Source organism: Rhizobium sp. WSM409, from assembly GCF_057653825.1.
Genome location: NZ_CM172794.1, coordinates 3,364,688 through 3,421,162, shown reverse-complemented (window position 1 = coordinate 3,421,162; position 56,475 = coordinate 3,364,688). Strand labels below are relative to the sequence as shown.

General features: G+C 61.3%; 50 protein-coding genes and 1 pseudogene (1 of these 51 running past the window's edge). 31 read left to right on the top strand and 20 right to left on the bottom strand.

Annotated features, from left to right (window positions below; all coding sequences use genetic code 11):
- The first annotated feature begins 142 nt into the window (after nucleotides 1-142).
- Nucleotides 143-931 carry an SDR family NAD(P)-dependent oxidoreductase gene (locus tag AC25BC_RS17060; protein WP_012758733.1) on the top strand — a complete coding sequence of 263 codons (789 nt, stop codon included), beginning with the start codon at nucleotides 143-145 and terminating at the stop codon, nucleotides 929-931.
- Nucleotides 932-1,107: 176 nt separating this feature from the next.
- Entirely contained in the window at nucleotides 1,108-1,572 is a 465-nt protein-coding gene (locus tag AC25BC_RS17055) for an RrF2 family transcriptional regulator (protein ID WP_012758732.1), read from the top strand.
- On the opposite strand, the gene AC25BC_RS17050 is transcribed toward AC25BC_RS17055, so the two are convergent.
- Nucleotides 1,573-2,700, bottom strand: a complete 1,128-nt coding sequence (locus AC25BC_RS17050; RefSeq protein ID WP_012758731.1) for an acyl-CoA dehydrogenase — start codon at nucleotides 2,698-2,700, stop codon at nucleotides 1,573-1,575.
- Nucleotides 2,701-2,863: 163 nt separating this feature from the next.
- On the opposite strand from AC25BC_RS17050, the gene AC25BC_RS17045 reads away from it, so the two are divergent.
- The gene (locus tag AC25BC_RS17045) at nucleotides 2,864-3,640 is read left to right on the top strand and encodes a metallophosphoesterase family protein (protein ID WP_171815696.1); all 777 of its coding nucleotides are present in this window, start codon (nucleotides 2,864-2,866) and stop codon (nucleotides 3,638-3,640) included.
- 102 nt (nucleotides 3,641-3,742) lie between these two features.
- Here AC25BC_RS17045 and AC25BC_RS17040 read toward each other — a convergent pair whose 3' ends face one another.
- The 3 genes from AC25BC_RS17040 to AC25BC_RS17030 all read right to left on the bottom strand — a co-directional run bounded on the left by AC25BC_RS17040 (nucleotide 3,743) and on the right by AC25BC_RS17030 (nucleotide 9,910).
- Complete coding sequence (locus AC25BC_RS17040) at nucleotides 3,743-6,931, bottom strand: efflux RND transporter permease subunit (RefSeq protein WP_012758729.1); 3,189 nt, start codon at nucleotides 6,929-6,931, stop codon at nucleotides 3,743-3,745.
- Entirely contained in the window at nucleotides 6,928-8,103 is a 1,176-nt protein-coding gene (locus tag AC25BC_RS17035; protein WP_012758728.1) for an efflux RND transporter periplasmic adaptor subunit, read from the bottom strand. The genes AC25BC_RS17040 and AC25BC_RS17035 overlap by 4 nt, the downstream gene beginning before the upstream one ends.
- A gap of 262 nt (nucleotides 8,104-8,365) precedes the next feature.
- On the bottom strand, nucleotides 8,366-9,910 hold the full coding sequence (locus tag AC25BC_RS17030) for a cation:proton antiporter (RefSeq protein WP_012758727.1): 1,545 nt from the start codon (nucleotides 9,908-9,910) through the stop codon (nucleotides 8,366-8,368).
- A gap of 244 nt (nucleotides 9,911-10,154) precedes the next feature.
- Here AC25BC_RS17030 and AC25BC_RS17025 point away from each other — a divergent pair, with 244 nt between their 5' ends.
- From AC25BC_RS17025 to AC25BC_RS17015, 3 genes are read left to right on the top strand one after another with little or no spacing between them, the layout of a single operon-like run.
- The gene (locus AC25BC_RS17025; RefSeq protein WP_012758726.1) at nucleotides 10,155-10,619 is read left to right on the top strand and encodes a MarR family winged helix-turn-helix transcriptional regulator; all 465 of its coding nucleotides are present in this window, start codon (nucleotides 10,155-10,157) and stop codon (nucleotides 10,617-10,619) included.
- Nucleotides 10,612-11,853, top strand: a complete 1,242-nt coding sequence (locus AC25BC_RS17020; protein WP_128438266.1) for an HlyD family secretion protein — start codon at nucleotides 10,612-10,614, stop codon at nucleotides 11,851-11,853. The genes AC25BC_RS17025 and AC25BC_RS17020 overlap by 8 nt, the downstream gene beginning before the upstream one ends.
- Entirely contained in the window at nucleotides 11,846-13,387 is a 1,542-nt protein-coding gene (locus tag AC25BC_RS17015) for a DHA2 family efflux MFS transporter permease subunit (RefSeq protein WP_012758724.1), read from the top strand. The genes AC25BC_RS17020 and AC25BC_RS17015 overlap by 8 nt, the downstream gene beginning before the upstream one ends.
- A gap of 123 nt (nucleotides 13,388-13,510) precedes the next feature.
- Here the strand turns inward: AC25BC_RS17015 and AC25BC_RS17010 are convergent, their stop codons facing one another.
- The 3 genes from AC25BC_RS17010 to AC25BC_RS17000 are packed head-to-tail and all read right to left on the bottom strand — an operon-like array spanning nucleotide 13,511 to nucleotide 15,444.
- Nucleotides 13,511-14,128, bottom strand: coding sequence for a DNA-3-methyladenine glycosylase (locus tag AC25BC_RS17010; protein WP_128438265.1), 618 nt, complete (start codon nucleotides 14,126-14,128; stop codon nucleotides 13,511-13,513).
- A 53-nt stretch (nucleotides 14,129-14,181) separates the two neighbouring features.
- Complete coding sequence (locus AC25BC_RS17005; protein WP_012758722.1) at nucleotides 14,182-14,496, bottom strand: hypothetical protein; 315 nt, start codon at nucleotides 14,494-14,496, stop codon at nucleotides 14,182-14,184.
- Nucleotides 14,497-14,535: 39 nt separating this feature from the next.
- Nucleotides 14,536-15,444: a LysR family transcriptional regulator gene (locus AC25BC_RS17000; RefSeq protein ID WP_012758721.1), complete on the bottom strand. Its 909-nt coding sequence runs from the start codon at nucleotides 15,442-15,444 to the stop codon at nucleotides 14,536-14,538.
- A gap of 119 nt (nucleotides 15,445-15,563) precedes the next feature.
- Between AC25BC_RS17000 and AC25BC_RS16995 the strand changes: the two genes are divergently transcribed.
- Both AC25BC_RS16995 and AC25BC_RS16990 read left to right on the top strand, forming a co-directional pair.
- On the top strand, nucleotides 15,564-16,307 hold the full coding sequence (locus AC25BC_RS16995) for an SDR family oxidoreductase (RefSeq protein ID WP_012758720.1): 744 nt from the start codon (nucleotides 15,564-15,566) through the stop codon (nucleotides 16,305-16,307).
- Nucleotides 16,308-16,387: 80 nt separating this feature from the next.
- On the top strand, nucleotides 16,388-17,290 hold the full coding sequence (locus AC25BC_RS16990; RefSeq protein ID WP_012758719.1) for an SDR family oxidoreductase: 903 nt from the start codon (nucleotides 16,388-16,390) through the stop codon (nucleotides 17,288-17,290).
- A gap of 284 nt (nucleotides 17,291-17,574) precedes the next feature.
- Here the strand turns inward: AC25BC_RS16990 and AC25BC_RS16985 are convergent, their stop codons facing one another.
- On the bottom strand, nucleotides 17,575-18,486 hold the full coding sequence (locus AC25BC_RS16985) for a LysR family transcriptional regulator (protein WP_003542399.1): 912 nt from the start codon (nucleotides 18,484-18,486) through the stop codon (nucleotides 17,575-17,577).
- A 164-nt stretch (nucleotides 18,487-18,650) separates the two neighbouring features.
- On the opposite strand from AC25BC_RS16985, the gene AC25BC_RS16980 reads away from it, so the two are divergent.
- From AC25BC_RS16980 to AC25BC_RS16950, 7 genes are all read left to right on the top strand, one after another.
- Nucleotides 18,651-19,463, top strand: a complete 813-nt coding sequence (locus tag AC25BC_RS16980) for an alpha/beta hydrolase fold domain-containing protein (RefSeq protein ID WP_012758718.1) — start codon at nucleotides 18,651-18,653, stop codon at nucleotides 19,461-19,463.
- Nucleotides 19,464-19,509: 46 nt separating this feature from the next.
- Nucleotides 19,510-20,700 carry an efflux RND transporter periplasmic adaptor subunit gene (locus AC25BC_RS16975; protein WP_012758717.1) on the top strand — a complete coding sequence of 397 codons (1,191 nt, stop codon included), beginning with the start codon at nucleotides 19,510-19,512 and terminating at the stop codon, nucleotides 20,698-20,700.
- A 118-nt stretch (nucleotides 20,701-20,818) separates the two neighbouring features.
- Nucleotides 20,819-24,019: an efflux RND transporter permease subunit gene (locus AC25BC_RS16970; protein WP_012758716.1), complete on the top strand. Its 3,201-nt coding sequence runs from the start codon at nucleotides 20,819-20,821 to the stop codon at nucleotides 24,017-24,019.
- A gap of 206 nt (nucleotides 24,020-24,225) precedes the next feature.
- Nucleotides 24,226-25,137 (top strand): NAD(P)-dependent oxidoreductase, encoded by a 912-nt coding sequence (locus tag AC25BC_RS16965; protein WP_012758715.1) that lies wholly within the window; start codon nucleotides 24,226-24,228, stop codon nucleotides 25,135-25,137.
- Complete coding sequence (locus tag AC25BC_RS16960; RefSeq protein WP_012758714.1) at nucleotides 25,134-26,918, top strand: IlvD/Edd family dehydratase; 1,785 nt, start codon at nucleotides 25,134-25,136, stop codon at nucleotides 26,916-26,918. Before AC25BC_RS16965 ends, AC25BC_RS16960 begins: the two co-directional genes overlap by 4 nt.
- A gap of 131 nt (nucleotides 26,919-27,049) precedes the next feature.
- Nucleotides 27,050-28,867 carry a putative bifunctional diguanylate cyclase/phosphodiesterase gene (locus AC25BC_RS16955; RefSeq protein ID WP_128438264.1) on the top strand — a complete coding sequence of 606 codons (1,818 nt, stop codon included), beginning with the start codon at nucleotides 27,050-27,052 and terminating at the stop codon, nucleotides 28,865-28,867.
- A 368-nt stretch (nucleotides 28,868-29,235) separates the two neighbouring features.
- A complete protein-coding gene (locus AC25BC_RS16950) occupies nucleotides 29,236-30,084 on the top strand; it encodes a GNAT family N-acetyltransferase (protein ID WP_012758712.1) in 849 nt (282 codons plus the stop codon).
- Between the two features lie 24 nt (nucleotides 30,085-30,108).
- Here the strand turns inward: AC25BC_RS16950 and AC25BC_RS16945 are convergent, their stop codons facing one another.
- The gene (locus AC25BC_RS16945) at nucleotides 30,109-31,026 is read right to left on the bottom strand and encodes a DMT family transporter (protein WP_012758711.1); all 918 of its coding nucleotides are present in this window, start codon (nucleotides 31,024-31,026) and stop codon (nucleotides 30,109-30,111) included.
- 193 nt (nucleotides 31,027-31,219) lie between these two features.
- Here AC25BC_RS16945 and AC25BC_RS16940 point away from each other — a divergent pair, with 193 nt between their 5' ends.
- Together AC25BC_RS16940 and AC25BC_RS16935 are read left to right on the top strand one after the other, a co-directional pair.
- The gene (locus tag AC25BC_RS16940; protein WP_012758710.1) at nucleotides 31,220-32,518 is read left to right on the top strand and encodes an adenylosuccinate synthase; all 1,299 of its coding nucleotides are present in this window, start codon (nucleotides 31,220-31,222) and stop codon (nucleotides 32,516-32,518) included.
- A 60-nt stretch (nucleotides 32,519-32,578) separates the two neighbouring features.
- Nucleotides 32,579-35,104, top strand: a complete 2,526-nt coding sequence (locus AC25BC_RS16935) for a hypothetical protein (protein WP_012758709.1) — start codon at nucleotides 32,579-32,581, stop codon at nucleotides 35,102-35,104.
- Nucleotides 35,105-35,227: 123 nt separating this feature from the next.
- On the opposite strand, the gene rpoH is transcribed toward AC25BC_RS16935, so the two are convergent.
- Nucleotides 35,228-36,136 (bottom strand): RNA polymerase sigma factor RpoH, encoded by a 909-nt coding sequence (gene rpoH, locus AC25BC_RS16930; RefSeq protein WP_003561986.1) that lies wholly within the window; start codon nucleotides 36,134-36,136, stop codon nucleotides 35,228-35,230.
- A 189-nt stretch (nucleotides 36,137-36,325) separates the two neighbouring features.
- Nucleotides 36,326-37,351, bottom strand: coding sequence for an RluA family pseudouridine synthase (locus AC25BC_RS16925; protein ID WP_012758708.1), 1,026 nt, complete (start codon nucleotides 37,349-37,351; stop codon nucleotides 36,326-36,328).
- Nucleotides 37,352-37,394: 43 nt separating this feature from the next.
- Here AC25BC_RS16925 and AC25BC_RS16920 point away from each other — a divergent pair, with 43 nt between their 5' ends.
- Together AC25BC_RS16920 and AC25BC_RS16915 are read left to right on the top strand one after the other, a co-directional pair.
- Entirely contained in the window at nucleotides 37,395-37,781 is a 387-nt protein-coding gene (locus AC25BC_RS16920; protein WP_012758707.1) for a hypothetical protein, read from the top strand.
- A gap of 7 nt (nucleotides 37,782-37,788) precedes the next feature.
- On the top strand, nucleotides 37,789-38,613 hold the full coding sequence (locus AC25BC_RS16915) for a TrmH family RNA methyltransferase (RefSeq protein ID WP_012758706.1): 825 nt from the start codon (nucleotides 37,789-37,791) through the stop codon (nucleotides 38,611-38,613).
- 70 nt (nucleotides 38,614-38,683) lie between these two features.
- On the opposite strand, the gene AC25BC_RS16910 is transcribed toward AC25BC_RS16915, so the two are convergent.
- Nucleotides 38,684-39,850: a coiled-coil domain-containing protein gene (locus AC25BC_RS16910; RefSeq protein ID WP_012758705.1), complete on the bottom strand. Its 1,167-nt coding sequence runs from the start codon at nucleotides 39,848-39,850 to the stop codon at nucleotides 38,684-38,686.
- Between the two features lie 116 nt (nucleotides 39,851-39,966).
- Nucleotides 39,967-40,554, bottom strand: coding sequence for a DUF1134 domain-containing protein (locus AC25BC_RS16905; protein WP_012758704.1), 588 nt, complete (start codon nucleotides 40,552-40,554; stop codon nucleotides 39,967-39,969).
- Between the two features lie 194 nt (nucleotides 40,555-40,748).
- Between AC25BC_RS16905 and chpT the strand changes: the two genes are divergently transcribed.
- Both chpT and AC25BC_RS16895 read left to right on the top strand, forming a co-directional pair.
- Complete coding sequence (gene chpT / locus AC25BC_RS16900) at nucleotides 40,749-41,396, top strand: histidine phosphotransferase ChpT (protein ID WP_003542366.1); 648 nt, start codon at nucleotides 40,749-40,751, stop codon at nucleotides 41,394-41,396.
- A gap of 121 nt (nucleotides 41,397-41,517) precedes the next feature.
- Nucleotides 41,518-41,880, top strand: a complete 363-nt coding sequence (locus tag AC25BC_RS16895) for a response regulator (RefSeq protein WP_003542364.1) — start codon at nucleotides 41,518-41,520, stop codon at nucleotides 41,878-41,880.
- Nucleotides 41,881-42,215: 335 nt separating this feature from the next.
- Here AC25BC_RS16895 and ctrA read toward each other — a convergent pair whose 3' ends face one another.
- A complete protein-coding gene (gene ctrA, locus AC25BC_RS16890; protein WP_003542362.1) occupies nucleotides 42,216-42,917 on the bottom strand; it encodes a response regulator transcription factor CtrA in 702 nt (233 codons plus the stop codon).
- Between the two features lie 436 nt (nucleotides 42,918-43,353).
- On the opposite strand from ctrA, the gene AC25BC_RS16885 reads away from it, so the two are divergent.
- Complete coding sequence (locus tag AC25BC_RS16885) at nucleotides 43,354-43,704, top strand: hypothetical protein (RefSeq protein WP_003542353.1); 351 nt, start codon at nucleotides 43,354-43,356, stop codon at nucleotides 43,702-43,704.
- A gap of 204 nt (nucleotides 43,705-43,908) precedes the next feature.
- On the opposite strand, the gene AC25BC_RS16880 is transcribed toward AC25BC_RS16885, so the two are convergent.
- Nucleotides 43,909-44,187, bottom strand: a complete 279-nt coding sequence (locus AC25BC_RS16880; RefSeq protein WP_012758703.1) for a GNAT family N-acetyltransferase — start codon at nucleotides 44,185-44,187, stop codon at nucleotides 43,909-43,911.
- 55 nt (nucleotides 44,188-44,242) lie between these two features.
- Here AC25BC_RS16880 and AC25BC_RS16875 point away from each other — a divergent pair, with 55 nt between their 5' ends.
- Nucleotides 44,243-44,809, top strand: coding sequence for a paraquat-inducible protein A (locus AC25BC_RS16875; protein ID WP_017994976.1), 567 nt, complete (start codon nucleotides 44,243-44,245; stop codon nucleotides 44,807-44,809).
- Between the two features lie 23 nt (nucleotides 44,810-44,832).
- On the opposite strand, the gene sciP is transcribed toward AC25BC_RS16875, so the two are convergent.
- Nucleotides 44,833-45,108, bottom strand: a complete 276-nt coding sequence (sciP, locus tag AC25BC_RS16870; RefSeq protein ID WP_007533628.1) for a CtrA inhibitor SciP — start codon at nucleotides 45,106-45,108, stop codon at nucleotides 44,833-44,835.
- A gap of 399 nt (nucleotides 45,109-45,507) precedes the next feature.
- Here sciP and AC25BC_RS16865 point away from each other — a divergent pair.
- Nucleotides 45,508-46,322 (top strand): annotated as a pseudogene (locus AC25BC_RS16865) (LuxR C-terminal-related transcriptional regulator).
- Between the two features lie 130 nt (nucleotides 46,323-46,452).
- On the opposite strand, the gene AC25BC_RS16860 reads toward AC25BC_RS16865, so the two are convergent.
- The 3 genes from AC25BC_RS16860 to cysQ all read right to left on the bottom strand — a co-directional run bounded on the left by AC25BC_RS16860 (nucleotide 46,453) and on the right by cysQ (nucleotide 48,619).
- Complete coding sequence (locus AC25BC_RS16860) at nucleotides 46,453-47,178, bottom strand: sugar transferase (RefSeq protein ID WP_017994975.1); 726 nt, start codon at nucleotides 47,176-47,178, stop codon at nucleotides 46,453-46,455.
- 173 nt (nucleotides 47,179-47,351) lie between these two features.
- Nucleotides 47,352-47,633, bottom strand: a complete 282-nt coding sequence (locus AC25BC_RS16855) for a hypothetical protein (RefSeq protein ID WP_164902791.1) — start codon at nucleotides 47,631-47,633, stop codon at nucleotides 47,352-47,354.
- Between the two features lie 188 nt (nucleotides 47,634-47,821).
- A complete protein-coding gene (cysQ, locus tag AC25BC_RS16850) occupies nucleotides 47,822-48,619 on the bottom strand; it encodes a 3'(2'),5'-bisphosphate nucleotidase CysQ (protein ID WP_012758699.1) in 798 nt (265 codons plus the stop codon).
- Between the two features lie 543 nt (nucleotides 48,620-49,162).
- Here cysQ and AC25BC_RS16845 point away from each other — a divergent pair.
- The 7 genes from AC25BC_RS16845 to AC25BC_RS16815 all read left to right on the top strand — a co-directional run bounded on the left by AC25BC_RS16845 (nucleotide 49,163) and on the right by AC25BC_RS16815 (nucleotide 55,801).
- A complete protein-coding gene (locus tag AC25BC_RS16845) occupies nucleotides 49,163-50,065 on the top strand; it encodes a branched-chain amino acid ABC transporter permease (protein WP_003561974.1) in 903 nt (300 codons plus the stop codon).
- 4 nt (nucleotides 50,066-50,069) lie between these two features.
- Nucleotides 50,070-51,461 (top strand): high-affinity branched-chain amino acid ABC transporter permease LivM, encoded by a 1,392-nt coding sequence (livM, locus tag AC25BC_RS16840; RefSeq protein WP_012758698.1) that lies wholly within the window; start codon nucleotides 50,070-50,072, stop codon nucleotides 51,459-51,461.
- On the top strand, nucleotides 51,461-52,336 hold the full coding sequence (locus tag AC25BC_RS16835; protein WP_012758697.1) for an ABC transporter ATP-binding protein: 876 nt from the start codon (nucleotides 51,461-51,463) through the stop codon (nucleotides 52,334-52,336). Before livM ends, AC25BC_RS16835 begins: the two co-directional genes overlap by 1 nt.
- Nucleotides 52,336-53,079: an ABC transporter ATP-binding protein gene (locus tag AC25BC_RS16830; RefSeq protein WP_012758696.1), complete on the top strand. Its 744-nt coding sequence runs from the start codon at nucleotides 52,336-52,338 to the stop codon at nucleotides 53,077-53,079. Before AC25BC_RS16835 ends, AC25BC_RS16830 begins: the two co-directional genes overlap by 1 nt.
- 19 nt (nucleotides 53,080-53,098) lie before the next feature.
- Nucleotides 53,099-53,452 (top strand): DUF6867 family protein, encoded by a 354-nt coding sequence (locus AC25BC_RS16825; protein WP_003561969.1) that lies wholly within the window; start codon nucleotides 53,099-53,101, stop codon nucleotides 53,450-53,452.
- A gap of 120 nt (nucleotides 53,453-53,572) precedes the next feature.
- Nucleotides 53,573-54,694, top strand: coding sequence for a branched-chain amino acid ABC transporter substrate-binding protein (locus AC25BC_RS16820; RefSeq protein ID WP_003542332.1), 1,122 nt, complete (start codon nucleotides 53,573-53,575; stop codon nucleotides 54,692-54,694).
- A gap of 135 nt (nucleotides 54,695-54,829) precedes the next feature.
- Nucleotides 54,830-55,801, top strand: coding sequence for a 2-hydroxyacid dehydrogenase (locus AC25BC_RS16815; protein WP_012758695.1), 972 nt, complete (start codon nucleotides 54,830-54,832; stop codon nucleotides 55,799-55,801).
- A 134-nt stretch (nucleotides 55,802-55,935) separates the two neighbouring features.
- On the opposite strand, the gene AC25BC_RS16810 is transcribed toward AC25BC_RS16815, so the two are convergent.
- Nucleotides 55,936-56,475, bottom strand: partial view of a response regulator transcription factor gene (locus tag AC25BC_RS16810; RefSeq protein ID WP_012758694.1) — the 3' portion only. It continues 378 nt past the right edge of the window; 540 of the gene's 918 nt are visible here — the last part of the coding sequence; the start codon falls outside the window, past its right edge; it ends in the stop codon at nucleotides 55,936-55,938.

Below are 56,475 nucleotides of genomic sequence, written 5' to 3'. Positions count from 1 at the left end.
GAAAACTCCTCCCATCCTGTTGATGCAGGCATGCGACAGATTGGAGCCTGCCGCAAGAGGAGTTCAGGCGCTTGACGCCCGGGTTCATTGGCGGAACACTCGGCAATCAGGCCGGAATCTCCGGCCGTTTGCGGAGGAAGACATGGATCTCGGATTGAAGGGAAAGATTGCCGTCATAACAGGTGCGTCGGTCGGCATCGGGCTGGCAATCGCCGAGGGGCTGGCGGCTGAGGGCGCCGACCTCGTGCTGGCAGCGCGCGGCGGTGAGCGGCTCGTGGCGGAAGCCGCCCGTATCGCCGAGACGTACGGCGTCAGCGCCACCGCTGTCGCGGCCGATGTGGCGACGGTTGCGGGAACCGAGGCGATCATTACGGCGGCGGCCGAAAAAGGCGGCGCCGATATCCTCATCAACAATGCCGGCACCGGCTCGAACGAGACGGTGATGGAGGCGCCCGACCAGAAGTGGCAGGACTATTGGGACTTGCATGTGATGGCCGCCGTGCGGCTGGCGCGCGGCATCGCGCCGCAGATGAAGCAACGCGGCGGCGGTGTGATCCTGCACAATGCCTCGATCTGCGCCGTTCAGCCGCTCTGGTACGAGCCGATCTACAATGTCAGCAAGTCGGCGCTGATGATGTTTTCGAAGACGCTCTCGACCGAGCTCATCAAGGACAATATCCGCGTCAACTGCGTCAATGCCGGTCTGATCCTGACGCCCGACTGGATCAAGACCGCCAAACAATTGACGGCCGAGACCGGCGGCAACTGGGAAGGCTACCTGCAGAGCGTCGCCAACGAGCACGCCGCCTCCAAACGCTTCGGCACACCGGAAGAGCTGGCAAACGTCTTCGTCTTCCTGAGTTCGGAGCGCGCGAGCTATTGCATCGGCTCGACCTATTTCGTCGATGGCGGCATGCTGAAGACGATCTGACCGAGGCTGCAGGCAGAGCGCGCGGCGGCCGGTCTTTCTCAAGGCTGCCGGGCGTTTCTGTGGACGTTGCCGATACAAGCTATAAATAATAGCTATTTTGTTGTATGTTCACGCTTTTGACGCTATTTGCCTGCTATTGGCAGGATAAATACTGCAATTTCTACAGGGCGACGACGATGCTGACGAAAAAGGGAAAATACGGGCTGAAGGCGCTGGTCGACCTGGCACGGCTGGCGCCGGGCGAGACTGCCTTCATCAATGACATCGCGGCCCGCAACAATATCCCGAAGAAGTTTCTCGATACGATCCTGCTGGAACTGCGCAATGTCGGCATCCTGCGTTCGAAGAAGGGACCGGGCGGCGGTTATTCGCTGTCGCGGCCGGCAACCGAAATTCGCATCGGCCATGTCATCCGCACGCTCGACGGACCCTTAGCGCCGATCCGCTGCGCCAGCCGTACGGCTTACGAGGCCTGCGACGACTGTGCCGATCCGGAAACCTGTCAGGTGCGGCGCTCGATGACCGATGTTCGGGACGCGATCGCCGCCATTCTCGACAATATGACCCTCGAGCAGTTCGTCGCCGATGGCGGCAGCATCGACGGCGCGAGGGAAGAATTCCCGATCTCCGCCGCCAGCTGATTAGGCGCCGCCGACCTTCGACATATATTCGCCTGCGGTATGCACCAGCTTTTCCCGCGGCAGCGATAGCGCGTGAATGCGGGCGTTGCGCCAATGGCGGTCGAGATTGAGGCCGATGCCGGCCGATGTTTCCCCTGCAAGTTCGAATAGCGCGTTTGCGGTGTCGAGTGCCGTTTCCCCGGCAAGGATCGCGGCCGCGGAGGCGGAAAAATGCGCGTCCACCATCGCGGCCTCCACAGGATTGACCTGGGCAATGTCGAGTTTGCGGCCAGCACGTTCCAAGGTTGCCGCCGCCATTTCGATACGGATGGCGCGTTCGCCGATCCCGGGGAGGACGCTGGTGCTGCGATCGCCAATTGCGATCATCAGGTCGCTCCATGCGGCCCGCGCGATGCCCAGGCTGACGCCGGCCTTGAGCAGCAGGCCGAGCGAGATGGCGGTCGAATGTCCGGACGAGGGGGCAGGGGCAATCGCATCGGCATTGACATGAAGCGTGCCGACGATCGCCGTCGCCGAGCCATTGGTGCGCTGGCCGAAGCCGTCCCAATCGTCGACCACCTGCACGCCTTCCTCAGCGCCTGCGAGGTAGAGCGTCACCGGGCGGCTGGGCGGAGCGGTGGCGGCAGCGGCGATCCAGTCAGCGAAGAGAATGCCAGGTCCCTGCCGCGTGCGCCCGCTCAGGCGGTAGCCCGGACCTTCGGCGGTCAGTTCGGCCCCGTCGATGAAGGCGGCGCCCGCGAAGCGGTCACCGAGCAGCGCGCGGGCAAACAGCGATGCCTTCAAATCCTCGGCAGCCTGAGTGCGGAGCGTTTCCAGCGCAGAAAAATGACTTTCCAGCGCCTCGCCGATCGATGCATCGCCCTCGGCGATGATCGCAACGATTTCGGCGAGCAGGGCGTTCGACACGTCGAGCCCTTCATGGTCTGGCGGAACAGCGATTGCCGTCAGCCCCGATACCGACAGCGCGTCCAGCTCGGCAAAGGGCAGGATGCGGTTGATATCACGCTCGCTCGCCTGATGCCGGAATGCAGCGGCGAGGTCGCGGGCCGTGGATATCACCTCCTCTTCGCTTTCGATGCGATGCGCGGGAGGCCTCAGGCTCTGATGAAACTGCGATACCGTTCCCATTGGCCACTCTTTTTCGACAGATACAGGAGTGAGGGATTGCCCCTCAAATGATAAGGCCGGTTTTTCTACAAAACCAGAATGGTTTGGATTTTCTTACCAGCTTGATTGCCTTGTCCTTTACTCTACTTACGGTGACGTGGGGCTTCCTTGATCGAGAAATATGATGAGCGACTCTCGTGCTCGCAGCAGCGAGGTTTCGAAAATGGCGCGCCAGCCGAGACCGCGCCTGACGCTGGATATTGCCGCTATCCCAACCTATGCGATCGGCGATATTCACGGTCGGTACGATCTGCTTGTGAAAGCCGAAGCGGCGATCCTGCGGGATGGCGCGCGGCTGCCCGGGCGAAAGCTGATAGTCACGCTCGGCGACTATATCGACCGCGGCCCTGAATCGGCACAGGTCATCACCCATCTGATGGAGCCTCCGCCTGATGGATTCGACCGCATCTGCCTTGCCGGCAATCACGAAGTCGCCATGCTGGACTATATCGATGGCTGGATCTCCTATGACGATTGGATGCAGATGGGGTCGGCGGAGTCGCTCAAATCCTATGGCCTCGATCCGGAGCATCTACCGCTGGTCTTTCCCTCCGGCGCGAAGCTCGATGCCTTCATCCGCCAATCGCTGCCGCGTACGCATATCGATTTCATGCGGGCGATGCCTGTCCTGCTGGAGACCCCGAGCGTGATTTTCGTGCATGCCGGCATCAATCCGAAGCTGCGGCTCAGTGAGCAGACGGACGAGGATCTGGTCATCATCCGCCAGCGGTTTCTCGAAAGCCGGGTGCCGTTGCCGAAACTCTTCGTTCACGGTCATACGCCGAACGATGAACCCGACATACGGCCGAGGCGGCTCAATCTCGATACGCGCGCCTATCGCAGCGGCAAACTCACCGTCGCCCGCTTGTGGCAGGGCAAGGTGCATCTGTTTTCGACCTGACTTTTGTCACTGGTTCCCAAGCCTATGCGTCGATTCAAGGTGTTGCAGCGTCCTTTGCGCGTCTGAAAAGACGCGCGGCGCGCAGAGCCGGGTGGGATCGTCTCAGACGACCCCTTGCTCGACCGGCTCCGTCTTCGCTGGCTCTACAGTGGCCGGCCGCTTGCGGCGCCAGCCGCGCAGCACGACGTAGAAGACCGGCGTCAGAAACAGGCCAAAGATCGTCACGCCGAGCATGCCCGAGAAGACGGCGGTGCCGAGCGACTGGCGCATTTCGGCGCCGGGGCCGGTGGCGATGGCGAGCGGCAGAACACCGAAAATGAAGGCGAATGCCGTCATCAGGATCGGGCGCAGGCGAAGATGGCTGGCCTCGATGGCCGCCTCTACCGGCGATTTGCCCTCGTCCTCCGCCTGCCTGGCGAACTCGACGATCAGAATGGCGTTCTTGGCCGCAAGGCCGATCAGAACGATCAGGCCGATCTGCGTCAGGACATTGTTGTCCATTCCCCTCAGCGAGACCCCGATCAGCGCCGCGAGCACCGCAAGCGGGACGATGAGAATGATCGCGAGCGGCAGAACCCAGCTTTCATATTGCGCCGCCAGCGCCAGGAAGACGAAGACGACAGACAGGGCGAAGATGTAGATGGCGGTGTTGCCGGTGTGGGTCTCCTGATAGGCGAGCTCGGTCCATTCGAAGGTCGTCCCCTGCGGCAGGATTTTCGCCGCTAAGGCCTCCATCTTGGCGATGGCATCGCCCGTTGACGTTCCAGGCGTCGGATTGCCCTGAAGCGGCACCGAGACATACATGTTGTAGCGCTGGACAAGCGCCGGGCCGCTGGCATCCTGGATGTCCATCAAGGTTCCAAGCGGAACCAGCGCCCCGGTCGCCGACCGGACCTTCAGGGCGAGGATGTCTTCCCTGTCCATGCGGTACTGCCGGTCGGCCTGGGCGCGAACCTGATAGACGCGGCCGAACGCATTGAAATCGTTCACATAGGCGACGCCGAGATTGATGGAAAGGGCGTTGAAGATATTGGGGATCGGCACATTCAGGAAACGCGCCTTGTCGCGGTCGATCGCCAGGAAGTATTGCGGGCTGGCATCCGAAAATGTCGTAAAGACGCCGGTCAGCCCCTCGGTCGTTGCCGCCGCACCCATCATCTGCCGGGCGAGGCCGAGCACGCGAGTCATATCGGCGTTTTCGAGATCGGAAATCTGCATCTTGAAGCCGCCGGAATTGCCGACGCCACGCACGGATGGCGGTGGAATGGCGATGATGAAGGCTTCCTGGATGCTTTGCAGCTTTCCGTAAAGCTCGCCGATGATCTTGTTGGCGTTCTCGCCGCCTTCTTCACGTTCGGCAAAGGATTTGAATGGAACGAAGACGACGCCGGCATTTGAGGCATTGGTGAACGTCGCCCCGCTGAAGCCGGCAAATTGCACGGCATTGCCGACGCCGGGCACGGTGCGGGCGATATCGCCCACCTGTTTGACGACGGCGTCGGTACGCGCGAGCGAGGCTCCATCAGGAAGCTGTATGACGATGATTGCGTAACCCTGGTCCATGGTCGGAATAAAGCCCGCGGGAACTTTCGTGCCCATATACCATGTCGCTCCGAGCAGGCAGACGAACGTGACCATCGCGGCAGTCAAGCCCACCCAACTGCTGACCAGATGCCGAACGGTCCATGAATAGCCGGAGCTTAGCCGATCGAATCCATGATTGAAGCCGTCCGCAAGCCCTCTCCCCAGACGGGATGCGACATTCATGCGTTTGGTTTCGTGGTCATGGGCTTTCAGCAATATGCCTGCGAGTGCGGGCGACAGTGTGAGCGAATTCAATGCGGAAATTGCAGTGGTGACGGAGATCGTCACCGCGAACTGCCTGTAGAACTGGCCAGAGATTCCTGGAATGAAGGCTGTCGGGACGAACACGGCGATCAGCACCAGCGAGATGGCGACGACGGCGGTTCCGACTTCGTCCATCGTGACATGGGACGCCTGCTTCGGCGTCATGCCGCGCGCCAGATTGCGCTCGACGTTTTCCACCACCACGATCGCGTCATCCACGACGATCCCGATCGCTAGGACAAGGCCGAACAAAGTGAGCATGTTGAGCGAGAAGCCGAAGGCGAGCAGAACCGCGAAGGTGCCGATCAGCGATACCGGGATGGCAATGATCGGTATGATTGCGGTTCGCCAGGATTGCAGGAAGACAAGAACGACGATCGCCACCAGGATGGCCGCTTCTGCAATGGTTCTATAGACCTCGGTAATCGAATCCGAGATGAATTCGGTCGTGTCGTAGACGATACGATATTCCAGACCCGGCGGGAAATTCTGGGATATGTCCTTCATGAGCGTCTGGACTTGATGGGCCGTGTCCAGTGCGTTGGTTCCCGGCCGGGCGAAGATGCCGAGAGCCACTGCGGGATCGTTGTTGAGATAACTGTTGGTGACGTAATCCTGTGCGCCGAGTTCTATCCGGGCGACATCCTGCAACTGCACGAGGCGGCCCGATGTCGTCGATTTCACAATGACATATCGGAACTCGCGCACGTCGGAGAAGCGGCCGTCCGTTCGCACCGTATATTCGAATGCATTCTTGCCGGTGACGGGCGGGGCCCCGATCTTGCCGCCTGAAACCTGGACGTTCTGATCTCTCAACGCGGAGACGACGTCATCGGATGTCATCCCGTAAGCGGAGAGCTTTTCCGGATCCAGCCAGATTCGCATCGAATACTGGCGTTCGCCAAAAATCTGCACGTCGCCGACGCCGTCAAGGCGCACGAGAACGTCGCGGATGCGGTTGCGGGCGTAATTCGAGACGTAAAGCTGGTCATAGCGGTGCGATGGCGAAAGCAGGTGCACCACCATCATCAGATCCGGTGAGCTTTTGTCGGTGGTCACGCCAAGCCGCTGGACTTCCTCGGGAAGACGGGGAAGGGCGATGGAAACGCGGTTCTGGACGAGCACCTGGACCTTGTCGAGATCGGTGCCGAGCTTGAAGGTGATCGTCAGCGACATGGCGCCGTCGGCGCTGGAGTAGGAAGACATATAAAGCATGTCTTCGACGCCGTTGATCTGTTGTTCGAGCGGCGTCGAAACGGTATCGGCGATCGTCTGCGGGTCGGCACCCGGATAGGAGGTGCGCACGACGATGGTCGGCGGCGCTATCTCCGGATACTGCGATACCGGCAATTGCGTGTAGGCAATGCTGCCGACAACGAGAAAAAGGATCGAGATGACGGCCGCAAAGATCGGCCGGTCCACGAAAAAATGAGCAAATCTCATTGTCCGCTCTCCGCGCCGGCAGTTTCCGGCGGAGCGTCCTGCCGCTCCTGCGGCAGTTCGGTCATCTGAGGCGTGATCTTTGCGCCCGGCCGGGCGCGCATCAGGCCGTTGACGATGATCGTCTCGGTGCCATCAAGACCCTCGCGTATGACGCGGTAGCCGTAGAGGCGCGGTCCGGGCCTTACGGGCTTGGTCGAAACCGTGCCGTCTTCGGCGACGACATAAACGACGCGCTCATTCTGGTCCGAGCCGATGGCCTCGTCGGGGACGAGAATGGCCTGGTAGGTGTTGGAGGCTTCGACCTGTATTCGACCGAACAGGCCGGGCTGAAGGACGAGATCAGGATTGGGGAAGCGGGCACGCAGACGAATGGTGCCACTCTCATTGTCGACCCGGTTCTCGGCGAAATCGAGCTTTCCCTTGAACGGTTTGGCACTGGGATCCGAGATCGTGACGGACACATCAAGTCCGCCACCGCCCTGCTGCAGATCCTTGCCCAGTTTGCGCGCGGTGTCGGCGAAATTCAGCAGGCGGCGCTCGTCGACGTCGAAATAAAAATCGATCGGATCGAGCGAAACGATCGTCGTCAGCACAGTCTGGTCGGTCTGCACAAGGTTGCCGGCCGAGATCAGCCGGCGGTCGATGCGGCCGCTGAGCGGCGCCTTGATCTCGGTATATTCCATGTCGAGAGAGGCGCGGTCGGCTGCGGCCTGTGCGCCGCGGACATTGGCCTCGGCCGAATCGAATTCGCGGCGGCGATCATCCAGCGTCTGGGCTGACTGGCTGCCGCTCGAAGTTAGCGATTGCGTGCGCTTATATTGCGCGTCGGCAAAGACCAGGGCGGATTGCGCCGATTCGAGTGTGGCCTTTGCCTGATTGAGCGCGGTTACGAACGGCCGCTGATCGATGACGAAGAGCAGGTCGCCCTGCTTGACCAATGCGCCGTCCTGGAAATGAATTTCCTGCAGGTAACCACCGACGCGCGAGCGAACCGAGACCTCGTCGACCGGCTCGAAGCGGCCGATGAACTCGTCGCTGTCGACGACATCGCGAACGACCGGCTTGGCAACGGTGACGGGCGGGGGTGGTGGGGCGCTCTGGGCCAGTGCGGGGAGAGGCATGAATGCGGCAATACAGCCAAGCACCACCATCTGTCGAAGCGCGTAAGTCATACCGGTCCTCCAATCTCGACGGCCGATTCACTGCCGCCAACCTCAAGATGAAGTGATGCTGTTCATGTCTTGCTGCTTTGAACGAGGGCCTCTGCCCCCATGATTCCCCCGGCGTTCAATCCCTTGGAAAAGGAAGGCCGGCACGCAATGCACATCCGAAAAATCGTAACCCTATGGAATTGGACTATAAACGGCAGCGGCGAAAAATTGCAAATGCCAATTGGTAACGGTTCCGGAATCCATCAAAACTTCACAGAAGGCATCAGCTCTCGACGATCTCGTCTCTGCCGGGCGGCAGGGCGGCGAGTTCGGCCCAGTCGAGCTCCTGTTCCAGCATGTGAAAGACATCGTCGTCGATCTCGTCGGCGCGGCGCATCGCCGCCAGTCTGCGGCGTTTGGCGACGATGACGTTGCGGCGCTGCTTGTCGAGCCTGCTGACCTCGCGCGGGTGTTTCCCGTCAGCGGTGATTTCGCGTTCGGAAGTGTAGACGTCGCGCAGGATGCGAGTGGATTTGTCCTCGCCGCCGGCGAGTTCGGCAAGGGCCGCATCGATCAACGTGACGCGGGCCCTGGCGAGGTCGCGATCCAGGGAGGTGTCCGGATCGAATTTCAGGAAACGGATCAGCGGCCCGAGCGTCAGGCCCTGGACAATGAGCGTGCCGAGAACGACGGCGAGCGCGCAGAGCAGGATGATGTCGCGATCGGGGAAGTCGATCGGCAAAGCGAGCGCGGTCGCCAGCGTGACGAGGCCGCGCATGCCGCACCAGCCGGCAAGCAGGCTGGTCGCGAAGGTCGGAACGGCTTGTGTCGTGCGTCCGCGCGCGGCGAGAAAGTTGATGACGCGGTTATAGAAGAGCACCCAGGCCAGGCGGACGACGATGACGGTGACGAAGACCATGGCGGCGAAAGTGATCGCGAAATTCAGACGGCCGGGATCGAGGTCGAGGACGATCTGACGGGCCTGCAGGCCCATCAGCAGGAAAGCGAGCACGTTGAGCAGAAAGACTGCGGCTTCCCAGACCGAATAGGAATGAATGCGGTGGCGGGCCGTCTGCCGCTCGGGCATGTAGCGGGCAATCACCATCGCATAGACGACGATCGCCAGAATTGCCGAAAGGTGCAGCCGCTCGGCGATGATCCAGGTGCCGAAGGTGGCGACGAATTCGAGCAGGGTGCCGCCGAGCGTGCCGGCAAGCCTCAGGCCGACGACCATGTAGAGACGGCCCATGAGATAGCCGAGGATGAGGCCGCCAGGCACGGCGAGCGCCAGCTCCGCCAGGGCGCCGGCGAAGAAGGCGGGACTTGCGGCGGCTGCCACCGCAGCGCTGAAGATCAGTAGCGCCACGGCGTCGTTCAGGAGGCTTTCACCCTTCAGGATCACATAGGTTTGGCGCGGCAGGGTGAAGCGGTCGAGCATGGCGGTCGCGGCTGCCGCATCCGGCGGCGCGACGATGGCGCCGAGTGCCACGGCTGCGGCAAGCGGCAGGCCGGCCATCGTCACGCTGACGGTGGCGACGGCTGCGGCCGTCAGGATCACGGCAATGGCGGCGAGCGAGAATAACGGCAGCCAGTTGCGCCTCAACGTCCTCGGCGGCAGATCATAGGCGGCGTCGAAGAGCACGGGCGCGATCAGCAGCGCCAGCGCCAGCTCGGGATCGATCGCGACCTCCGGCGCCCAGGGCACGGCCGCGACGATGACGCCGGCGATCGCCAGCATTGTCGGATAAGGGATCCGGAACTTCCTGGAGAATTGCAGAAAGACGATCGCCACCAGCAGCAGCGTCAGCATGCTTTCGAAGAACGCCATAGAGCTCCCCAATGCGCACCTCCGGCGGAGGCTGTTCCTGCCGCAGAATTAGGGCGGAACTCGGCTGCGGCTACTGTCGGCGCCTGCAAGCGGCGAAAGGAGGAACCGTAGGATATGTTTGACCTGATCTGCGGCATTTTAGCCGCCGCTGCTGAATCTGCCGTCCATACCCTTGTGCGGCGCGCATGCTCAATATATCTACTGATATTATAAGTATGCTTATAAATAATGGTTACAGGTTTTCATGAACGCCACTCCGACCCTCGGTTTCCTTCTCCACGACGTCGCACGGCTGCTGCGCAAGCGGTTCGAGCAGCGCGCGAAGTGCCTTGGGCTGACCCGGTCGCAATGGCAGACGCTTGCCTATCTCTCGAACAATGAAGGCATCCATCAGGGCGGCCTTGCCGAAATCCTGGAAGTCGAGCCGATCACGCTGGTGCGCATTCTCGACAAGCTCGCCGAGCGCGGGCTGATCGAGCGCCGCCAGCACCCGACCGACCGGCGCATCTGGCTGCTCTATATGCGCGACGAGGCGCACCCGTTGCTCGCCGAAATGCGCGAGCTCGGCGACACCACCCGCGCAGAAGCGTTGCAAGGCGTTTCGGCCGAGCAGCGCGAGCTGCTTTTCCACATCCTATCCGTAATGAAGACGAACCTGGTTCAGGCATGCCGGAGCCCGGTTGACGAGAATGAGACGAACGATGGCTGATCAATCCCCCCTCCGCGTCGTTGCCGACGCCAAGACCAAGACCAAGACCAAGACCAAGACTCCTGTCGAAGGAAACGAAGCGAAACAGCAGGAAACGGTAGCCGAAGCGCCTTCATCCAATTCAGCGCCGGCTGCCGCCGTGGCTGCGCCTGGCGGCAACAAGGTCCGCCGCCGGCGCAGTCCCACGCGGCCGATCCTGTTTGCCCTGCTGCCGGTGGCGCTCGTCGTCGGCGGTTATTATTACGTCAATGGCGGCCAGGTGATGTCGACCGACAACGCCTATATCCAGGCCGATATGGTCGGGCTTACCACCGATGTCTCGGGCATCGTCGACCAGATCAACGTGCATGAGAACGAGGCGGTCAAGACGGGGCAGGTGCTCTTCAGCCTGCGGTCGGATTCTTTCAAGATCGCGCTCGATGGCGCCAAGGCGCAGCTCGGCGCGCAGCGCAACCAGATCATGAATCTCAAGGCCAGCTATCAGCAGTCGCTTGCCGAGATCACGCAGGCGCAAGCCGATCTGCCTTATTATCAGGATCAGTTTGACCGGCAGCAAAACCTCGTCAACAACGGCAGCGCGACGCAGTCGGCCTATGACGAAGCCAAGCACAATCTGGAAGCCGCGCAGCAGAAGGTGACCGTCGCCAAGGCGGAAGCCGCAACGACGCTCGCCCAGCTCGGCGGCAATGCCGACCAGCCGGCCGAGGAAAACCCGCTCTACCTGCAGGCCAAGTCGAATGTCGACAATGCCCAGCGCGAACTCGACCACAGCGTCGTCAAGGCGCCGTTCGACGGCATCGTCACCAATGTCAACGCGCTGCAGGTCGGCTCTTATCTGCAGGCTTCGCAGCAAGCCTTCTCGCTTGTTGCCACCGACCATCTGTGGATCGCCGCCAGCCCGAAGGAAACCGAACTCACCTACGTCAAGCCCGGCCAGACGGCCGAGATCTATATCGACACCTATCCCGGCGTGACATGGAAGGGCAAGGTCGAGAGCATCAGCCCGGCCTCCGGCTCCAGCTTCTCGCTGCTGCCGGCGCAAAACACCACGGGCAACTGGGTGAAGGTCGTGCAGCGCATTCCGATGCGCGTCAGCATCGAGGACACCGAAGGCAAGCCGCCGCTACGTGTCGGCATGAGTACGGTGGTCGATGTCGAGACCGGCCATGCCCGCGGCCTGCCTGATTTCGTCAACAAGCTTCTGGGTCGGCCTCAGGGCAAGGATCATGAGTAACGCTTCCGCTTCTCCGGTGACGCCGATTGCCAATCGCGGTGCGATCACGGCCTGCGTCATTCTCGCCGTCATCATGCAGGCGCTGGACACGACGATCGCCAACGTGGCGCTGCCCTATATCCAGGGCAGCGTGTCGGCCTCTGCCGACCAGATCAACTGGGTGCTGACTTCCTATATCGTCGCGGCGGCAATCATGACGCCGCCGTCGGGCTTTCTCGCCGCCAAGTTCGGCCGCAAACGCGTGCTGCTCGTCGCCATTGCCGGTTTCGTGGCGGCCTCCGTTCTCTGCGGCCTGGCGCAATCGCTGAACCAGATCGTCGCCTTCCGTCTGCTGCAGGGCCTGTTTGGGGCATCGCTGGTGCCGCTTTCCCAGGGCATCCTCCTCGACATCTACACGGTCGAGGAGCGCGGCTCGGCGATGGCCCTTTTCGGCGTCTCGGTCATGGTCGGGCCGGTGCTTGGGCCCGTCATCGGCGGCTGGCTGACCGACAATATCAGCTGGCGCTGGGTGTTTTATATCAACGTGCCGATCGGCGCGCTGGCCTTCATGGGCATCGTCGTCTACGTCACCGAGACCAAGAGGGATCTGCTCGCCAAACTGGACTGGTTCGGCTTCGGGATGATGAGCCTCGGCATCGCCGCGCTGCAGCTCTTCCTCGACCGCGGCGAGCAGCTCGACTGGTTCTCGTCCGGTGAGATCATGCTCGAGGCGTTGATCTGCGCCTCAGCCTTCTATCTGCTGATCGTGCATACTCTGACGGCGGAGAAATCCTTCGTGAACCCGAAGCTGTTCCTCGATCAAAACTTCTCGATCAGCATGATCTTCATCTTCGTGGTCGGCATTACCTATCTCGCCTCACTGGCGCTGATGACGCCCTATCTGCAGACGCTGATGGGCTATCCCGTTATCACAGCCGGCATCGTCATGGGGCCGCGCGGGCTCGGCACCATGCTCTGCATGTTCATCGTCGGGCGGCTGGTCGGCAAGGTCGATACGCGCGCGTTGCTGGCGCTCGGCCTGGGGCTCACCGCATGGGCGATGTACGACATGACCGGCTGGACACCCGACGTCTCGCAATGGACGATCGTCTCGGTCGGCTTCATCCAGGGCGCCGGCCTCGGCTTTCTGTTCGTGCCGCTGACGACGATCGCTTTTTCCACGCTGCCCGCCCATATGCGCGGCGACGGCACCGGTCTCTACAACCTGTCGCGAAACATCGGCTCGGCGGTCGGCATCTCGATCGTCTCGGCGCTGATCGTCGAGAACACGCAGAGCAATCATGAATCGATCGCGGCCTATGTGACGCCGTTTAACCACGCCTTCAATGCGGTGGCGGCGCAGGGGCTGAGCCCGGTGACGGCGGCCGGCCGTGCTTCGCTCAACGAGATCATCACGCTGCAAGCGACGATCATCGCCTACATGGACGATTTCAAGCTGCTGATGCTGATGTCGCTTGCGGTCATTCCGCTGGTGCTGCTGCTGCGCAAGCCGAAGGCAGCACCCGCCGTCGACCACAGCGCCGTCATGGAATGAACTCCAGATTCGCGCAATTCCGGACGAAAAACCGCTTCGCACTTTTCCTGGAATTTTCTTATAAATTAAATAGTTGGAGCATGATGTCGCGCGAAAACCGCTTACACTTTTCGGCATCATGCTCTAGCGAAACGGCTTGCTGAGAAAACGCGATCCCTGAATGCCGAAGCGCCATGGAGCTTCGGCATTTTTCGTGATGCCGATGCGTTTTCCCGAGACGATCGGCACCGGGGCCGACGGCGCGATCGCATAGGGCGGGCGATCAAGCAGCCGGTCATTGATCCCGATATCGATGCCAAGCGCCTGGCAGAGCTTGCCGGGACCGCTGCAGAGCGACGTCAGCATATCGGTGCCGCGCCGCTCCATCATCAGAGGGATTCCCGTTTCCGGCTCCAGGGCGCGGATGAGTGCAGCCGAGCCCGGATGGCAGACGAAATTCAGACACCAGTACATGCCGTAGATGCGGTAGATATAGACATTGCCCGGCTTGCCATACATGGCGCCATTGCGCTTGGTCGGGCCGCGGAAGCTGTGCGAGGCCTCGTCATCGGGGAAATAGGCTTCGGTCTCGGTGATGCGCCCGCCGACGCCATCCACGGTCAGATGGCAGCCGAGCAGGTCGCGGGAGACGGCGATCGCATCGCGTTCGAAAAACTTCCTGAGGCTTTCGCCGGTGAGCGTGCCGGCGCCGATCGCACCTGATATCGTTCCACCATCGGTCATATCAGACGCAGATAACATTCAGCGCGCTCGCCGTCATCCCGAAACCGCTTCATGTTTTTCGGCCAAAGACATCAGCGGCCGGCATTCGGATCGCGCATCGGGATCGAGGATGATGTGACCGATACCGGGTCGCTCGCCGGAAAGGAATCTTCCAGACCCTCCTCCAGCTCTTCTTCGAGCAAAGCAGGATCCTTGCTGCGCGCGCCGTCGCCATGGGCAGGTTCGATTGCCGCAGCAAGCAGGGCCTTGGCCCGCAAGACGGCGTTTTCCGAGGTCAGTTCAGGCGTGCTCCTCAGCGTCACGGCAATGCTGTCTTCGCCCTCGCCGCCGAATTCGACGACGAAGCCGTCTTCCGTCTGGTAGACGGTGATATCGTTGAGTGCCATGGCTGTTCTCCGAGGGCGCTCTTATTAGCAAGGCGTATTTTAGTGAAGCGCGTTTTCGGAATTTTGTCGAGCGAAGACCTTTACCAGCCAGTCGATGAAGACGCGCACGCGCGGCGAAAGCTGGCGGTTGCGGGGGTAGAGCAGGGAAACCGGTGTCGGAGTCAGCGGAAAATCCTGCAATACATGGATCAGCGTTCCCTCGGCCAGGTCTTTTTCAGCGTGATAGCGCGGGATCTGAATCATGCCGAGGCCCATCCTCGCCGCTGAAATATAGCTTTCGGCGGCGTTGACCGCGACGGTGGCGGGAATGGTGACGTTACGCACCGTGCCGTCGACGATGAATTCGAGCGGCAGCAGGGTGCCCGTGCTGCTGGAGCGGAAGCCGACCATGCGATGGCCGGCAAGCCGGTGGGGATGCTGCGGCAGGCCACGGGTGGCGATATAATCGGGAGAGGCGAGTGTCACCTCATCAAGCATGGCGACGCGCCGGGCGACCATGTCGCTATCCCCAGGCGTGCCGACGCGCAGCACGCAATCGATGCCTTCGCGCACGAGATCGACTAGCCGGTCGCCCTCGCTCATGTAGAATTCAATCTCAGGATAGGTCTCCAGGAAGGACGGCAGGCTCGGCAGTACGAAATGGCGAGCGAGTGTGCCGTGCACATCGACGCGCAGCAGGCCTTTTGGCTTGGCGCCGGCGAAAGCGCCTTCGGCACCCTCGATATCGGCAAGGATCGACAGGCAGCGCTGGTAATAGGCCTCGCCGTCAAGCGTCGGACTGACATGGCGTGTCGTGCGCTGGAGCAGGCGCACGCCGAGGCGGGCCTCGAGCCCCTTTACCGCATCGGTGACGGTCGAGCGCGGCAGACCGGTGTCTTCGGCGGCAAGAGTGAAGCTGCGGCGTTCCACGACACGGCAAAACACGCGCATGGCATCAAATCTGTCCATCTGTTTGTTCGTTATTCCCGGATAGTGATGCCGAAGAATGCCAGATTATCCGCAGAAGGAAAAGGCGCATCTTCTCCTCATCGAAAACGCGCTGCGGCGCAGGATGAAGGAGAAGGACAATGGCTTCCAAAGAAAACGGCAAGGTAGCACTGGTCACCGGCGCTTCCCGCGGCATTGGAGCGGTAGTCGCCCGACGCCTCGCCAAGGACGGTTTCACCGTCGTCATCAATTATTCCGGTAATGCCGCTCCGGCCGAGGAATTGGCCCAGGAGATCGAGCAGGCCGGCGGCAGGGCGCTGACGGCGAAAGCCGATGTCAGCGATGCCGAAGCCGTCCGCCGCATGTTCGATGCCGCGGAAACCGCCTTCGGCGGTGTCGATGTGCTTATCAACAATGCCGGCATCATGATGCTCTCTTCGCTTGCGGAGGCCGATGACGCCAATTTCGATCGGCAGATCGGCGTCAATCTGAAGGGCACCTTCAATACGTTGCGCGAGGCTGCCAAGCGTCTGCGTGACGGCGGCCGGGTCGTCAACTTCTCGACCTCAGTCGTCGGCCTGAAGCTCGAAACCTACGGCGTCTATGCCGCGACCAAGGCTGCCGTGGAAACGCTGACGGCGATCATGGCCAAGGAGATGCGCGGCCGCAACATCACCGTCAACGCCGTCGCGCCCGGTCCTGTCGCCACCGACCTTTTCCTCAACGGCAAGTCGGACGAAGTCATCGCCCGCACGGCGAAGATGAACCCGCTGGAACGCCTCGGCACACCGGAAGACATCGCATCTGCAGTTGCCTTCCTCGCCGGCCCGGACGGCGGCTGGATCAACGGCCAGACGCTGCGCGCCAATGGCGGCGTGATCTGACCAAGACGGCGGCTTTCGGCCGCCGCTCATTCAAATTTTCATTTCTCAATCAGGCAATCGAATCCAGAAGGACTAGGATCATGAGCAAGCAAGTCATCGTCATCACCGGCGCTTCCAGCGGTTTCGGCGCTCTCACCGCCCGCGCCCTCGCCAAGGCCGGCCATACCGTCTATGCCGGCATGCGCGGCACGGAAGGCCGCAACGCTCCGGCCGTCGCCGATGTGGCTGAATTCGCCAGGAACAACAACGTCGATCTGCGCTCGGTCGAACTCGATGTCGCCTCCGACGCGTCGGTTGTATCAGGTATCGCCAGGATCATCACCGATGTAGGCCGCCTCGATGTCATCATCCACAATGCCGGCCATATGTCCTTCGGCCCGGCCGAAGCTTTCACGCCGGAACAGTTCGCCGAGCTCTTCGACATCAACGTGCTCTCCACCCAACGCGTCAACCGCGCGGCACTTCCGTATCTGCGCAAGCAGGGCAGGGGCCTGGTGGTCTGGGTATCGTCGTCGAGCAGCCGCGGTGGCACGCCTCCCTACCTCTCGCCCTATTTCGCCGCCAAGGCGGCGATGGATTCACTTGCCGTCTCCTATGCCGGCGAGCTGACCCGCTGGGGCATCGAGACCTCGATCATCGTGCCCGGCGCCTTCACCAAAGGCACCAACCATTTCGCCCATTCCGGCTCGCCTGATGATACGGCCCGCGCCGCCGAATACAATGAAGGACCCTACAAGGGCGTGCCGGAGCAGGCGCTGCAGGGCCTGGCAGCGCTCGAACCTGCCGACGCCGATGCCGGCGCGGTTGCCGTCGCCATCGTCGATGTCGTCGGCAAGCCCTTCGGCACCCGGCCGTTCCGCGTCCACATCGATCCGTCCGAGGACGGCGCCGAGATCGTCAACGGCGTTGCCGACCGTGTCCGGGCGGAATTGTTCCGCCGCATCGGCCTCGAGGACTTGCTGAAGCCGGCCGTCGGGAATTGAAACCCGGCCCAACCGCTGCACGCGGGAACAACCGCGCGGGGGAACATGGAGCCAAGCCGTCATCGCAAATATGTGAACGCGACTGCGGAATTTTCCCTTATAATCCTGCGGAGAGTGCGTATATCTGCTTTATCGCGAGAGAATGGAATTCCCTGCCGTTCTCTTCGCGAACCTCCAGAGCCTGCCGCGCCTTTGCTACGGTGCGACAGGCTTGATGTTCAAAGTTGAAGATTGTGGCCCGTCGAAGGTTTCCCCTGCCTTCCGGGCCGTATTTGTCTTGGCGCTCAGACGTCGTTCAGTCTCGCCTCGACCAGAAGCTTCACCAGCCAGTCTACGAAGACGCGGACCTTGTTGCTGAGGTGGCGGTTCGGCGGATAGACGACATAGAGCGGCAGCGGATCGCGACGCCAATCCGGCAGCACGCGGACGAGTTCGCCCCTTGCCATCGGCTCGCGCGCCATGAAGATCGGTACCTGCGCGATGCCGAGGCCCGTCAGCGCCGCCGTCAGATAGGTGCGGCTATCGTTGACCGAGGCGATGTAACGCGGACTAGTCTCGATCACCTCGTTGTGCCGGCGGAATTCGAAGGGCAGCGTCCGGTTGTTCTGGGCGCGGAAATAGTTGACGGTGTAATGATCCGCCTCCAGATCCTCCGGCCGCTCGGGCATGCCGAATTTCTGGATGTAGCTCGGCGAAGCACAGGTGATCATTTCGACTTCGGAGACGCGCCGCGCAATCAGCGATTGGTCGGCCGGGGTGCCGGCCCGCAGGGCGCAATCGACATTTTCCGCAAGATAATCGACCGTGCGGTCGCCGACACCGAGGTCGATACGGATATCGGGATAACGCTGATAGAAATCGCAAAGCGCCGGAACGACGATCCAATCGGCGAAAGCGCCGGCCATTTCGACACGCAGTCGTCCGCTCGGCAAGCTCTGCGAATTGGAAAGGCTGCCATCGAGCTCCTCCAGTTCCGAAATGATCTGGGCGGCGCGTTCGTAATAAAGCGCGCCGTCCGTGGTCACCATGACCCGGCGCGTGGTCCGATTCAAAAGCTTGGTGCGCAAATGCGCTTCCAGGCCCTGTATGAGATTGGTCACCGTCGCCTTGGGCATGGCGAGCATGTCGGCGGCGCGGGTGAAATTGCCCGTCTCCACGACGCGAATGAAGACGCGCATTGCCGAGAGCTGATCCATCGGTTTCAAATCCGCAGTTTGCGTTGCACCATTGTTCGAGATCTGGAACAGTGTTATCGCGTTATAGCTTCTTATTCCTTGGTTGGAATAACAATATCTTTTTTGTACAAAATGCAAGCGGCAGGCGTTGTCTGCTTGTCGGCGACACAGAAGAGACCGGAAGCATGACGGTGGAATGGAAAGATATGATGCTGGATAAGGTGGCCATCGGCCCCGTTTCCGCACGCATCTACCAGGGCGCTGATTACGGCAAGGGTCCGCCGATCGTGCTTTACCTGCATGGCGGCGCTTTTCTGGATAGCGACACACACGTCGACCGGCCGGTGGCGATGAGCCTCGCCAAGGCCGGCGCCATCGTCGTTGCCGCCGATTACAGCAGCCTTTCCGGCAATCTCTTCCCAAAGGCGCTAGAAGTTTCCTTCTCCGTTTTCACCTATCTCGCCAACAAGCGCGCCGGTCTCGGCGACCGCAAGTCGCTGCTCTTCGTTGCCGGCGAAGAGGCGGGCGGCAATGTCGCCGCCGGCGTGGCGCTGAAGGCGCGCGACCAGATGCCGGACGCGCTCGACGGCCAAGTCCTGATTTCGCCGCTGCTCGATCCCTTCATGGGCACGTCCTCGATCCGCAAGGCCGAAGCCATCGGCATGCGCCAGCGCTGGACGGAGGGCTGGAGCCACTATCTGAGCGGAGGCGGTTGCCACCCTTATGCGGCGCCTTGCCTCTGTTCGCGCATATCCGGCGTCGCGCCGGCGCTGATATTCACCGCGGAGGACGATCCTCTGCACGACGAGACAATTGGTTACGGTACCCGCCTGAAGCAGGCCGGTGTCGGTGTGCGCCAGCATGTCCTTCCCGCCGGGACGGGCTGGCCCTCGATTTATGGTGGGAAATCCGACGGAGCGCCCGACTGGCAGGAAAACGTCAGCCACCATTTCGGAAGCTTCCTTCGGGACGTAAGCGTTCAACCGCAATTGCATTGAAGAAGATCTGATATTTCGGCGGCCTTGAGCCGCAAGGAGAGTACCGATGACGTCCAGAAAGAAGCGCTGGGCCCTTGTGGGCGCCGGCATAGGCCTTATTGCGTCCGTTTCCGGCGCTGCATTGTTTTTCGAACTGCCGATGAGCACGACCGCTACGGCCGCTTCCGCCCCCGCACAGGCTCCCGCTGTGCCGGTGACGGTGGCCGTCGTTGCGGCGCACGACGTGACGGCTTGGGAAAGTTTCTCCGGCCGTCTGGAAGCCGTCGACCGGGTGCAGGTGCGTTCCCGTGTTGCCGGCGCCATCCTGTCGGTGGCTTTCCGTGAAGGGGCGCTGGTCAAGCAGGGTGACCTGCTCTTCACCATCGACCCGGCCCCCTACCAGGCGAGCGTGGCGCAGGCGCAAGGCCAGGTCGCTTCGGCCGAAGCCAAGGTCAGCCTGGCGCAGACTGAACTCGACCGCGGCCGCAGGCTTTCCGACAACCGCACCATCTCCCAGAGTGATCTCGATCAGCGCCTGAGTTCGCTGGCCGAGGCTCAGGCGGGGCTGCGTTCGGCGCAGGCCGCACTGCAGTCAGCCCAGCTCGATCTCGATTATACGCAGGTGCGAGCTCCGGTTTCCGGCCGCATCGGCAAGATCGAGGTGACCGCCGGTAACCTTGTCGCCGCCGGTTCGACCTCGCCGGCGCTGACGACGCTCGTTTCCGTCGATCCGATCTATGCGAGCTTTAACGCGAGCGAAGAGATGGTGACGCGCGCGCTTGCCCAGCTTCCGCAGACGGATAGCGCCCTGCCTGCCGTCGAGCAGATCCCGGTCGAGGTCGGCACGCTGACCGACAGCGGCACGCCGATCAAAGGCAAGCTGCAGCTGATCGACAACGAGGTCGATGCATCAAGCGGCACGATCGGCGTTCGCGCCGTCTTCGATAATCCGGGCGGGCGTCTCATCCCCGGCCAGTTCGTGCGGGTGCGCATGGGCCAGCCGAAGGCCGAGAACAAGATCGTCATCAGCGACCGCGCCGTCGGCACGGACCAGGACAAGAAGTTCGTCTTCGTCGTCGATGGCGAGAACAAGGTCGCCTATCGGCAGGTCCAGCTCGGCACGCTGGCCGACGGCCAGCGGGTGGTCGAAAGCGGCCTGAACGTCGGCGAGAAGATCGTCGTCAACGGTCTGCAGCGCATCCGTCCTGGCGCAGTCGTCGCGCCTCAGATGGAAGAGAAGGTTGCGACCGCGCAGTAAAGACTTCGCCTTCCCCTCAGGGGGAGGGCCAATACCCGAAATGATATGACCCGCCGGCGGCTCCCAAACCGCCGGAGAGGGACTTTGCATCCATGTTCACCCCGGAGAGGGCTTTGATATGAACATATCCAGATTCTTTGTCGACCGCCCGGTCTTTGCCGGTGTTCTTTCGGTCCTCATCCTGGTCGCCGGCCTGATCGGCCTGCGCGCGCTGCCGATTTCCGAATATCCGGAGGTCGTGCCGCCGTCGATCGTCGTGCGCGCCACCTATCCCGGCGCCAACCCAAGCGTCATCGCCGAAACGGTGGCAACGCCGCTCGAAGAGCAGATCAACGGCGTCGAAGGCATGCTCTATATGGCTAGCCAGGCGACATCGGACGGCGTGCTCAACGTCACCGTCACCTTCAAGCTCGGCACCGACCCTGATAAGGCGCAGCAGCTCGTGCAGAACCGCGTTTCGCAGGCCGAACCGCGCCTGCCGGCGGAAGTCCGTTCGCTCGGCATCACCACAGTCAAGAGTTCGCCCAACTTCATTATGGTCGTCAACCTCGTCTCTGACGGGAACAGTCACGACATCACCTATCTCCGCAACTACGCGACCTTGAACGTCAAGGATCGGCTCGCCCGCATTGCAGGCGTCGGTCAGGTGCAGGTCTTCGGCGCCGGCGACTATTCCATGCGTGTCTGGATCGACCCGCAGAAGGCCGCCGAGCACAATCTTGCCGCCAGCGACATCAGCAGCGCGATCAGCTCCCAGAACATCCAGGCCGCCGCCGGTATCATCGGCGCATCGCCGAGCCAACCGGGTGTGGACCTGCAGCTCAACGTCAATGCCCAGGGCCGCCTGCGCACGCCTGAGGAATTTGGCAACATCATCGTCAAGACGGGCGCCAGTGGCGAGATCACCCGCCTTCGCGATGTCGCCCGCATCGAGCTCGGTGCTGCGGACTACACCCTGCGTTCGCTGCTTGACGGCAAGCCGGCCGTCGCAGTTGCTGTGCTGCAGGCGCCGGGTTCGAACGCGATCGAGATCGCGGACAATGTGAACGCGACCATGGATCAGTTGCAGCTCGCCATGCCTGAGGGCGTCAAGTACGAGATCGTCTACGATACGACGAAATTCGTGCGTGCCTCGATCGAGAAGGTCATCGACACGCTGCTCGAGGCCATTGCGCTGGTCGTCCTCGTCGTCATCCTGTTCCTGCAGACGTGGCGCGCCTCGATCATCCCGCTGATCGCGGTTCCGGTATCGATCATCGGCACCTTCGCGGTGATGTATGTCTTCGGCTTCTCGATCAACGCGCTCAGTCTGTTCGGCCTGGTGCTTGCGATCGGTATCGTCGTCGACGACGCGATCGTGGTGGTCGAAAACGTCGAGCGCAATATCGAGCATGGCCTGTCGCCGCGGGCTGCCACCTACAAGGCAATGAAGGAAGTCTCCGGTCCGATCGTCGCGATCGCGCTGGTCCTCGTCGCGGTCTTCGTGCCGCTTGCCTTCATCTCCGGCCTGTCGGGTCAGTTTTACCGCCAGTTCGCGCTGACGATCGCAATCTCGACCGTCATCTCGGCCTTCAACTCACTCACCCTGTCTCCGGCACTGGCAGCCCTTCTCCTGAAGGGCCATGATCAGCCGAAGGATTGGCTGACGCGGTTCATGGACGCCATCTTCGGCTGGTTCTTCCGCGGCTTCAACCGTGTCTTCGGCGCGGGCTCGAATGCCTACGGCAAGGGCGTGGGCGGGCTGTTGTCGCGCAAGAGCATCGTCATGGTGATCTATCTGGCACTGGTCGGTGCGACCTACAGTCTCTTCAGTACTGTTCCCGGCGGCTTCGTGCCATCGCAGGACAAGCAGTATCTGATCGGCTTCGCCCAGCTGCCGGATGCCGCAAGCCTCGACCGCACGGAAGACGTCATCAAACGGATGACCGACATCGCGCTGGCGCAGCCGGGCGTTGCCAATGCGATCGCCTTCCCGGGCCTGTCGATCAATGGCTTCACCAACTCCTCGAATGCAGGCATCGTCTTCGTGACGCTGAAGGACTTCGAGGAGCGCAAGACGCCTGATCTCTCGGGCGGCGCAATCGCCATGGCGCTGAACCAGAAGTTCGGCGTCATCCAGGATGCCTTCATCGCCATGTTCCCGCCCCCGCCGGTCAATGGTCTCGGCACGACCGGCGGCTTCAAGCTGCAGATCGAGGATCGTGCCGGCCTCGGCAACCAGGCGCTCGACGAAGCCACGAAGGCCGTGCTTGCAAAGGCCTACCAGACGCCTGAACTCGCCGGGCTGTTCTCCAGCTTCCAGATCAACGTGCCGCAGCTCTATGCCGATCTCGACCGTGCCAAGGCCGAGCAGCTCGGGGTTTCCGTCACCGACGTCTTCCAGACGCTGCAGATCTATCTCGGTTCGCTCTATGTCAACGACTTCAACGCCTTCGGCCGCACCTACAGCGTCCGTGTGCAGGCCGATGCGAAATTCCGCGCCCAGCCGGAAGATATCGGCCAGTTGAAGGTCCGTTCGGCATCGGGTGAGATGATCCCACTTTCGGCCCTTCTGAAGGTGGAGCCGAGCACCGGTCCGGAACGCGCGAACCGCTACAACGGCTTCCTTGCCGCCGATATCAACGGCGGTCCGGCACCGGGCTTTTCGTCCGGCCAGGCGCAGGCGGCAATCGAGAAGATCCTTCACGAGACCCTGCCTGCGGGCATCGACTTCGAATGGACGGATCTGACCTATCAGCAGATCCTGGCCGGCAATTCGAGCATCGTCGTCTTCCCCCTGGCACTGTTGCTCGTCTTCCTCGTGTTGGCCGCCCAGTATGAAAGCCTGACGCTGCCGCTTGCGATCATCATGATCGTGCCGATGGGCGTGCTGGCCGCGCTGACCGGCGTCTGGCTCACCGGTGGAGACAACAACATCTTCACCCAGATCGGTCTTGTGGTGCTTGTCGGTCTATCGGCGAAGAACGCGATCCTGATCGTGGAATTCGCCCGCGAACTGGAGTTCGAGGGAAGAACACCGCGGGAGGCCGCAATCGAGGCCAGCCGCCTTCGCCTTCGCCCGATCCTCATGACCTCCCTTGCCTTCATCATGGGTGTCGTGCCGCTCGTCGTCTCTACAGGCGCCGGCGCGGAAATGCGCGCGGCCATGGGTGTCGCGGTCTTCTCCGGCATGATCGGCGTGACCTTCTTCGGCATCTTCATGACGCCGGTGTTCTACGTGCTGCTACGGCGGCTGACGGGTAACCGTCCGCTCGTCCAGCACAAGCCGGACGAACACAAGGAAGAAGAGGCGGAGGTCATCCGGCTCGCGGCGGAATAAACGGAATTCAACCTTCCTTTGTCGGGTAAATCGGGCGGGAACTTCGGTTCTCGCCCGTATCGTTTTCAAGGCATGATGCCGAAGTGCGCGCGGCCTTCGGACGACGCCCTCCAGGGCATATGACAAAAATGCGTTACGTCCGTCAAAACGGTTTGCAACGATGGGCGAGGAGACTATCAAAGACGGACAACAGTTGGGAGGACTGAATGACGAGTTCGAGAGAAGGTCATGACGGCAGGCGGATCGCCTTTCTCGGCACCGGCCTGATGGGCGCGCCGATGGCTCGCCGGCTGCTGGGCGCGGGTTTTGCCGTCACCGTCTGGAATCGCGATCTCAGCAAGGCCGAGGCGCTTGCGGAAGACGGCGCGGTCTGCGCGAAAACACCTGATGATGCCGTCTCGGGCGCCGACGTCGTCATCACCATGTTGACCAACGCCGAGGCGGTGGAGGACGTGTTGTTCGACCGCGGAGCGGTCGATGCGATGACGTCTGGCACAACGGTCATCGACATGAGTTCGATTGCCCCGCATTTCGCCCGCGACCATTCTGCAAGGCTTGCCGAACGCGGCGTCGATCACGTCGATGCGCCGGTATCAGGCGGCGTCGTCGGGGCGGAAGCGGGTACGCTTGCGATCATGGCGGGCGGTGACAAGGACGTGATCGACGGGCTTGCGGATATCTTTGCGCCGATGGGGCGGGTGACCCGCGTCGGTCCGAGCGGGGCAGGCCAGCTCGCCAAGCTTGCCAACCAGCAGATCGTCGCCGTGACGATCGGCGCCGTCGCCGAAGCGATGATGCTGATCGAAGCGGGCGGCGGCTCGCAGGCCGCCTTCCGCGACGCCATTCGCGGCGGCTTTGCCGAGAGCCGTATCCTTGAGCTGCACGGCAAGCGCATGGTCGAGCGGCAGTTTACCCCAGGCGGTTCGTCCAGCAACCAGCTGAAGGATCTGAACGCCGCCATGGAGACGGCCAAGACCCTGTCGCTGACGCTGCCGCTGACGGCGGCGGTGCATGCCGAATTCAGCGAATTCGTCGCCAATGGCAATGGCGAAAAGGATCACAGTGGCCTGCTCCTCCATCTCGAAGAGAAGAATGCCCGGCCGGGAGAAAAACAGTGACGGACAGCCATTCGCCGAAGCGGCGCCTGCGTTCGCAGGACTGGTTCGACAATCCCGATCATATCGACATGGCAGCGCTCTATCTGGAGCGCTTCATGAATTACGGCATCACGCCGGAAGAACTGCGCTCCGGCAAGCCGGTCATCGGGATTGCCCAGAGCGGCAGCGATCTCACGCCTTGCAACAGAGTGCATGTCGAGCTTGCCAAGCGGGTGCGCGACGGCATCCGCGATGCCGGCGGCATTCCGATCGAGTTTCCGACGCATCCGATCTTCGAGAATTGCAAGCGCCCGACGGCCGCACTCGACCGCAATCTCGCCTATCTCGGCCTCGTCGAAATCCTCTACGGCTATCCGCTCGACGGTGTCGTGCTGACCACCGGCTGCGACAAGACCACGCCTTCAGCGATCATGGCTGCTTCGACGGTCGATATTCCGGCGATCGTGCTCTCCGGAGGGCCGATGCTCGACGGTTGGCACGAGGGGGAGCTGGCGGGCTCCGGGACGGTGATCTGGCGGATGCGGCGGAAATATGCGGCAGGCGAGATCGATCGGGAGGAATTTCTGCAGGCGGCGCTCGATTCTGCGCCTTCCGTCGGCCACTGCAATACGATGGGCACCGCTTCGACGATGAATGCGCTGGCCGAGGCGCTCGGCCTTTCGCTGACCGGCTGTGGCGCCATTCCGGCCGCTTACCGCGAACGCGGCCAGATGGCCTACCGCACCGGGCGACGCGCCGTCGAAATCGTGTTCGAGGATCTGAAGCCGTCGGATATCCTGACGCGCGAGGCTTTCCTGAATGCGATCCGCACCAATTCGGCGATCGGCGGCTCGACCAACGCGCAGCCGCATCTGGCCGCGATGGCGAAGCACGCCGGCGTCGAACTCTATCCCGACGATTGGCAGGTACATGGTTTCGATATCCCGCTGCTGGCCAATGTCCAGCCGGCGGGCGCCTATCTCGGAGAGCGCTTTCATCGTGCCGGCGGTACGCCGGCGATCATGTGGGAGTTGCTGCAGGCCGGAAAGCTCGCCGGCAACTGTCGCACGGTGACGGGCAGGACGATCGCCGAGAACCTAGAGGGCAAGGAAGCGCGCGACCGCGAGGTTATCAAGCCGTTCGCTGAGCCGCTGAAGGAGCGGGCGGGCTTCCTCGTTCTCAAAGGCAATCTCTTCGATTTCGCGATCATGAAGATGAGCGTGGTCTCGGAGGATTTCCGCCGGCGCTACCTTGAGGAACCCGGGCACGAAGGCGTCTTCGAGGGCAGGGCGGTGGTTTTCGACGGTTCCGAGGACTATCACAAGCGCATCAACGATCCCGAACTCGGTATCGACGAAAACACCATCCTCGCCATCCGCGGCGCCGGGCCGATCGGCTGGCCGGGTTCGGCTGAGGTCGTCAACATGCAGCCGCCGGATCATCTCCTGAAGCGCGGCATCAGCAGCCTGCCGACGATCGGCGACGGCCGCCAGTCGGGCACGGCGGACAGTCCCTCGATCCTCAACGCCTCGCCGGAGAGTGCAGCGGGAGGCGGCCTCGCCTGGCTTCGTACCGGCGATATCATCCGCATCGACTTCAACCACGGGCGCTGCGACATGCTGGTCGAGGACGCCGAGATCGAACGGCGCAAGGGCGACGGCATCCCGCCAGTGCCGGCGGATGCGACGCCGTGGCAGCAGATCTACCGCCGCTCGGTGACGCAATTGTCGGACGGCGCGGTGCTGGAGGGAGCGGCGGAATTCCGCCAGATCGCAAAAAACCCGCCGCGGCACAACCACTGATCTTAAAGGTGCCGCAGACTGCAAGTCCTTTGATCCAAAAGGGGAAAGTCGTAACGAACAGTTCACCTAGTCATTAGTTCGGTCATCAGCACAAGGCTTCATTAATGCCGGCTTGAGACCATATTGCCGTTATGCAAGCTTCTAAGGCTGGGACCGCGTTGCCAGAGATCAAAGCCACACGATCCGAACGGGAGTTCCAGGATCTTCTGCGTCGGCTCGAACTCGCTCTCGATGCATCCCAGATCGGTGTCTGGGAGCACAGCATCGAGCAGGACGGGATCTTGTGGGATGCACAGATGCATCGTCTCTACGAGACCGGCGAGACGTGCCGGCTGGTGCCGGCATCGCTTTGGTCGGATGCCATCCATCCCGATGATCGCGAGCGGGCCGAACGCGACTTCGAGCAGGCGATAACGACGCGCGGCGCCTATAATTCGCAATTTCGGATCGTGCTGCCGAGCGGTGAAATCCGCCATTTGCGTTCGCGCGCGCATTTCTATGTCGATGCGGAGGGTCTGCCTTCCTTCATCGGCGCCGAATGGGATGTGACGGCCGACATACTGCTCAACGCGGAACTGGCGCGGCAAAAGGTGGTGGCCGAGGCGAGGGCGCTGGCGCTCGAGGAAAGCAATGCCCGCATCGAGCATGTCGCCGATCATGACTATCTCACCGGCCTGCCGAACCGGCGCCTTCTCGACAAGCGGCTGGCGGAGTTGCCAGCCGACAAAAGCATCACGACGCTTGCCGTGCTGCATCTTGACCTCGACCAGTTCAAGCAGATTAACGACAGCCACGGTCATGCCGCTGGCGACGCCGTTCTCAGGGCCGCAGCACTTAGAATCACCGCCGCCATTCCTGCAAATGGCGTGGTCGCCCGCGTTGGCGGCGATGAATTCGTCATCGTACTGGTCAATTTCGCCGATCTCACTGAGCTGAAGCTGATCACCGAGGACGTCCAGCGTCGGCTGCGGAAGAAGATCCGCTTCGGCCAGGAGATGCTGCAATCCGGCGCCTCGATCGGCGTTTCCTGGAGCGGCGATCGGCGTGCGCGCAACCTGCTGGCCGAATCCGACCTGGCGCTCTACCAGGCCAAGAAGCTCGGGCGCAACCGCGTCGAATTCTTCACGCGGCAATTGCAGGAGGATCTGCGCTCCAAGCGTCGCCTCGCCGAAGAGTTGAAGCTTGGGCTGGAGCGCGGTGAGATCCTTCCCTATTATCAGCTGCAGCTCGACGCCCGGACGCGGGAGGTCATCGGCTTCGAGGCGCTGGCGCGCTGGAAACATCCGGAGAAGGGCGTGCTCGCTCCGGGGGTATTCCTGAAGATTGCCGATGAGCACGGACTTGCGGCGGAGATCGACGCGGCGATCCTCAAAAGCGTTCTCGAAGACCGGCTGTTCTGGCTGTTGCGCGGCCTTGCGGTTCCGCGCATCGCCGTCAATATCTCGGCGTCGCGGCTTGCCGATCCGGCACTGCTCGACAAGCTGTGGAAGCTCGATATCCCGCCCGGCGTGATCGTCTTCGAACTGGTCGAAACGATTTTCCTCGACGACAGCGACGAAAAACTGCTCGATCATATCGGCGGTATCAAGCAGATGGGCATCGACATCGAGATTGACGACTTCGGATCCGGTCATGCCTCGCTCATCGGTCTCGTCAAGCTGCGGCCGAAACGGCTGAAGATCGACCGGCAACTCGTCACCGAGGTCGTCAGCTCGGCCGAACAGCGGCGCGTGGTGGGTTCGATCGTGGAAATCGCCAAGGCACTCGATGTCGAGGTGATCGCCGAGGGCATCGAGACCGAGGCGCATGCCGTCGTGCTGGCGCAACTCGGCTGCGACGGCCTGCAGGGCTATGCGTTCGGTTATCCCGCACCGGCGGCGGAGACAGATCGTCTGTTCTCATCGATGACGAGCCGAATCGAAAAGCAGAAGACCGCGATGGGCAACTGAACGGCCGGCGACCCGTCCGCTGGCGACTGTCATCGCTCCCGGTTTTTGCCGCGTCGCGGAGGTGATTTTGGACGAACGCTTCTCTCGTCTTTCAAATTCGCAGGCGGTCTCTTTTCGGCGCGGCTTTTTATTCGCATCCGCAGGAAGATAATTGGCGTGCAAGTAATTTTCTTGAGCTTGCAACGGCATTGTTTCATGGTAATGCGGAAACGAAGCTTTCTGTATTGCATCGAAAAATGATTATACGCGTCGTCAAGTCCATGAGCGCGGCTCTCCATCGTTCGCAGGTGCAATCGGGAGCTGGGGCCCGACAATTGCTTTGCCGTTGCCGGGATGGACTTGCGGGACATTTAATCTAGGAAAGTCGCATGAATTCGGAATTTGCCGTTCGTTCGATGCGGCCCGGCGAACTGGAACTCGTGCTCGAATGGGCGCGTCAGGAAGGCTGGAACCCTGGCCTCGACGATTCGCTTGCATTCCTCGAGGCCGATCCGTCAGGATTTTTCGTCGGCTCCATCGGCGAAGTCCCCGTCGGTTCGATCTCGGTCGTCAAATATGGTGAGAGTTTCGCCTTCCTGGGCCTTTACATCGTCCATCCTGATTTTCGCGGCAAGGGTTATGGCAAGGCGATCTGGGAGACGGGCATTGCCAGCGCGGGAGACCGCACGATCGGTCTCGACGGCGTCGCCGCACAGCAGGACAACTACCGCAAGGCCGGCTTCGAGCCAGCCTATTCCACCATTCGCTACGGCGGCGTCGCCACCTCCTTGCCGGTCTCGACGCTTGTCGCGCAGCCGGTGCTGGATTCACGCCTCGAAGGCCTGCAGCGCTATGATTCGGCGATCTTTCCGCAGCCGCGGGATGCCTTCCTCACCTCCTGGTGCACCGGCCGCAGGGGCCGCCGTTCGGCGGTGGTGCGCAAGAGCGGCAAGATCCGCGGTTACGCCACGATCCGCCGCTGCTACGAGGGCTACAAGGTCGGCCCGCTCTTTGCCAATGATGCCGACAGCGCCGCGGCGTTGCTTGCCGAATTGATCCCCGAGGCGAAGGGGGCCGCGGTCTTCATCGATATTCCCGCAGAGAACCACGAGGCGGTCGCGCTTGCCGAAGGCATCGGTCTTCAACCGGTGTTCGAGACGACACGCATGTATCGCGGGTCGGCGCCGGCCATTCCGCTGAAGCACGTCTTCGGCGTGACGACGCTGGAGCTTGGTTAAAGCCTTTTCCCGACCGGGAAGGCTTTAATCCACGGGTGAGGCGGGCACGGTCGGCGACGAAGCTTTGGGACGGCCCTTTTCGGCGATGGCAATGCCGCCCAAGGTCAGTACCAGTGCGATTACATGGAAAGACTGCAGCTGCTCGCCGATCAGGGCGACGGAGAGCAGCGTTCCGAACACTGGCACGAGATTGATGAAGAGGCCGGCGCGGTTGGCGCCGATTGCGACGACGCCCTTGATATAGAGGATCTGTGCCACCAGCGAGGGGAAGATCGCCGTGTAGAGAGTGATGACCCAGCCGGCCTGGTCCGGCCACTGCGCGGCACCCCGGCCGGCCTCCCAGAGGAGCAGCGGCAGCGAGGTCAGCATGGCGCCGAGCGCCGGGACCGCCATCAGCGTGCGCCAGTCGAGCGGCGGCTTCCAGCGCAGGAAGATCGTGTAAACGGAATAGGCGGCAATGGCTATCAGCATGAGCCCGTCGCCGCGGTTGAGGCTGAGTTGCAGCAGCGTTGCGAGGTCGCCATGCGCGGCGGTCAGAGCGACGCCGATCAGCGTCATGCCGAAACCGAGACATTGCGCCAGCGAGATGCCGGTACGGAAGAACATGAAATTCAGCAGGAAGATCAGCATCGGGATGCCGGCCTGCTCGATGGCGACGTTGATCGCCGTCGTATATTGCACGGCCGAATAAAGCATAGCGTTGAAAAGGGTGTAGCCGATGACGCCGTAGAAGAGGAGCAGCGGCAGGTTCTTCCTCACCACCGGCCAGTCCTTCCGCAGTTGCGGTAGCGAAATTGCGGCGATCATCGCGACGGCAAGGAACCAGCGCAGGAAGGTTAGCATCATCGGGCTGATATGCCCGAGCGCGAGCTTGCCGGCGACGGAGTTGCCGCCCCAGCAGAGGGTGGCGATAACGAGGCAAATATAGGCCGTGGCTTGCAAGAGCGTTCTTCCCGTCTTTCCGCGATCGCCGAGCGCGGCGTTTTGTGACGGGAAATAGCCTGCCGGCTGCTGATTTGTCACGTAAAAAGCCCAATCTGCTGTGACAACAGGGTCGCTTTCCAAAAAACAAAGCTTTATAGATGCGCGGGTTTGAGCAGGTGCGCGGTTCCGCGCCGGTAACAGGAAGAGTTGGATGACGAACGTAGTCGTGGTCGGTTCGCAATGGGGTGACGAAGGCAAGGGCAAGATTGTCGACTGGCTTTCGGAGCGTGCGGATATTGTCGTGCGCTATCAGGGCGGACACAATGCCGGCCATACGCTCGTCATCGACGGCACGAGCTATAAGCTCTCGCTGCTGCCGTCCGGCGTCGTGCGCCCGGGCAAGATGGCCGTCATCGGCAACGGCGTCGTCGTCGATCCGCATGCGCTGATCGCCGAGATCGGCCGGCTGGAGGCACAGGGCGTGACGGTCACGCCTGACAATCTGCGCATTGCAGACAATGCGACGCTCATTCTTTCGCTGCATCGCGAGCTCGACGCGATGCGCGAGGATGCGGCGTCGAACAGCGGCACCAAGATCGGCACGACGCGCCGCGGCATCGGCCCGGCCTATGAAGACAAGGTCGGCCGCCGCGCCATCCGCGTCATGGATCTTGCCGATATCGAGAGTCTTTCCGGCAAGGTCGACCGTATTCTGACGCATCACAATGCGCTTCGCCGCGGCCTCGGCGTTGCCGAAGTCAGCCACCAGACGATCATGGACGAGCTGACCTCGATCGCCGATCGGGTGCTGCCTTTCCGTGATACGGTCTGGCTCTTCCTCGACAAGGAGCGCCGCAAGGGTGCTCGCATCCTCTTTGAAGGCGCGCAGGGCAGCCTGCTCGATATCGATCACGGCACCTATCCCTTCGTGACCTCCTCGAACACGGTGGCCGGCCAGGCGGCAGCCGGTTCCGGCATGGGGCCCGGCTCGCTCGGTTACATTCTCGGCATCACCAAGGCCTATACGACGCGCGTCGGCGAAGGCCCGTTCCCGACCGAGCTCACCGACGAAATTGGCCAGTTCCTGGGCGAGAAGGGGCATGAGTTCGGTACTGTGACGGGGCGTAAGCGCCGCTGCGGCTGGTTCGACGCGGCACTTGTGCGCCAGTCAGTCGCTACCAACGGCATCACGGGCATCGCGCTCACCAAGCTCGACGTGCTCGACGGTCTCGAGGAATTGAAGATCTGCGTCGGCTATATGCTCGACGGCGAACAGATTGATCATCTTCCCGCAAGCCAGGGAGCGCAAGCTAGGGTCGAACCGATCTACGTCACCCTGGAGGGATGGAAGGAATCGACCGTCGGCGCCCGCAGTTGGGCGGATCTGCCGGCACAGGCGATCAAATATGTTCGCCAGGTCGAAGAGCTGATCGGGGCACCCGTCGCGCTCCTTTCCACCAGCCCGGAGCGGGATGACACGATACTTGTGACCGATCCGTTTGAGGATTAAGCTCACGGGTCACTGTGGAGGATGGTTCGGTAGAGTACCGGACTTCTTGAGAAAGTACTGATGGCGGATTTTATTGCAGTCATTCGGCGGGCCGTCGACGGCCTGGCTGAAAATACCCCCGAGATGCGGGTGAAGGTCTACGAACGTGCCCGCGGCGCAGTGCAGCGGCAGCTCGAGAACATGAAGCCGCGTCCGCCGGAAGCCATGCTGCAACGCCAGCTCGAAAAGCTCGAGGCTGCCATCCGCGAAGTGGAAGGCGAACACTCCGAGGCGATGCCGCTCGACGAGCCGGTTGCAGCCGTCACCGCGTCGGAATCCTTCGAAGAGCAAGCGGTTCACGACGAAAGCGAACCGGCGCCGGAGACGGCAGTCGAGGAACCGGCATACGAAGCCTATGCGGAACCGCAGGCGGCCGAGGCCGCCGACGAGCCCGATCACGTGGAAGCCGCCGCACCGCAGCAGGCTGAGGAAGAGGTCGCTGCCGAGGAACCTCTTTCCCAGGAAACACTCGTTTCCCCTGAAACAGCCGCTCCCGCGGAAACCCCTGTTTCCGCCGAGACACCGGTTTCGCCGGAGACATCCGGTCCGGCCGAAACATACTGGCATCCCTCGCATGAGGAGGAAGCGCCGGCCGAGGAATGGCATGCCAGCGAGGCGCGCGACGTCGCTGCTGAAGACGTGCCGGCCGAACATGGCGGCTGGGAGCCGCCTGCCGCGCATCGCAGCGAGCAAGCCGACGAAGACCGTGCCGACGGGCAGCATGCCCTGGAAGCCGACGAGATCGCGGCCGAACCGGCGGCGGTGGAAAGCGAGGAGCCGGAGGCCGAGGAGGCTTACGAGCCCGTCGAGCCGTTGCAGCCGATCACCCGCGGCATAGATCATGCATCCAACCGCCTTGTAGAGCCGGTCGCCGATTTCGATCGTCCGCAGGAGTTCGTCGAGCACAGCCGCGAGGAGCCGTTGCAGGCCGAAGCTGCGGCGCATTTCGACCCCGTCTGGACCGAGCCCGTTGCCGAAACGCCGGCTCCGGCGCCCAAGGATGCGGAGACCGAATGGGCGGAAGAGGAACTCCGGCAATATTCGGAGACGGCGCCGGCGCCGATTACCGCCGATGCCTCGGCGCGCGCCTTCGAGGAGGTGATATCGAGCCTCGAAAAAGTGGCACCCGCCGCCATCATGCCGGCCGCCAAGGAAAGTTTTTCCTGGGAGACGGCCGCCTTCGACGATCTGCCGCCGATCGAGGCCGACAGCGGTAAGAAGACACCGGTTGCCTCTCATTTCGACGATGTCGATATTTTCGCGGAAGTGCACAACGGCAAGCCGGCGCCCGCTAGCGGCGCGCCGAGCGAGGACTGGCGAGAAGCGAAAGCGCTGCGCGGCTACGACCGCCGCGGCTCGGTCGCCGCTGACGACGATGACGCCAATCCGTCGATGGATATCGATCAGATTGTCGCCTCCAAGCTGCAGGGCAAGAGCTTCCGTATGGAACCGAAGCGCCGCCGCTTCGGCATCGGCACCGTGATCACGCTCATCTTCGCACTCATCCTGATTGGTGGCGGCGCCTATGCAGGCTGGACGAACAGAGAGGCATTGGTGGCGATGGTCGACGGGCTCGTCAGCTCGGCACCGTCGCAGGCGACCAGGAACGAGGCGGCAACGCCGCCGGACGGTTCGTCGACGCCTGCCCAGCCGGGCGCGGTGACGCCAGCCCAGCCGACCGCACCAGGAGCGCAGAATACTCCAGCGACGCCGGCACAGCCGAACCCGCAGGTAGCGTCAATGAACAATGACGGCGCTGCGGCCAATTCGAAATTCACCCAGCGGCTGCTGACTGATGGAACTGAGGTCGATAGCGGACCGGCGACCGTGCCGGGAACGCCGACCGCGGAAGGAAAATCGGTGGCCGAACAGAATGTCGCGGCAGCCGATACGCCGCCTGCCAGCGCGCAGGGTGATGCGGCACCCGCCGCCACGCCGACGCCGAACGGTGCGGCGGCATCGCCGCCGCAGGCCGCGCCCGTCGGTTCGTCGCAAAAGATGTTCCTCTATGAGGAGCGCATCGGCCAGAGCTCGCCGACGGCGATCGAGGGATCGGTCGTCTGGAGCGTGCAGCACGAGGCCGGCCAGGGCGGCCGGCAGGAGGCGACGGTGCAGGGCAATGTCACGGTTCCTGAGCGCAATCTCTCGGCTCTCGTCACCTTCAAACGCAATTCCGATCCGTCGCTGCCGGCAAGCCATCTCGTCGAGATCGTCTTCTCGGTGCCGCCGAATTTCGAAGGCGGCAGCATCGACAGTGTCCAGCGCATCTCGATGAAGCGCACGGAACAGGACCGCGGCGATGCGCTGATCGCGGTTCCGGCCAAGATCACCGACGATTTCCATATGATCGCGCTCAACGACTACCCTGATGCGCGCAAGGCCAATCTCGACCTGATGTCGACCCGCAACTGGATCGATATTCCGATCACCTACCGCAACGGCCGCCGCGCGCTGCTGACGATGGAAAAGGGCGGTACGGGAACGGACGCCTTCAATACTGCGATCAAGGAATGGACCGCGCTCGGAGATGTGTCGACGAGCCAATGAGGTGTTTACGCAATGCCAGCGCTCCCAGATCTTGATGGGGTGCTGAGGCTGCGGACAGAGATGAATGAAAAAGAAAAGGCGGGCCGCAAGGACCCGCCTTCTTCAATTGTATCACGCGGCAGGTTATGCCGTGGCTTCAACGACGCGGACGGCCTTGGCCCGTTCCAGGGCTTCCTTGCGAACCGCGTCCTGCACCTTTTCGAAGGCGCGGACCTCGATCTGGCGAACGCGTTCGCGACTGATGTCGAATTCGGTCGAAAGGTCTTCCAGTGTCACTGGATCTTCAGCGAGGCGGCGAGCCTCGAAGATGCGGCGTTCGCGCTCGTTCAGCACGCTCATCGCTTTCGCCAGCATGCGCCGGCGGGTGTCGAGCTCATCCTGTTCGATCAGCACGTCTTCCTGGCTGTCATGGTCGTCCACCAGCCAATCCTGCCATTGACCGCCGTCACCTTCGGCCGCCTTGATCGGCGCGTTCAGCGAGGCGTCGCCGGAGAGGCGGCGGTTCATCGAAATGACCTCCTCCTCCGAGACCTTCAGCTTGGTGGCGATCTCCGAGACGTGCTCCGGCTTCAGGTCGCCGTCATCGATTGCCTGGATGCGGCCTTTCAGCCGGCGCAGGTTGAAGAACAGGCGCTTCTGGTTGGCGGTCGTGCCCATCTTCACCAGCGACCACGAACGCAGGATATATTCCTGGATCGAGGCCTTGATCCACCACATGGCGTAGGTGGCGAGGCGGAAGCCGCGCTCGGCATCGAATTTCTTGACGGCCTGCATCAGTCCGACATTGCCTTCGGAGACGACTTCGCCGATCGGCAGGCCGTAGCCGCGATAACCCATCGCGATCTTCGCGACGAGGCGAAGATGGCTGGTGACGAGCTTGTGGGCGGCATCGCGGTCACCATGCTCGGCATAACGCTTGGCGAGCATGTATTCCTGCTGCGGCTCCAGCATCGGAAACTTGCGGATTTCGTCGAGGTAACGATTGAGACCGGCTTCACCGGCGGTAATGGACGGCAAGGTATTTCGGGCCATAGTGCACCCTCCTAAAGTGAATTCCGGTTCCCGATGGAAACGCATCGTCGCGTTAAAAAAAGCGAACCGGGACGTGCGGCTCTCTCCGAGCCCGCACTAAGTCAACATACAGATAAGTGTGGCGAAACGGCGGTTCAAGGTGCCGCTCACGCAGGTGTGAGTTGGGCAGGCGGCATTCGGAGCCCGGCTTTATCGCCGCAGCGCTTCGACCAGTTCGACCATATCATCCGGCAGCGGCACCTCAAAATGCATGATTTCGCCGGTGCGGGGATGCTCGAACTGCAGCATGAAGGCATGCAGCGCCTGGCGGCCGAAACCGTTGACGATCTTGCGGATCTCTTCGGGCAGGAGATTGGCCTTGGTCTTGAAGCCGGCGCCGTAAACCGTGTCGCCGAGCAGCGGATGGCCGATATGGGCCATATGGACACGGATCTGATGGGTGCGGCCGGTTTCGAGGCGGCACTCGACCAGCGAGGCGAACGCGGTCGCATCCGGCTTCTCATGGAAGCGCTCGACCACCTGGTAATGCGTGATCGCCTCGTCGGCGTCCTGACTGTCGGGGCGCTTGACGGCACGGCGCGTGCGGTCGCCGGTGGCGCGGCCAAGCGGGGCATCGACCATGCCCGACAGTGAGCGGGGCCGGCCCCAGACGACTGCCTGATAGGCCCGCTCCAGCGGCATGGTGCGGCCATGGTCGGCAAATTGCAGCGACAGGTGGCGATGGGCAATGTCGTTCTTGGCGACGACCATGACGCCTGTCGTGTCCTTGTCGAGACGGTGGACGATGCCGGGGCGGCGCACGCCGCCGATACCGGACAGCGTATTGCTGCAATGGTGGATCAGCGCGTTGACCAGCGTCCCTGTCCAGTTGCCGGCGCCGGGATGGACGACGAGACCGGAAGGCTTGGAGATGACGATGACGTCGTCATCCTCATGGAGGATATCGAGCGGGATGTCCTCGCCCTGCGGCGTCGGGTCTTCCGGCTCGGGCAGCGTGAGTTCGAAACTATCGCCGGTGCGCACCTTGCGCTGCGGGTCGGTGACGGGTTCGCCGCGCAGAAAAACCTGGCCGTCCTTGATCAGCGCCTTGATGCGGCTGCGCGAAAATTCCTCGCCCACCTGCGCCGTCAGCCAGGCGTCCAGCCGGCCTTCGGCGCTTTCATCGGCGGTCAGGACTTTTCTATTGCCGGCTGCTTGTTTAAAGGGGTCGCTCAAGACGCTTCTTCTCCGACGTATTTTTTTAGAACGGGACGCACAGATGACAGCAATCGAGCCAGACGACCAGGAAGAGAAGCCCCTTGATCCGGCGATGGAAAGTGTCCGGCGCAAGATGGTCCGCCTGCAGATCGTTTCCGGCGCCATCATGTTCGTGAGCCTTATGGCGGTCTTCGGCGCGGTTGTCTACAAGGTGATGCACAGCGAACCGAAGGAGACGGCGTCGGCTGTTGCCGCCTCCGGCGTGCCCTCGGATGCGCCGCTTGCGGCGACCGTTTCCTTGCCGCTCGGCTTCAAGGTGCAGTCCACCTCGTTTTCGGCCGGGCAGATCCTGTTCTACGGCGAAACGGCCGAGGGCAAGAATAAGGCGCTGGTTTACGATCTCAGGACCGGCCGCACCGTCGCCGACGTCACTGTTACGGGCAATTGAGGCCGGCATGGCCGCCGTCCCGATCGACATCGACAGCGCCGACGATCCGCGCGTCGCTGAATTCCGCGAGATCCGCGAGCGCGACCTGACAGGCCGAGAGAACCGCTTCATCGCCGAAGGCACGGTCGTGCTGCGCATGCTGGCCGAGGCGCATGCGGCAGGCCGCGGCTTTTTCGCCGAGAAGATCCTGCTGCTGCGCAACCGCGTCGAGGGCGTCCTGCCGATCCTGGAGCGGTTTCCGGCCGATGTGCCGGTCTATGTCGCCGGGGCCGATGTGCTCGACGGCGTTGTCGGTTTCCATCTGCATCGCGGCGTTCTCGCGCTCGGGAGGCGACAGGACCGCGGCGAGGCGGCACTTCTCGATGCGCTGCCGGAACGGGCGCTGGTGCTCGTCGGCTGCGGCATTTCCAATCACGACAATGCCGGCTCGATGTTCCGCAATGCGGCCGCCTTCCGTGCGGATGCAGTGCTGCTCGACGAAACCTCCTGTGATCCGCTCTACCGCAAGGCGTTGCGTGTCTCGGTCGGTTCTGTGCTGAGCGTTCCGCACCGTCGCGGCGGCAAGGCGCTGGATGTACTCGTGGCGCTTGCCGAACGGGGCTTTGCCATCTGGACGCTTTCTCCGCACGGCAAGACCGATATCCGCGCCATTCCCGCCTCGACGCGCATGGCGCTCGTCGTCGGCACTGAAGGCGAGGGGTTGCCGGAGGCGCTGCTTGCGCGGTTCCAGAGCGCGCGCATTCCGCAGTCGGAGGAACTCGACAGCCTCAATGCCGCGACGGCGACGGGGATCGCGTTGTTTTCCATGGCCTCGGCGATGGGCCGGGTCTAACGCACATCCTTTCATCGGAATCGATTTTCAGGTTCTGCGTCAATTCAAACATGTTGGCGCGCCGGGCGTCCTATGGCGCGCGCGGGGGATCGGCGATGATCGCGGCTGCCCTGTCGGCAAGGCTGACACGATCGTTCGCGTTCTTTTCCGCAGCTTCGACGAGCAGCGTGCGGATCGGTGAGGCGGGACCCTCGCTGAGTGCGGTCAGCGCCACCATATTGGCGGCGATCGAGGCGATCTCCTCGCGGATCGCACCGTCGCGTCCGGTTACGGCCTTTGCCTTTTGCAGGCGCTCGGCAAGGGCGGCGCTGCGCTTGCGGACATCCTCGCCGATCTCAGCCGTGATCATGGCGGTGTCGAACGTGGATGTGGTCGTGTCTTCGGCCGTCATTTCCGCCGGCAGCTCCGCGACCAACCCGGCAAGGCCGGCGTCGCGCAGCACCCGGTTGACCTTGCGGATCTCGGTGTTGGCGGCCTTCAACTGCTCCTTCAACTTGGCGATCTCCTGCTGGCGACGAGCGACCAGGTTTTCCTTTTCGGTGGCGGAAGCGCTCTCGCGCGCGGCCTTGTCCTCCAGGCGGATCACCATATGCTGCTGCTGCGTCAGTTTCTGTTCGGCATCCTTGGCGCGCTTCTGCAGCAGGCTGACGTCCTGGCGCAGCGTGTCGCGTTCGTCGCGTAGCGCGTTGACGCGGAATTTCAGGCTCTCCGCCTCGGTCTCGCGCGCGGCCAGGTCTATCCTCAGCCCATCGGCCTGTTCACCGAGTTTGCCCAGCCGCGTCCTCATCGTCGTCAGTTCGCTCTCCTTATTGGCAGCGGACTGCTCGGCAATATGCAGATTGGTCTTCAACTGGCTGATATAGTTCTCGTCCTTGCGAAGATGCGAGCGCTGGTCGGCCGCCTCGACATGCATCTCGCCGATCTGGGCCTGCAATTCGCCGATCTCGGCGGCAAACCTGCCGGCGTCGACGGCGAGGGCGTCGTGGCGAAGCTGGAGTGACAGGGATTTCTCGCGCTCACGCAGAAGGTCCTGGGCGGTGCGGGCGTTTTCGGCGGCATAGAGCGCGCGCACCATATCCTTCTGGGCGCGAACCTCCTGCGGGCTCAGCGGCATCGTCGCTTTCAGCCTGTTCTCCGTATACCAGACGATGCGGCGGTGAACGGCGGGCGAGACCAGAAAGACGAGAAAGGCCGCGGTCAGGAAGCCCAATCCGAACAAGAGAGCATATTCGATCACGGCGCGGCCATCGGTAAGAAGGTTGATACGAGGTCAGCCGCGATGATTAAGCACGCGTGACGCGCATGGCAAGGCCGCCGGTGGGGACGGCGGCAGATTCCAGCGGCCTTGAGGCCTCAGAAGGGGTTCCAGGTCGGCGCCTGGGTGATTTTGAGATAGCCGACATTGACGCCGAGGCGGGCGCCGACGCCGGTGCGGATCGGCACGACCAGCACGTCGTTGTTCTTGAGCAGCGTCATGCCGAAGCCGGCGATCACATATGCCGAGCCGCTGACGCCGCCGAAGCGGGCATAGATGCCGTTGACGGAAGGCAGGTCGTAGACCAGCATCATCACGCGCGAGCCTTGGCCACCGTAATCGAGGCCCAGCGAGGGTCCCTGCCAGTAGAGATTATGTTCGCCGGCGTTCTTGGTGTTCAATTGGCCTTCACCATAGGTAAGGCCGGCGATGAAGGCGCCGCCGCCTTCCTGTCCGAGGATATAGCCGTTCGGCAGGCCATATTTCTGGAAGGCACTCTCGACCACTTTGGCAAGTCCGCCGCTGGCGGAGCCGAAGAAGGAGTGGCCGGCGTCGACGATTTCCTGCATCGTGTACTGGCCGTTGTCCTGGGCGGCAGCCGGCCCGGCAACCATCAGCGAGGAGAAGATGAGGGCCGAAAGTAACCTGCAGAAGCCGATGAATCGGTGCGGAAATCGAGGGCGCATGGTGTCATCCGTTCGTCGTTTGGCTAGGAGCGGGCAACCGCTCGCGGCGATTGGTGCATTTTGCGCCGATGATCTTAACAATCGGTTTACCAAATATGGTGTCATTATGGCATCGAGTACGATCGCAAACTTCGCGCAATTTTGATGAAGCATATTCCGGGCGCAATGAAATTGCCGCCCATCAGGAGACAATGATGTCCAAGAACCCCAATCTCACCCTGTCCGGCCCAGATCTGGCCGCGCTTCTTTGCAGCCGAGTTTGCCACGATGTCATCTCGCCCGTCGGCGCGATCAACAACGGGCTGGAACTCCTGGATGAGGGCGGCGCCGATGCCGACGCGATGGACCTGATCCGCACCAGCGCGCTCAACGCTTCCGTCCGCCTGAAATTCGCACGTCTCGCTTTCGGCGCGTCGGGTTCCGTCGGCGCATCGATCGACACTGGCGAGGCCGAGCGTGCAGCCAAGGATTTCGCCGTCGCCGAGAAGAAGACCGAGGTGATCTGGAACGGACCGCGCGCGATCGTCGCCAAGAACCGTGTCAAGCTGCTGCTCAACCTCTTCCTCGTTGCCTATTCCGCCATTCCGCGCGGCGGCGTGCTTGAGGTAACGCTCGAAAATCCCGAGTTCGATGCCAAGTTCAAGCTCACGTCCAAAGGCAAGTTGATGCGCTTGCCGCCGAAATTCGTCGAGATATCGACCGGCACGATCGAGGAGGCGATCGATGCCCATTCGATCCAGCCCTATTACACCGTGCTTCTGGCGCAGGAGTGCGGAATGACGCTTGATCACAGCGCCAGCGCCGACGAACTGGTGTTCACGGCAGTGGCTGCGGCAGCCTGATTTCGGAGCGCAGACGTGCGTCGGCGCTCCGTCCGGTAACGATTCGTTAGCCTGATGGACCTATTCTCCAGGGTTGTAAGAGGCCTCTTGCTGCGACGAATGCGGGGGCAAAGGAGCGGCCATGCAAAGGTTCATGATCACCGATAATTCGGACATCGTCCGTAAGGTCGGCAAGCGCATTCTCTCCGAACTCGACTTTCTCGTCAGCGAAGCCTCCAACGCCGGCGAAGCGCTGCAGCGCTGCCAGGCGGAGCTGCCGGAATATCTGATCGTCGATTCCGGCATGGAAGGCGCCCTCGACCTCATCGCCGCCATCCGTGCCATGGAAGGCGGCAAAGAGGTCAAGATTTATTATTGCGTCGTCGAGGCGGATCTGAAGAAACTGATGGCGGGCAAACGGGCCGGTGCTACCGACTTCCTGCTGAAGCCGTTCGATCGTAAGATCCTGACCGCCGTTTTCGGAAACCGCGCGATCGCCGCCTGACCGGCAGATCTCTTTTCGCCGATATCGGCATCACTGGCGCATGATGCCGAGTGCAAGCGGTTTCAGCCGCCCTACGCTATTTCCTAAAGCGTCGCGATCTTTCAGATTCGCTTGCCACGCTTTAGGTCTTTGCTTTTCCGCATGTCTTTATCGCAAAACCGCTGCACACTTTTGCGAGACATGCTCTAGATCGAAATGACAGAGCATCTCAGGCCGATCCGGCCTGAGGTCATGTGTTGTGAGGGTGGGTTCTTATTGCCCGCAGGCAGAAACGAAAAATCCCGCCGAAAAGGCGGGATCTTCGTTTGTCCGACAAGGGGGATCGGAAAAAAATATCAGGCGGTTTCGGCGTATTCGGCACCATCCGGCTCGCGAAGAACGTAACCACGGCCCCAGACGGTCTCGATGTAGTTGGCGCCGCCTGCAGCGTTGGCGAGCTTCTTGCGGAGCTTGCAGATGAAGACGTCGATGATCTTCAGTTCCGGTTCGTCCATGCCGCCGTAGAGGTGGTTCAGGAACATTTCCTTGGTGAGGGTGGTGCCCTTGCGGAGCGAAAGCAGCTCCAGCATCTGATATTCCTTGCCCGTCAGGTGGACGCGCTGGCCCCCGACTTCGACCGTCTTGGCATCGAGGTTGACGATCAGTTCGCCGGTCATGATGACCGATTGGGCGTGGCCCTTGGAGCGACGGACGATGGCGTGGATGCGGGCGACGAGCTCGTCCTTATGGAACGGCTTGGTCATGTAGTCGTCAGCGCCGAAACCGAGGCCGCGAACCTTGTCTTCGATGCCGGCCATGCCCGACAGGATGAGGATCGGTGTCTTGACCTTGGACAGCCGAAGAGTGCGAAGCACTTCATATCCGGACATGTCGGGCAGGTTCAGATCGAGAAGGATGATGTCATAATCATACAGCTTGCCCAGATCGACGCCTTCTTCACCGAGATCGGTGGTATAAACATTAAAACTCTCTGATTTCAGCATCAACTCGATGCTCTGCGCCGTCGCGCTGTCATCCTCGATTAGAAGTACCCGCATAATTATCCCCTTTACCGCCGCCGAAAGGTGGTCTGGCCCCCTACACGATACCGAACACGCTACGTGATTTGAAAGCTGCCACGAAATGGTTAACAAATTCTAATTCACTCTGGCAAGGAGTATCGAATTTATTAAACAATTTTTCCATTTCTCTGTTTTCCAATAGGAATCTCAAAAAGGTGTTCCTCAACTTTAACATTAGGAAACAGCGCTAAGTGATTCATCCGACTCGCCAATGAAAAGGTTCGAACTTAATGCCGCGGCATTTACCGACCCTTAAATCATCGGGCCTATCATTAACGATGCCCGTAAACGAAAGGTTACCAGCGGTAGGTATTTGTTAATATCGCAGGAAATTTTTTAGCAAACCGTGTCAAAGCGGCGCGCAGGGCGGTTTCAAGTTGAGCCGGGGTCTCGCATCACGGGAGTAATGCGTATGAAGTCGCGAGAAAGTCTCGTTCGCCTGAAGGAATTTCAGGTGAACGAAAAACGACGTCAGTTGCAGCAGTTGCAGATGATGATGTCCGAATTCGAACGGATGACGAAGGATCTGGAGAGCCAGATCGTTGTCGAGGAAAAGAAGTCCGGTATTTCCGACCCGAATCACTTTGCTTATCCGACCTTCGCCAAGGCCGCGCGTCAGCGGGCCGACAACCTGCAGGTTTCGATCAAGGAACTGAAGATGCAGGAAGAGACGCTGGAAATGGCGCTCGAGGAGATGCAGGCGGAATATGCAAGGGCCACAGCGCTGGAAGAGCGTGACGGCGGCGCCAGAGCAAGGGCGTAACAGAAACGGCTGGGTGCCGGCTTTGGCGCCCTGGGATCGCCACTGAGAAGCCATGTATGATGGGCGCGCTGTCCGTTATACATGGCTTTTGGTGTTTGCCTTATGCGTCGCTCCCATGGGAAACGAGATTCGTCCCCCGCGGGGACGATTTGTCTTATGCATGTCCTGTCCCAAAACGCGCTGTGCGTTTTTGGGCGACATGCATTAATTCACGACATCCTTCCATTCCGTATGGCGTTGCGCCTGCGCCTTGAAGAAAGGGCAGAGCGGGATGATCTTCCAGCCGCCGGTGCGGGCTGCCTCCACGGCGTGGAGCGCCAGTGCCTGGCCGACACCTTTTCCGCGCAGCGCATCGGGAACGGCCGTGTGATCGATGATGACGAGCTTCGGCGATGTGCGTGAATAGGTCATCTCCGCCTCGTGCCCTTCGACCTCGGCCGCATAGCGGCCGCCGGAGGCGCCTTCCTCACTTCGAATGTCCATTGTCTTTCCTCGTAACGGATATTGTCTTAGCGGACCGTGACATGGCAGCGCGGTCGTGCCAAGCCGTAGAGGCAATACAGGCAGGAGACAGAGTGTTCATGCAAAATGTCGGATCGATAAGAGATTCAGGGCAATGAGTGCGCTTTCGATGGCTCGCCCCGTGCTTCTCGTGGCCGCGCCGTTCTTCCTGGCGCTCGGTCTCGTCTTGCCGCTGGTCCGTTTCGAGACGCTGTATTTTTTCGACAAGACGCCGTCGCTGATCGAAATCATCGTCTCGCTATGGCAAGGCGGGGACGGGCTGCTGGCGGCAATCGTCGCCCTGGTTTCGATCCTGCTCCCGTTTCTGAAGATGGTCGGCATCACCGTGGAGGCGATGGGGATCACCGCGGAAGCGACGGCCGCCGGCGGTGGGGCCGGCAGCCTGTTCTATCGTCGCGTCGTACCGCATCTGTCCAAGTGGTCGATGATGGATGTGCTGCTGGTCGCGATCGTCATTGCGGCGGCGAAGACGACGGGGCTGGCGGATGCATTCACGCAGCCGGGCCTTTGGTGCTACGCAGCCTCGTCAATGATTTCGGGCCTTCTTCATTCCCTAACGGGAGATGCGTCCGGCCCGAAATAAATGTCGTCAATGCTGGGGTGTGATCAGTGACGATATTGCTGGATGCGCGTGGTGCGCAGGCCGGCAAGACCGTGGCTGTTGATCGACGACTGCCAGGAGAGGAATTCTTCGACCGTGAGCGTGTAACGCTCGCAGGCCTCTTCCAAGCTCAACAAGCCACCGCGAACAGCCGCGACAACCTCTGCCTTCCGGCGAATCACCCAGCGCCGCGTATTGGGCGGCGGAAGATCCGCGATCGTCAGGGGGCTGCCATCGGGGCCGATGACATATTTTACTCGGGGACGTATCATTTCGGTCATTGGACTCTCTACACAACGCAAGACCACGAACCCCACTCTAGCCTGCCACATTTAAAAATTGCCTAAACCCATCGTAAGACTTTGATAACAAATTTAGACGCCCGCCCGGCTGGTGACGTCGGGCAGCGGCATGCTGCTACGTCAATTTGCAGCGCCTGCATGGGAGCCATGCGGAATAAATATTAGCTGATTTCCCGGGATGATCTGATACGTGCGGCAACATAAGAATGAGCGCAAGACGTCGTCTACGTTCGTCCCGCTGTATCGGTCCAGTTCGCGCTTTTGAGGCTTCGTGTCCTCGGGATGCGGCGAAGAAGCCGTCTTTGCTGATGCCCCGACCCGAACTTTTCGCCGCCGGCAGCAAGGCTGAGCCGAAGCTGGCTATACGAGGATACAAAGATGAAAAGACGTGGACGCGCAGTCGGCGACTGCGCTGAGGATGCTGCATTTTCGCCTTCGCAGGCCGATGGCGTCGGGGTTTCGTTTAACGACGGTAAGGAACGGCTCGGGGTGATGGCGAAGCTTGTGGGCTTCGATTTCTATCTGCTCTCGGCTTTCCCGCGGGGCGACCGCACGGATTTCGCCGAAAACCGGTTGATCAGCAATTGGCTGCAAAGCCTTGTCGGCTTTTATGACGCTGCCGATCTCTTCTATTGCGGCAGACTGGTGACCGCGATGAAGCGGGCGATCATGCCGGTCTTCTGCGAGGAGGGGTCTTTTGCGGGCAGCGCCGCCAATCAGGAAAACCGCAAACTCGACAGGCTCTTTCAGATGCACGGGCTGAAGAATACCTTCGCCTTCGCGCAGCATGATGCTGACCTGAAACAATACACCTTCGCCTTTTCAGGCAGCTGTCCTATGCCCACGCGAGAGCAGGCGATGGCGCTGCTCTCCGGCTGCATGGAGCTTCTGGATAAGGTTTCGCGTAGCGGCGGCGTGGAGGATGGTCCGTTGGAGACGCTCACCCGGCGCGAAATCGAATGCCTGCCACGAATTGATTTAGGGAATCACGCAGCAATTCAAAGTGCTACAGCGTCCTTTGCGCGTCTAAAAAGACGAGCGGCGCTGTCGGCAAGAGCAGCGACGAGATCGCAATCATTCTCGATCTCTCGTCGCATACGGTGGCGGGTTATCTGAAGAGCGCGATGTGCAAGCTCGATTCGGTCAGCCGCATGCAGACGGTCGCCGGAGCATTCCGGTACCGGCTGCTCTGAGGCAGCCGGTCCTTTCTCACAAAGCTAAAGCTTGGCAGCATGTCGCGCAAAGTGTGCATCGGTTTGCGCGACATGCGTGAAAACAACGACCGAAAGCGCGAGGAGCCGATCTGAAAGATCGCGACGCGCTTTAAAAGCCTTTTCCGCGGGTCAGCTCCGACACGACGGTTCCGGCAACGATGCGCATATCCATCCAGATCGAGAAATTCCCGACATAGTAGAGATCGCTGGCGATGCGGGCACGCGCCTTGGCCGGACGATCGGTCGGGCCGCGCAGGCCGCGCATCTGGGCAAGACCCGTCATGCCGGGACGCATCGCATGTCGCTGATGATATTCCGGTACGAGTTCTTCGTAGAGCACGCCGCCGGCGCGCATGCCGATCGCATGGCAGCGCGGACCGACGACCGACATGTGGCCCAGCAGCACGTTCAGCAACTGCGGCAACTCATCGACATTCGTACGGCGCAGAATGGCGCCGATGCGCGTGACGCGCGGATCGTTCATTACCGTCTGGGCAACGCCGGAGACGTCGCAGAGGTCGGTGCGCATGGAACGGAACTTGTAGACCTTGATGGCCTTGCAGTTCTTGCCCCAGCGGGTCTGCTTGAAGAGCACCGGCCCCGGGCTGTCGATCTTGATCAGCAGGGCGACGAACAGAAGGAAAGGGGCGAGGACGAGGAGGGCGCTCAACGACGAAACAATGTCGAACGCCCGCTTCAGGACCAGATCCAGCAACGGCGCCTGCGGCGCATCGCTGTGGATAACAGGGGTCTGGATCTTCAGGCTCGGCTGCTGGCGGCGGCTCGGCCGGAAGGACTCTGTCGAAATGCTGTTGTTTAGTTCCGTGATGCTCAAGGATCGTACTCTGTTGTCTTCGAGGGGGCGCGGCGGCAAAAGGCGATCAATGGTTTACCCTGTCACCAGGGCTGCACTTAGGTCTTGGTAACCCTACTAAAACGGAAAAATGCGACAATTGTGTAATGGTGTCCAGAGAAATATCGCATCGCAGCAAATCTTTCGCATTTGCGTTAAGTTGAGGCAAGCTCATGATATTTCGTTAATAATTGGAATTTTGTCAAAGTTTTTAGGCCTTTGGAGGGGTTCGCCGCAGGCTGGCGACGTGCCGATTCGACACGTGGGCCGTGGCTCTTAAGCGTATTTCTTAACGAAAGACGATGCGAAATTTTGCTGATGAAGATATCGATCATCGTCGAAGCCGTGCCGAAATGTGACAAAATCAAGGCAGGATTGATGGCGCGCGGCGTCTTGAAAAGATGCAGGGCAATGAATTCGCAGCCCGAATCGCTCAATCAGGCCCGATAACGCGAATCACTTCACAGCTAGAAATAGGATCGTGGCACGCTTTGAGGGGAGGCGGCTCGCTCAGTTGGGGTGCGCATGCATGAGGTCGACCGCGGATCGTAGCGGCGGGCCTGAACACGTGGCGGCGATGCAAAGGATTTGCCGCTTGCCGGTCTTCAGCGATTCCCGCGGGTGGTTACGCCGGTTCGAGGACGCGTTTCCTGCCGCCCCAGGAGATGAAGTTCGGGTTGGCGAAGTCGAAATCGGCGGCCGTTCCCGTTTTGCCGTAGGTCAGTGGCGTCCCGTCCAGCGTCACCGTCGAACCGCCGGCTGCGCGCAGCACCGCATCGCCGGCTGCGGTGTCCCATTCCATCGTGCGGGTGAAACGCGGATAGACGTCGGCCTTGCCTTCGGCCAGCAGGCAGAATTTCAGCGAGGAGCCGATATTGGTGCATTTGAAGATCGCTTGATCGGCGAGGAAGCTTCCAGTCTCCGGGCTGTTGTGGCGAAGGCTTGCAAGCGCCAGCCTGTCGTCCGGCTGTTCGCGCACCGTGATCGCGCTGCGTGCGCCAACCGTGAAATCGTCCATGACGACGAGCCTTTCGGCGTGGCCGCGTTCTCCGGAGAAGGCAAGCCCCAGCGCCGGCGCATAGACGATGCCGGCAATCGGGGCGCCGTTCTCGATATAGGCGATGTTGACGGTGAACTCCTGCCGTCCGTCGACGAATTCACGGGTGCCGTCGAGAGGGTCGACCAGGAAGAAGCCTCGGCCATCGATGTCGGGCACTTTGCCAGCGGCGACCGATTCTTCCGCCACGACGGGTATTTCGGGATAATCTCTGGCGAGATGCGCGAGGATGATGCGCTCGGCCTCCTCGTCGGCGACCGTGACCGGACTTGCATCCGCCTTCATGGCGACGGGGAAGCCTTCGCGCAGGACCGTGATGATGGCCCTGCCGGCTTCGAGCGCCGCCTTTTCAAATGTCCTCAGCATCGTCCTTTTGCCGTTCGCCACGCGGCGAGCACCCCGCTGTCGCTCGTCCGCAAACCATCCCTGTCACAACCAGATACTCAAGTTATATGGTGTTCCCCGTCATGCTCCGCATCCCTCAATACAAAGCCTGATGATGCTACCATAAATTTTCAGCCTTGTCAGACGAAGAAGCGGGCATCGCTCGTGAAATGGCATTCGTCAAAGAAGCTGCCTTGGGGTCTGAATTTGCTCCATTGTCCAATTCTGTGGAATAGCTTACGCAGCAAGCGGCGCAGGAAATCGACGGCGATATCTCCGGACGGTTAACCCAGTGGCGGTTTCTGGCTAAAAATAGGCCCTGCTCTGCCGTTTTTCTGTGGATTTTGGTTCAAAACGCGCCATTTAGGCCTGTTCAGACAAGAATCTGTAGAAGTAAATCCTTTTTGTCTTCACATTTCCAACGAAACCGCTATGCATTCGGCCTATGAGGTTCTCTGAAACGGAGAACTGAAGAACCAAAAAGAGATGCAGCATTTTCGGCTCGCATCCAGGGGAAAACGACATATGGAGTATTTCGTCCAGCAGCTCTTAAACGGGCTGACGCTCGGATCCATCTATGGCCTCGTGGCTATTGGCTATACGATGGTTTACGGCATTATCGGCATGATCAATTTCGCCCATGGCGACATCTTCATGCTTGGTGGTTTCGCCGCTCTTATCGTCTTCCTCGTCCTCACATCCATCTTCGCAGGTCTCCCGGTGGCCGTTCTGCTGCTGGCGATGCTTGTTGTCGCGATGCTGATGACGAGTTTGTGGAATTGGACGATCGAGCGCGTCGCATACCGTCCCCTGCGCGGTTCCTTCCGCCTGGCGCCGCTGATTACCGCGATCGGTATGTCGATCACGCTGTCCAACTTCATCCAGGTGACGCAGGGCCCGCGCAACAAGCCGATTCCACCGATGGTGAGCACGGTCTACCAGTTCGGCAACATCTCGGTGTCGCTGAAACAGATCATCATCATCGTGATCACCGCAGTGCTGCTGACAATCTTCTGGTACATCGTCAATCGCACCGCACTCGGCCGTGCCCAGCGCGCCACAGAGCAGGATCGCAAGATGGCGGCACTGCTTGGCGTCAACGTCGACCAGACGATCTCGATCACTTTCGTTATGGGTGCGGCACTCGCGGCCGTGGCCGGCACGATGTACCTGATGTATTATGGCGTCGCCTCGTTTAACGACGGCTTCACGCCTGGTGTGAAGGCCTTCACGGCAGCCGTTCTCGGCGGTATCGGTTCGTTGCCCGGCGCCGTCTTCGGCGGCCTGCTTATCGGCCTTATCGAGTCGCTGTGGTCGGCATACTTCACCATCGCCTACAAAGACGTCGCGACCTTTGCGATCCTGGCTTTCGTGTTGATCTTCAAGCCGACCGGCATCCTCGGGCGGCCGGAAGTCGAGAAGGTATAACGTCATGGCAAACATTGAAAATTCTGCAGGCAAGCCCGATGCCGGACTTGTCCGCAAAGGCCTTACCGAAGCTCTTTTCGCCGCCGTCCTGTCGTTCGGCATGTTCGTTCTCTATGTCGGCCTCAAGACCGACCAGAACATCAGCAACGAGTTGATCATCGTCCAGCGCTGGGGCCTGCTTGCGATCTTCGTTGCGGTCGCCGCCATCGGCCGCTTCGCCACGGTGGTTTTCCTGCGGCCGCATCTCGACAGCCGCAAGCTGGCAAAGGCGAGACAGGGCGAACTCGACATCTCGACAGAGAAGAGCTTCTTCCACCGGCATTTCCTGAAGATCGCGCTGATCGCGCTGCTGCTTTATCCCCTGGTGGTGGTGGCGATTAAGGGCCCTCAGGGCTCGCTGACATATGTCGACAATTTCGGCATCCAGATCCTGATCTATGTGATGCTCGCCTGGGGGCTGAATATCGTCGTCGGCCTCGCCGGCCTGCTCGATCTCGGCTATGTCGCCTTCTATGCCGTCGGCGCTTATTCCTACGCGCTGCTTTCGAGCTATTTCGGCCTATCCTTCTGGGTGCTGCTGCCGCTTTCGGGCATCTTCGCGGCACTCTGGGGCGTCATTCTCGGCTTCCCGGTGCTGCGCCTGCGCGGCGATTACCTCGCCATCGTGACGCTTGCCTTCGGTGAAATCATTCGTCTCGTCCTCATCAACTGGACTGACGTGACGAGGGGCACCTTCGGTATATCGAGCATCCCGAAGGCAACACTCTTCGGCATTCCTTTCGATGCGACGGCCGGCGGTTTTGCCAAGCTCTTTCACCTGCCGCCCTCCTCGGCCTACTACAAGATCTTCCTTTTCTATCTTATTCTGATGCTCTGCATGCTGACGGCCTATGTCACCATCCGGCTACGCCGCATGCCGATTGGACGCGCCTGGGAAGCTTTGCGCGAAGACGAGATCGCCTGCCGTTCGCTCGGCATCAACACGGTGACGACCAAGCTGACCGCCTTTGCGACGGGCGCGATGTTTGCCGGTTTCGCCGGCTCGTTCTTCGCCGCCCGGCAGGGCTTCGTCTCGCCGGAATCCTTTGTCTTCCTGGAATCGGCCGTCATTCTCGCCATCGTCGTTCTTGGCGGCATGGGTTCGTTGACCGGCATCGCGATTGCCGCGATCGTCATGGTCGGCGGCACCGAGTTGTTGCGCAGCATGGACTTCCTAAAACTCATCTTCGGACCCGACTTTACGCCGGAACTCTACCGCATGCTGATCTTCGGCCTCGCCATGGTCGTCGTCATGCTGTTCAAGCCGCGCGGCTTCGTCGGCTCGCGTGAGCCGACAGCCTTCCTCAGAGAGCGCAAGGCGATATCCGGAAGCTTCATCAAGGAGGGGCATGGTTGATGAGCCCCGTAACGAATACGATGTCTGACGACACTCTTCTCAAGGTCGAACACCTGTCGATGAAGTTCGGCGGCCTGATGGCCATCAACGACTTCTCCTTCGAAGCCAAGCGTGGCGATATCACCGCGCTGATCGGGCCGAACGGCGCCGGCAAGACCACCGTCTTCAACTGCATCACCGGCTTCTACAAGCCGACGATGGGCATGATCACGTTCAACCAGAAGAGCGGCAAGCAATACCTGCTGGAGCGCCTGCCGGACTTTCGCATCACCAGGGAAGCCAAGGTCGCACGCACCTTCCAGAACATCCGGCTGTTCTCCGGCCTGACCGTTCTCGAAAACCTTCTGGTTGCCCAGCACAACAAGCTGATGAAGGCATCGGGTTATACGATCCTCGGCCTTATCGGTGTCGGCCCCTACAGGCGGGAAGCGGCTGCGGCAATCGAACTCGCCCGTTTCTGGCTCGAGAAGGCCGATCTGATCGACCGCGCCGACGACCCCGCCGGCGATTTGCCCTACGGCGCCCAGCGGCGTCTCGAAATTGCCCGCGCCATGTGCACCGGTCCGGAGCTGCTCTGCCTCGATGAACCGGCTGCCGGCCTCAACCCACGGGAATCGGCAACGCTCAACGCACTGCTGAAGAGCATTCGCGCCGAAACCGGAACGTCGATCCTTCTGATCGAGCACGACATGTCCGTGGTCATGGAAATCTCCGACCACGTCGTCGTCCTCGAATACGGTCAGAAGATTTCCGATGGCACACCGGATCACGTGAAGAACGATCCGCGGGTCATCGCGGCCTATCTCGGTGTCGAGGATGAAGAAGTGGAAGAGGTGATCGCAGCCGTCGAGCAGCTCGAGGGAGGCGCAAACTGATGGGCGATGAAGTAATGACGGGTCAACCGCTCCTTCAGGTGAATAGCGTCGAAACCTATTACGGCAATATCCGGGCGCTGGCCGGCGTCGATGTCCACGTCAACAAGGGCGAGATCGTCAGCCTGATCGGCGCCAACGGCGCCGGCAAGTCGACACTGATGATGACGATCTGCGGCAGCCCGCAGGCCCGCACCGGTTCGGTGGTCTTCGAGGGCCGCGACATCACCCACATGCCGACGCATGAAATCGCCCGTCTGCGCATTGCACAGTCACCGGAAGGCCGCCGCATCTTCCCGCGCATGACGGTTCTGGAAAACCTTCAGATGGGCGCTGGCCTCGACAATCTGAAACACTTCGCCGAAGACGTCGAGAAGATCTTCACGCTCTTCCCGCGTCTCAAGGAACGTCACGCCCAGCGGGGCGGAACACTTTCGGGCGGTGAACAGCAGATGCTGTCGATCGGCCGCGCGCTGATGGCGCGCCCGAAGCTGCTGCTTCTCGACGAACCCTCGCTCGGTCTCGCGCCGCTGATCGTCAAGGGCATCTTCGAGGCGATCAAAAAGCTCAACGAGGCGGAGGGGCTGACCGTTTTCCTCGTCGAGCAGAACGCATTCGCCGCCCTCAGGCTTTCTCACCGCGCCTACGTGATGGTGAACGGCAAGGTGACGATGAGCGGCTCCGGCAAGGAGCTTCTTGCCAATCCCGAGGTCCGCGCCGCCTATCTCGAAGGCGGAAGACACTAGGTGGAAAGGAGAGTTTGACATGCAGGGACTTTTCTTCGAAGCGGATGCCGGCCCCCTTGTGGCGATCCGTGTCATCGTCTTGCTCTTAGGCTTTTGGACGGCCTGGCGCGCCGGCAAAGCGGTTGCCGAAGGCTGGGCCGACTATCCGTTGGTCATCGTCTATACATTCCTGCTCGCCTGGGCGATGCAGTTCCTGCATCATGCCCTGTTCAATGGGCCGATGCTCAACGCCTTCTACTATATCCTCGACTTTGTGACGCTGTTGGTGTTCTCGACGGCCGGCTTCCGTTACCGCCGCACCAATCAGATGGTTAACAACTATTACTGGCTGTACGAAAAAACTTCCGCGTTTTCGTGGAAGGACAAACATTGACAGTCCGTTGAAACTAGGCATGAATTGCCTTCCGAGTGGAACAGCTTTCCTGGCGCAGTCAATGGTGGGTAGTGCGCTGGGCCTTGGACCGGAACCCGCCCAAAAATTGGGAGTAATAATATGAAGAAGTCTCTTCTGTCGGCAGTGGCTCTGACGGCGATGGTCGCCTTCAGCGGCAACGCGTGGGCCGACGTTCTCATCGCTGTCGCTGGTCCACTGACTGGACCGAACGCCGCATTCGGCGCTCAGCTCCAGAAGGGTGCCGAACAGGCAGCCGCCGACATCAACGCGGCTGGCGGCATCAACGGCGAGCAGATCAAGATCGAGCTCGGCGACGACGTCTCCGACCCGAAGCAGGGCATTTCGGTCGCCAACAAGTTCGCCGCTGACGGCGTCAAGTTCGTCATCGGCCACTTCAACTCGGGCGTTTCGATCCCGGCTTCGGAAGTCTATGCCGAAAACGGCATCCTCGAAATCACCCCGGCCGCGACGAACCCGACCTTCACGGAACGGGGCCTCTGGAACACGTTCCGCACCTGCGGCCGTGACGACCAGCAGGGTGCCATCGCCGGCAAGTATCTTGCCGATCACTTCAAGGACGCCAAGATCGCTGTCGTTCACGACAAGACACCTTACGGTCAGGGCCTTGCCGACGAAACCAAGAAGGCTATGAACGCCGCCGGCGTCACCGAAGTCATTTACGAAGGCATCAATGTCGGCGACAAGGACTTCTCGGCACTCATCGCCAAGATGAAGGAAGCCGGCGTCTCGATCATCTATTGGGGTGGTCTGCACACCGAAGCCGGTCTCATCATCCGCCAGGCGGCCGACCAGGGCCTGAAGGCGACGCTGGTTTCGGGCGACGGTATCGTTTCGAACGAACTGGCCTCGATCGCTGGCGACGCCGTTGCCGGTACGCTGAACACCTTCGGCCCGGATCCGACGGCGAACCCTGCGAACAAGGAACTCGTCGAAAAGTTCAAGGCCGCTGGTTTCAATCCGGAAGCCTACACGCTCTATTCCTACGCTGCGATGCAGACGATCGCCGGAGCCGCCAAGGCTGCCGGTTCGCTGGATCCTGAGGCCGTTGCCAAGGCCATGAAGGAAAAGGGCCCGTTCCCGACCGTTCTCGGCGACATTTCGTTCGACGAAAAGGGCGACCCGAAGATTCCTGGCTACATCATGTACGAATGGAAGAAGGGTCCGGACGGCAAGTACAGCTACTTCCCGCAGGGCATGTAAGCCTCGCTCCCCTTTATGGGACATGATTATCGAAGCCCGGTTCCGACCGGGCTTCTTTCTTTTTGCGGGCGTTTCAATTTTCGCCTGGCTGGTCTAACTCTTGGCATCGTTTTGAAGCATCGAGCGGAACCGTCCATGTCCAAACCCCGCATTCTCGTCACCCGGCGCTGGCCAGCCACGGTGGAAACCGTCCTTGCTGAACGTTTCGATGTGACGTTCAATCGTGACGATATCCCGCTCGCTGAAAACGAGCTGCGGCTGGCGCTCTCGACCTTTGAAGCCGTATTGCCGACGGTTTCCGATCGGTTGCCCGCCGCCGTCTTCGACGGCGTGCCTGTTGTCACCAAGATCCTTGGCAATTTCGGCGTCGGCTACAATCACATCGATATATCCGCTGCCAAGGAGAGAGGCATTGCGGTCACAAACACGCCGGGCGTGCTGACCGACTGCACGGCCGATATCGCCATGCTGCTGCTGCTCTCCGTTGCCCGGCGTGGCGGTGAGGGCGAGCGGCAGCTACGCGCTGGTGAATGGAAGGGCTGGTGCCCGACGCATATGGTCGGCACCAAGGTGACGGGGAAGACGGTCGGCATTATCGGTTTCGGCCGGATCGGCAAGGCCTTCGCGCAACGCTGCCATTTCGGCTTCGGCATGGATGTGGTGTTCTTCAACCGCTCACCGATCAATCCGGCTGAGGCGGCGCGTTACGCCGCGCGGCAACTGCCGACGATCGAGGCTGTGCTCGCGGTGGCCGATTTCGTCTCGCTGCATTGCCCAGGTGGAGCAGAGAACCGGCACCTGATGAATGCGGCGCGGCTTGCGGCGATGAAGCCGGGCGCCTTTCTCATCAATACGGCGCGTGGCGACGTGGTGGATGAGGCGGCGCTGATTGCAGCGCTCGAGGCGGGCACGATCCGCGGCGCCGGGCTTGACGTCTACGAGGCGGAACCCGATGTGCCGGAGGCGCTGCGGCGGATGGAGAACGTTATGGTGCTGCCGCATCTCGGCAGCGCCACGGAAGAGACGCGGACCGCCATGGGTATGAAGGTGGTTGACAACGTGACGGCGTTTTTCGAGGGTAGAGATGTGCCGGATCGGGTGGTTTAGCGCCTAGAGCATGATGCCGAAAAGTGTGAGCGGTTTTCGGACGACATCATGCTCTAACTATTTAATTTAGAACAGGATTCAGATTTTAGGCCGAACAGGCCTAAAATCATCCTGTTCTAGCCTCCAATACCATCTTACATCTCGTACAGCACATGCGTGGCTTTCACGGCGGCCGAGGCCCGGTTCTCGACGCCGAGCTTCACGTAAATCTGTTCGAGGTGTTTGTTCACCGTCCGCGCCGACAGTCCCAATATTTCACCGATGTCGCGGTTGGCCTTGCCCTTGGCGATCCAGAGCAGCACTTCGGATTCGCGCTGGGTGAGCGAAAAGCGCTGGCGCAGCACCTCGTCGTCGCTGCGCTGACTGGCGGCGGTGAGGCGGAAGAGATATTCGTCAGGGCCGATTGCGCCGAGGAAGGCGAGCTGCAGCGCCGCCTGGCCGGCATGGGCGATCGAGATGATGCCGTCGCGCACCGCTGCGACGCGGTCGTGCATCCAGCCGGCGATATGGCGCACGACGATTTCCATGCCGTCGTCGCTGCCCATGGCGGCATTGACCAGCCGTGTCGCCTGCGGCGTTGACCAGTGGATGGCGCCGTCGCCCTTGACTGCCAGCAGATGACGGCCAGCCGCGTCCAGGGCGATGCGGGCGCTTTGGGCCGAGCGGGCATTGCG

What these genes read in the sequence shown, in the direction of transcription:
- AC25BC_RS16880 (WP_012758703.1), bottom strand. Translation starts at nt 44,187, where the DNA reads ATGGACATTCGAAGTGAGGAAGGCGCCTCCGGCGGCCGCTATGCGGCC.
- AC25BC_RS16975 (WP_012758717.1), top strand. Translation starts at nt 19,510, where the DNA reads ATGACGTCCAGAAAGAAGCGCTGGGCCCTTGTGGGCGCCGGCATAGGC.
- AC25BC_RS16915 (WP_012758706.1), top strand. Translation starts at nt 37,789, where the DNA reads ATGGCCGCCGTCCCGATCGACATCGACAGCGCCGACGATCCGCGCGTC.
- cysQ (WP_012758699.1), bottom strand. Translation starts at nt 48,619, where the DNA reads ATGCTGAGGACATTTGAAAAGGCGGCGCTCGAAGCCGGCAGGGCCATC.
- AC25BC_RS16815 (WP_012758695.1), top strand. Translation starts at nt 54,830, where the DNA reads ATGTCCAAACCCCGCATTCTCGTCACCCGGCGCTGGCCAGCCACGGTG.
- AC25BC_RS17005 (WP_012758722.1), bottom strand. Translation starts at nt 14,496, where the DNA reads ATGGCACTCAACGATATCACCGTCTACCAGACGGAAGACGGCTTCGTC.
- AC25BC_RS16970 (WP_012758716.1), top strand. Translation starts at nt 20,819, where the DNA reads ATGAACATATCCAGATTCTTTGTCGACCGCCCGGTCTTTGCCGGTGTT.
- AC25BC_RS17010 (WP_128438265.1), bottom strand. Translation starts at nt 14,128, where the DNA reads ATGTTATCTGCGTCTGATATGACCGATGGTGGAACGATATCAGGTGCG.
- AC25BC_RS16990 (WP_012758719.1), top strand. Translation starts at nt 16,388, where the DNA reads ATGAGCAAGCAAGTCATCGTCATCACCGGCGCTTCCAGCGGTTTCGGC.
- AC25BC_RS16905 (WP_012758704.1), bottom strand. Translation starts at nt 40,554, where the DNA reads ATGCGCCCTCGATTTCCGCACCGATTCATCGGCTTCTGCAGGTTACTT.
- AC25BC_RS16835 (WP_012758697.1), top strand. Translation starts at nt 51,461, where the DNA reads ATGAGCCCCGTAACGAATACGATGTCTGACGACACTCTTCTCAAGGTC.
- AC25BC_RS16985 (WP_003542399.1), bottom strand. Translation starts at nt 18,486, where the DNA reads ATGGATCAGCTCTCGGCAATGCGCGTCTTCATTCGCGTCGTGGAGACG.
- AC25BC_RS17030 (WP_012758727.1), bottom strand. Translation starts at nt 9,910, where the DNA reads ATGGCGTTCTTCGAAAGCATGCTGACGCTGCTGCTGGTGGCGATCGTC.
- AC25BC_RS16820 (WP_003542332.1), top strand. Translation starts at nt 53,573, where the DNA reads ATGAAGAAGTCTCTTCTGTCGGCAGTGGCTCTGACGGCGATGGTCGCC.
- AC25BC_RS17045 (WP_171815696.1), top strand. Translation starts at nt 2,864, where the DNA reads ATGAGCGACTCTCGTGCTCGCAGCAGCGAGGTTTCGAAAATGGCGCGC.
- AC25BC_RS16965 (WP_012758715.1), top strand. Translation starts at nt 24,226, where the DNA reads ATGACGAGTTCGAGAGAAGGTCATGACGGCAGGCGGATCGCCTTTCTC.
- AC25BC_RS16935 (WP_012758709.1), top strand. Translation starts at nt 32,579, where the DNA reads ATGGCGGATTTTATTGCAGTCATTCGGCGGGCCGTCGACGGCCTGGCT.
- rpoH (WP_003561986.1), bottom strand. Translation starts at nt 36,136, where the DNA reads ATGGCCCGAAATACCTTGCCGTCCATTACCGCCGGTGAAGCCGGTCTC.
- AC25BC_RS17050 (WP_012758731.1), bottom strand. Translation starts at nt 2,700, where the DNA reads ATGGGAACGGTATCGCAGTTTCATCAGAGCCTGAGGCCTCCCGCGCAT.
- AC25BC_RS16920 (WP_012758707.1), top strand. Translation starts at nt 37,395, where the DNA reads ATGACAGCAATCGAGCCAGACGACCAGGAAGAGAAGCCCCTTGATCCG.
- AC25BC_RS16940 (WP_012758710.1), top strand. Translation starts at nt 31,220, where the DNA reads ATGACGAACGTAGTCGTGGTCGGTTCGCAATGGGGTGACGAAGGCAAG.
- AC25BC_RS16980 (WP_012758718.1), top strand. Translation starts at nt 18,651, where the DNA reads ATGACGGTGGAATGGAAAGATATGATGCTGGATAAGGTGGCCATCGGC.
- AC25BC_RS16955 (WP_128438264.1), top strand. Translation starts at nt 27,050, where the DNA reads ATGCAAGCTTCTAAGGCTGGGACCGCGTTGCCAGAGATCAAAGCCACA.
- AC25BC_RS16995 (WP_012758720.1), top strand. Translation starts at nt 15,564, where the DNA reads ATGGCTTCCAAAGAAAACGGCAAGGTAGCACTGGTCACCGGCGCTTCC.
- ctrA (WP_003542362.1), bottom strand. Translation starts at nt 42,917, where the DNA reads ATGCGGGTACTTCTAATCGAGGATGACAGCGCGACGGCGCAGAGCATC.
- AC25BC_RS17060 (WP_012758733.1), top strand. Translation starts at nt 143, where the DNA reads ATGGATCTCGGATTGAAGGGAAAGATTGCCGTCATAACAGGTGCGTCG.
- AC25BC_RS17000 (WP_012758721.1), bottom strand. Translation starts at nt 15,444, where the DNA reads ATGGACAGATTTGATGCCATGCGCGTGTTTTGCCGTGTCGTGGAACGC.
- AC25BC_RS16950 (WP_012758712.1), top strand. Translation starts at nt 29,236, where the DNA reads ATGAATTCGGAATTTGCCGTTCGTTCGATGCGGCCCGGCGAACTGGAA.
- AC25BC_RS17025 (WP_012758726.1), top strand. Translation starts at nt 10,155, where the DNA reads ATGAACGCCACTCCGACCCTCGGTTTCCTTCTCCACGACGTCGCACGG.
- livM (WP_012758698.1), top strand. Translation starts at nt 50,070, where the DNA reads ATGGCAAACATTGAAAATTCTGCAGGCAAGCCCGATGCCGGACTTGTC.
- AC25BC_RS16845 (WP_003561974.1), top strand. Translation starts at nt 49,163, where the DNA reads ATGGAGTATTTCGTCCAGCAGCTCTTAAACGGGCTGACGCTCGGATCC.
- AC25BC_RS17055 (WP_012758732.1), top strand. Translation starts at nt 1,108, where the DNA reads ATGCTGACGAAAAAGGGAAAATACGGGCTGAAGGCGCTGGTCGACCTG.
- AC25BC_RS16825 (WP_003561969.1), top strand. Translation starts at nt 53,099, where the DNA reads ATGCAGGGACTTTTCTTCGAAGCGGATGCCGGCCCCCTTGTGGCGATC.
- AC25BC_RS17015 (WP_012758724.1), top strand. Translation starts at nt 11,846, where the DNA reads ATGAGTAACGCTTCCGCTTCTCCGGTGACGCCGATTGCCAATCGCGGT.
- AC25BC_RS17035 (WP_012758728.1), bottom strand. Translation starts at nt 8,103, where the DNA reads ATGACTTACGCGCTTCGACAGATGGTGGTGCTTGGCTGTATTGCCGCA.
- AC25BC_RS16830 (WP_012758696.1), top strand. Translation starts at nt 52,336, where the DNA reads ATGGGCGATGAAGTAATGACGGGTCAACCGCTCCTTCAGGTGAATAGC.
- AC25BC_RS16885 (WP_003542353.1), top strand. Translation starts at nt 43,354, where the DNA reads ATGAAGTCGCGAGAAAGTCTCGTTCGCCTGAAGGAATTTCAGGTGAAC.
- chpT (WP_003542366.1), top strand. Translation starts at nt 40,749, where the DNA reads ATGTCCAAGAACCCCAATCTCACCCTGTCCGGCCCAGATCTGGCCGCG.
- AC25BC_RS17040 (WP_012758729.1), bottom strand. Translation starts at nt 6,931, where the DNA reads ATGAGATTTGCTCATTTTTTCGTGGACCGGCCGATCTTTGCGGCCGTC.
- sciP (WP_007533628.1), bottom strand. Translation starts at nt 45,108, where the DNA reads ATGACCGAAATGATACGTCCCCGAGTAAAATATGTCATCGGCCCCGAT.
- AC25BC_RS16895 (WP_003542364.1), top strand. Translation starts at nt 41,518, where the DNA reads ATGCAAAGGTTCATGATCACCGATAATTCGGACATCGTCCGTAAGGTC.
- AC25BC_RS17020 (WP_128438266.1), top strand. Translation starts at nt 10,612, where the DNA reads ATGGCTGATCAATCCCCCCTCCGCGTCGTTGCCGACGCCAAGACCAAG.